This is a genomic window from Pseudomonas sp. NPDC089758 (genome assembly GCF_044748705.1).
Taxonomy (GTDB): domain Bacteria; phylum Pseudomonadota; class Gammaproteobacteria; order Pseudomonadales; family Pseudomonadaceae; genus Aquipseudomonas; species Aquipseudomonas putida_X.
On record NZ_JBIVGN010000015.1, the window covers coordinates 1 to 57,197 of the forward strand.

Annotated in this window: 49 protein-coding genes; 38 read left to right on the forward strand and 11 right to left on the reverse strand. The window is 63.6% G+C overall.

Annotated features, from left to right (window positions below; translation table 11 throughout):
* Positions 1–148: 148 nt before the first annotated feature.
* Together typA and thiI are read right to left on the reverse strand one after the other, a co-directional pair.
* Positions 149–1,969, reverse strand: a complete 1,821-nt coding sequence (gene typA, locus ACIPZH_RS19125) for a translational GTPase TypA (RefSeq protein ID WP_267820423.1) — start codon at positions 1,967–1,969, stop codon at positions 149–151.
* Positions 1,970–2,095: 126 nt separating this feature from the next.
* A complete protein-coding gene (thiI, locus tag ACIPZH_RS19130) occupies positions 2,096–3,550 on the reverse strand; it encodes a tRNA uracil 4-sulfurtransferase ThiI (RefSeq protein WP_267820421.1) in 1,455 nt (484 codons plus the stop codon).
* A gap of 472 nt (positions 3,551–4,022) precedes the next feature.
* Between thiI and glnA the strand changes: the two genes are divergently transcribed.
* The 4 genes from glnA to ntrC all read left to right on the forward strand — a co-directional run bounded on the left by glnA (position 4,023) and on the right by ntrC (position 8,896).
* Positions 4,023–5,429 (forward strand): type I glutamate--ammonia ligase, encoded by a 1,407-nt coding sequence (gene glnA, locus ACIPZH_RS19135; protein ID WP_060480427.1) that lies wholly within the window; start codon positions 4,023–4,025, stop codon positions 5,427–5,429.
* 150 nt (positions 5,430–5,579) lie between these two features.
* On the forward strand, positions 5,580–6,122 hold the full coding sequence (locus ACIPZH_RS19140; RefSeq protein WP_400637371.1) for a chorismate mutase: 543 nt from the start codon (positions 5,580–5,582) through the stop codon (positions 6,120–6,122).
* Between the two features lie 255 nt (positions 6,123–6,377).
* A complete protein-coding gene (gene glnL / locus ACIPZH_RS19145) occupies positions 6,378–7,463 on the forward strand; it encodes a nitrogen regulation protein NR(II) (protein ID WP_046784991.1) in 1,086 nt (361 codons plus the stop codon).
* Entirely contained in the window at positions 7,460–8,896 is a 1,437-nt protein-coding gene (gene ntrC / locus ACIPZH_RS19150; protein WP_039603934.1) for a nitrogen regulation protein NR(I), read from the forward strand. The genes glnL and ntrC overlap by 4 nt, the downstream gene beginning before the upstream one ends.
* A 476-nt stretch (positions 8,897–9,372) precedes the next feature.
* Here the strand turns inward: ntrC and ACIPZH_RS19155 are convergent, their stop codons facing one another.
* Entirely contained in the window at positions 9,373–9,810 is a 438-nt protein-coding gene (locus ACIPZH_RS19155; protein WP_400637373.1) for a hypothetical protein, read from the reverse strand.
* Here ACIPZH_RS19155 and trmL point away from each other — a divergent pair.
* Positions 9,809–10,270: a tRNA (uridine(34)/cytosine(34)/5-carboxymethylaminomethyluridine(34)-2'-O)-methyltransferase TrmL gene (gene trmL / locus ACIPZH_RS19160; protein ID WP_008093177.1), complete on the forward strand. Its 462-nt coding sequence runs from the start codon at positions 9,809–9,811 to the stop codon at positions 10,268–10,270. The two genes, ACIPZH_RS19155 and trmL, sit on opposite strands and share 2 nt — an antisense overlap.
* Before the next feature lie 134 nt (positions 10,271–10,404).
* Here the strand turns inward: trmL and secB are convergent, their stop codons facing one another.
* The 3 genes from secB to ACIPZH_RS19175 are packed head-to-tail and all read right to left on the reverse strand — an operon-like array spanning position 10,405 to position 11,599.
* Complete coding sequence (gene secB / locus ACIPZH_RS19165; protein ID WP_012312355.1) at positions 10,405–10,890, reverse strand: protein-export chaperone SecB; 486 nt, start codon at positions 10,888–10,890, stop codon at positions 10,405–10,407.
* Between the two features lie 39 nt (positions 10,891–10,929).
* Positions 10,930–11,184, reverse strand: a complete 255-nt coding sequence (gene grxC / locus ACIPZH_RS19170) for a glutaredoxin 3 (protein WP_267820411.1) — start codon at positions 11,182–11,184, stop codon at positions 10,930–10,932.
* 1 nt (position 11,185) lies between these two features.
* Positions 11,186–11,599 carry a rhodanese-like domain-containing protein gene (locus ACIPZH_RS19175; RefSeq protein WP_012312353.1) on the reverse strand — a complete coding sequence of 138 codons (414 nt, stop codon included), beginning with the start codon at positions 11,597–11,599 and terminating at the stop codon, positions 11,186–11,188.
* A gap of 206 nt (positions 11,600–11,805) precedes the next feature.
* On the opposite strand from ACIPZH_RS19175, the gene gpmI reads away from it, so the two are divergent.
* The 4 genes from gpmI to ACIPZH_RS19195 all read left to right on the forward strand — a co-directional run bounded on the left by gpmI (position 11,806) and on the right by ACIPZH_RS19195 (position 17,110).
* Positions 11,806–13,341: a 2,3-bisphosphoglycerate-independent phosphoglycerate mutase gene (gene gpmI, locus ACIPZH_RS19180; protein WP_400637375.1), complete on the forward strand. Its 1,536-nt coding sequence runs from the start codon at positions 11,806–11,808 to the stop codon at positions 13,339–13,341.
* Between the two features lie 291 nt (positions 13,342–13,632).
* Positions 13,633–14,919 (forward strand): murein hydrolase activator EnvC family protein, encoded by a 1,287-nt coding sequence (locus ACIPZH_RS19185; protein ID WP_400637376.1) that lies wholly within the window; start codon positions 13,633–13,635, stop codon positions 14,917–14,919.
* A gap of 92 nt (positions 14,920–15,011) precedes the next feature.
* Complete coding sequence (locus ACIPZH_RS19190) at positions 15,012–16,334, forward strand: S41 family peptidase (protein ID WP_267820405.1); 1,323 nt, start codon at positions 15,012–15,014, stop codon at positions 16,332–16,334.
* An 8-nt stretch (positions 16,335–16,342) separates the two neighbouring features.
* A complete protein-coding gene (locus tag ACIPZH_RS19195) occupies positions 16,343–17,110 on the forward strand; it encodes a divergent polysaccharide deacetylase family protein (protein ID WP_400637477.1) in 768 nt (255 codons plus the stop codon).
* 5 nt (positions 17,111–17,115) lie between these two features.
* Here the strand turns inward: ACIPZH_RS19195 and ACIPZH_RS19200 are convergent, their stop codons facing one another.
* Both ACIPZH_RS19200 and ACIPZH_RS19205 read right to left on the reverse strand, forming a co-directional pair.
* On the reverse strand, positions 17,116–21,783 hold the full coding sequence (locus tag ACIPZH_RS19200; protein WP_400637378.1) for a dermonecrotic toxin domain-containing protein: 4,668 nt from the start codon (positions 21,781–21,783) through the stop codon (positions 17,116–17,118).
* A gap of 119 nt (positions 21,784–21,902) precedes the next feature.
* Complete coding sequence (locus ACIPZH_RS19205) at positions 21,903–23,906, reverse strand: BCCT family transporter (RefSeq protein ID WP_400637379.1); 2,004 nt, start codon at positions 23,904–23,906, stop codon at positions 21,903–21,905.
* Positions 23,907–24,382: 476 nt separating this feature from the next.
* Between ACIPZH_RS19205 and betI the strand changes: the two genes are divergently transcribed.
* The 7 genes from betI to trxC all read left to right on the forward strand — a co-directional run bounded on the left by betI (position 24,383) and on the right by trxC (position 35,705).
* Positions 24,383–25,039 carry a transcriptional regulator BetI gene (gene betI, locus ACIPZH_RS19210; protein ID WP_400624620.1) on the forward strand — a complete coding sequence of 219 codons (657 nt, stop codon included), beginning with the start codon at positions 24,383–24,385 and terminating at the stop codon, positions 25,037–25,039.
* Between the two features lie 38 nt (positions 25,040–25,077).
* Complete coding sequence (betB, locus tag ACIPZH_RS19215) at positions 25,078–26,550, forward strand: betaine-aldehyde dehydrogenase (RefSeq protein WP_241805159.1); 1,473 nt, start codon at positions 25,078–25,080, stop codon at positions 26,548–26,550.
* Between the two features lie 155 nt (positions 26,551–26,705).
* A complete protein-coding gene (betA, locus tag ACIPZH_RS19220; RefSeq protein WP_400624617.1) occupies positions 26,706–28,397 on the forward strand; it encodes a choline dehydrogenase in 1,692 nt (563 codons plus the stop codon).
* 238 nt (positions 28,398–28,635) lie between these two features.
* The gene (locus ACIPZH_RS19225) at positions 28,636–30,378 is read left to right on the forward strand and encodes a potassium/proton antiporter (protein WP_241805155.1); all 1,743 of its coding nucleotides are present in this window, start codon (positions 28,636–28,638) and stop codon (positions 30,376–30,378) included.
* 35 nt (positions 30,379–30,413) lie between these two features.
* Entirely contained in the window at positions 30,414–33,722 is a 3,309-nt protein-coding gene (gene mscK / locus ACIPZH_RS19230) for a mechanosensitive channel MscK (protein ID WP_400637381.1), read from the forward strand.
* A gap of 45 nt (positions 33,723–33,767) precedes the next feature.
* Complete coding sequence (gene selO, locus ACIPZH_RS19235; protein WP_400637382.1) at positions 33,768–35,228, forward strand: protein adenylyltransferase SelO; 1,461 nt, start codon at positions 33,768–33,770, stop codon at positions 35,226–35,228.
* A gap of 42 nt (positions 35,229–35,270) precedes the next feature.
* On the forward strand, positions 35,271–35,705 hold the full coding sequence (gene trxC, locus ACIPZH_RS19240; protein WP_400637384.1) for a thioredoxin TrxC: 435 nt from the start codon (positions 35,271–35,273) through the stop codon (positions 35,703–35,705).
* Here the strand turns inward: trxC and ACIPZH_RS19245 are convergent.
* Entirely contained in the window at positions 35,702–36,475 is a 774-nt protein-coding gene (locus ACIPZH_RS19245; protein ID WP_400637386.1) for a ParA family protein, read from the reverse strand. The two genes, trxC and ACIPZH_RS19245, sit on opposite strands and share 4 nt — an antisense overlap.
* Before the next feature lie 312 nt (positions 36,476–36,787).
* Between ACIPZH_RS19245 and ACIPZH_RS19250 the strand changes: the two genes are divergently transcribed.
* The 21 genes from ACIPZH_RS19250 (at position 36,788) to ACIPZH_RS19350 (ending at position 54,275) form a co-directional block, all read left to right on the forward strand.
* Entirely contained in the window at positions 36,788–37,504 is a 717-nt protein-coding gene (locus ACIPZH_RS19250) for a beta-ketoacyl synthase chain length factor (RefSeq protein WP_267820392.1), read from the forward strand.
* Positions 37,480–38,298, forward strand: a complete 819-nt coding sequence (locus tag ACIPZH_RS19255) for a 1-acyl-sn-glycerol-3-phosphate acyltransferase (protein WP_267820390.1) — start codon at positions 37,480–37,482, stop codon at positions 38,296–38,298. Before ACIPZH_RS19250 ends, ACIPZH_RS19255 begins: the two co-directional genes overlap by 25 nt.
* On the forward strand, positions 38,267–38,539 hold the full coding sequence (locus ACIPZH_RS19260) for a phosphopantetheine-binding protein (RefSeq protein WP_241805147.1): 273 nt from the start codon (positions 38,267–38,269) through the stop codon (positions 38,537–38,539). Before ACIPZH_RS19255 ends, ACIPZH_RS19260 begins: the two co-directional genes overlap by 32 nt.
* Before the next feature lie 9 nt (positions 38,540–38,548).
* Positions 38,549–38,803: an acyl carrier protein gene (locus ACIPZH_RS19265; RefSeq protein ID WP_267820387.1), complete on the forward strand. Its 255-nt coding sequence runs from the start codon at positions 38,549–38,551 to the stop codon at positions 38,801–38,803.
* Positions 38,800–39,345 (forward strand): hypothetical protein, encoded by a 546-nt coding sequence (locus ACIPZH_RS19270; protein ID WP_241805145.1) that lies wholly within the window; start codon positions 38,800–38,802, stop codon positions 39,343–39,345. The genes ACIPZH_RS19265 and ACIPZH_RS19270 overlap by 4 nt, the downstream gene beginning before the upstream one ends.
* Positions 39,342–41,021 carry an AMP-binding protein gene (locus ACIPZH_RS19275; RefSeq protein ID WP_400637388.1) on the forward strand — a complete coding sequence of 560 codons (1,680 nt, stop codon included), beginning with the start codon at positions 39,342–39,344 and terminating at the stop codon, positions 41,019–41,021. The genes ACIPZH_RS19270 and ACIPZH_RS19275 overlap by 4 nt, the downstream gene beginning before the upstream one ends.
* Positions 41,014–41,748 carry a glycosyltransferase family 2 protein gene (locus tag ACIPZH_RS19280; protein ID WP_400637390.1) on the forward strand — a complete coding sequence of 245 codons (735 nt, stop codon included), beginning with the start codon at positions 41,014–41,016 and terminating at the stop codon, positions 41,746–41,748. The genes ACIPZH_RS19275 and ACIPZH_RS19280 overlap by 8 nt, the downstream gene beginning before the upstream one ends.
* Complete coding sequence (locus tag ACIPZH_RS19285; RefSeq protein WP_400637392.1) at positions 41,745–42,683, forward strand: glycosyl transferase; 939 nt, start codon at positions 41,745–41,747, stop codon at positions 42,681–42,683. The genes ACIPZH_RS19280 and ACIPZH_RS19285 overlap by 4 nt, the downstream gene beginning before the upstream one ends.
* Positions 42,664–44,208 carry a histidine ammonia-lyase gene (gene hutH / locus ACIPZH_RS19290; RefSeq protein ID WP_400637393.1) on the forward strand — a complete coding sequence of 515 codons (1,545 nt, stop codon included), beginning with the start codon at positions 42,664–42,666 and terminating at the stop codon, positions 44,206–44,208. The genes ACIPZH_RS19285 and hutH overlap by 20 nt, the downstream gene beginning before the upstream one ends.
* The gene (locus ACIPZH_RS19295) at positions 44,201–44,626 is read left to right on the forward strand and encodes an acyl-CoA thioesterase (RefSeq protein WP_400624595.1); all 426 of its coding nucleotides are present in this window, start codon (positions 44,201–44,203) and stop codon (positions 44,624–44,626) included. Before hutH ends, ACIPZH_RS19295 begins: the two co-directional genes overlap by 8 nt.
* A 104-nt stretch (positions 44,627–44,730) precedes the next feature.
* Positions 44,731–45,297 (forward strand): outer membrane lipoprotein carrier protein LolA, encoded by a 567-nt coding sequence (locus tag ACIPZH_RS19300; protein WP_241805190.1) that lies wholly within the window; start codon positions 44,731–44,733, stop codon positions 45,295–45,297.
* Positions 45,281–47,608: an MMPL family transporter gene (locus tag ACIPZH_RS19305; RefSeq protein ID WP_400637395.1), complete on the forward strand. Its 2,328-nt coding sequence runs from the start codon at positions 45,281–45,283 to the stop codon at positions 47,606–47,608. Before ACIPZH_RS19300 ends, ACIPZH_RS19305 begins: the two co-directional genes overlap by 17 nt.
* A complete protein-coding gene (locus ACIPZH_RS19310; RefSeq protein ID WP_241805135.1) occupies positions 47,605–47,745 on the forward strand; it encodes a hypothetical protein in 141 nt (46 codons plus the stop codon). Before ACIPZH_RS19305 ends, ACIPZH_RS19310 begins: the two co-directional genes overlap by 4 nt.
* Positions 47,732–48,979, forward strand: coding sequence for an NAD(P)/FAD-dependent oxidoreductase (locus ACIPZH_RS19315; RefSeq protein ID WP_400637397.1), 1,248 nt, complete (start codon positions 47,732–47,734; stop codon positions 48,977–48,979). The genes ACIPZH_RS19310 and ACIPZH_RS19315 overlap by 14 nt, the downstream gene beginning before the upstream one ends.
* Entirely contained in the window at positions 48,976–49,707 is a 732-nt protein-coding gene (locus tag ACIPZH_RS19320) for a class I SAM-dependent methyltransferase (protein WP_241805133.1), read from the forward strand. The genes ACIPZH_RS19315 and ACIPZH_RS19320 overlap by 4 nt, the downstream gene beginning before the upstream one ends.
* Complete coding sequence (locus ACIPZH_RS19325) at positions 49,704–50,189, forward strand: hypothetical protein (RefSeq protein ID WP_400637399.1); 486 nt, start codon at positions 49,704–49,706, stop codon at positions 50,187–50,189. The genes ACIPZH_RS19320 and ACIPZH_RS19325 overlap by 4 nt, the downstream gene beginning before the upstream one ends.
* Complete coding sequence (locus ACIPZH_RS19330) at positions 50,186–51,379, forward strand: beta-ketoacyl-[acyl-carrier-protein] synthase family protein (RefSeq protein ID WP_400637400.1); 1,194 nt, start codon at positions 50,186–50,188, stop codon at positions 51,377–51,379. Before ACIPZH_RS19325 ends, ACIPZH_RS19330 begins: the two co-directional genes overlap by 4 nt.
* On the forward strand, positions 51,376–51,846 hold the full coding sequence (locus ACIPZH_RS19335; RefSeq protein WP_400637402.1) for a hotdog family protein: 471 nt from the start codon (positions 51,376–51,378) through the stop codon (positions 51,844–51,846). The genes ACIPZH_RS19330 and ACIPZH_RS19335 overlap by 4 nt, the downstream gene beginning before the upstream one ends.
* A complete protein-coding gene (fabG, locus tag ACIPZH_RS19340; RefSeq protein WP_400637404.1) occupies positions 51,839–52,567 on the forward strand; it encodes a 3-oxoacyl-ACP reductase FabG in 729 nt (242 codons plus the stop codon). The genes ACIPZH_RS19335 and fabG overlap by 8 nt, the downstream gene beginning before the upstream one ends.
* Complete coding sequence (locus ACIPZH_RS19345) at positions 52,567–53,793, forward strand: beta-ketoacyl-ACP synthase (protein WP_400637406.1); 1,227 nt, start codon at positions 52,567–52,569, stop codon at positions 53,791–53,793. The genes fabG and ACIPZH_RS19345 overlap by 1 nt, the downstream gene beginning before the upstream one ends.
* Positions 53,794–53,828: 35 nt before the next feature.
* Positions 53,829–54,275, forward strand: a complete 447-nt coding sequence (locus tag ACIPZH_RS19350; RefSeq protein WP_241805125.1) for an excinuclease — start codon at positions 53,829–53,831, stop codon at positions 54,273–54,275.
* A 235-nt stretch (positions 54,276–54,510) separates the two neighbouring features.
* Here ACIPZH_RS19350 and ACIPZH_RS19355 read toward each other — a convergent pair whose 3' ends face one another.
* A complete protein-coding gene (locus tag ACIPZH_RS19355) occupies positions 54,511–55,404 on the reverse strand; it encodes a LysR family transcriptional regulator (RefSeq protein ID WP_241805123.1) in 894 nt (297 codons plus the stop codon).
* 195 nt (positions 55,405–55,599) lie between these two features.
* Here ACIPZH_RS19355 and ACIPZH_RS19360 point away from each other — a divergent pair, with 195 nt between their 5' ends.
* Positions 55,600–56,757, forward strand: coding sequence for an MFS transporter (locus ACIPZH_RS19360; protein ID WP_400637479.1), 1,158 nt, complete (start codon positions 55,600–55,602; stop codon positions 56,755–56,757).
* Between the two features lie 53 nt (positions 56,758–56,810).
* Here ACIPZH_RS19360 and ACIPZH_RS19365 read toward each other — a convergent pair whose 3' ends face one another.
* Entirely contained in the window at positions 56,811–57,158 is a 348-nt protein-coding gene (locus tag ACIPZH_RS19365; protein WP_400624581.1) for a YgiW/YdeI family stress tolerance OB fold protein, read from the reverse strand.
* Positions 57,159–57,197: the final 39 nt, after the last annotated feature.

Consider the following 57,197-nt stretch of genomic DNA (forward strand, 5'->3'; position numbering starts at 1 on the left):
GGTGTGTAGAGGACTTTCACCTCCAAGTCACCCACTCGGCCACCACAGCCAAGCGGGTTGCGCTGACGCGCAACGCGCCATGCCTGGCGCACAACAAAAACGCCCCCGGCCTTTCGACCGGGGGCGTTTTCATTCAGCCTGAGCTAACTCAGTTCTTGGCTTTCTTGGCAGCGCGGGTACGCTCGCCTTCGTCCAGGATCTTCTTGCGCAGACGGATCGACTTCGGCGTGACTTCGCACAGCTCGTCATCCTGGATGAATTCCAGGGCCTGTTCGAGGGTGTGGCGAACTGGCGGAACCAGGGCGATGACTTCGTCTTTGCCCGAAGCACGCATGTTGTCGAGCTTCTTGCCTTTGGTCGGGTTCACGCCCAGATCGTTGTCACGGCTGTTCAGACCGATGATCTGACCGTTGTAGATCTCCTGGCCGTGCTCGACGAACAGCTTGCCGCGCGCCTGCAGGGTTTCCAGGGAGTAGGTCAGCGCCTTACCGGTCTCGACCGATACCAGTACACCGTTGAGGCGGCCGGACATCTGGCCCGACTTCATGGTGTCGTAGCGATCGAAGATCGAGGTCAGGATGCCTGCACCGTTGGTCAGGGTCAGGAACTGGTTACGGAAGCCGATCAGGCCACGGGCTGGAATGTTGTACTCCAGGCGAACACGGCCCTTGCCATCCGGAACCATGTTGGTCAGGTCGCCTTTACGCAGACCCATCTCTTCCATCACCTTGCCCTGGGATTCCTCAGGGATGTCGATGGTGACGTTCTCGAACGGTTCCTGCTTGACGCCATCCACTTCGCGGATGATCACTTCAGGACGGCCCACGGCCATCTCGAAGCCTTCACGGCGCATGGTTTCGATCAGTACCGACAGGTGCAGTTCACCACGGCCCGATACCTTGAACTTGTCAGGGGAATCGGTTTCCTGAACACGCAGAGCAACGTTGTACAGCAGCTCTTTGTCCAGACGGTCCTTGATGTTACGGCTGGTGACGAACTTGCCTTCCTTGCCGCAGAACGGCGAGTCGTTGACCTGGAAGGTCATCGAAACGGTTGGCTCGTCAACGGTCAGCGGCTTCATCGCTTCGACGGCAGTCGGGTCGCACAGGGTGTCGGAGATGAACAGCTCGTCGAAACCGCTGATGCAGACGATGTCGCCAGCCTGGGCTTCTTCGACGTCGACGCGGTGCAGGCCGTGGTGGCCCATCAGCTTGAGGATACGGCCGTTACGCTTCTTGCCGTTGGTGTCGATGGCGACGACCGGGGTGTTCGGCTTCACGCGGCCACGGGCGATACGGCCAACGCCGATGACACCCAGGAAGCTGTTGTAGTCCAGTGCCGAGATCTGCATCTGGAACGGGCCTTCACGGTCAACGTCCGGCGCGGGTACGTTGTCGACGATCGACTGGTACAGCGGGGTCATGTCTTCGGCCATGGCGGTGTGGTCCAGGCCGGCAATGCCGTTCAGGGCCGAGGCGTAGACCACTTTGAAGTCCAGCTGCTCGTCGGTTGCACCGAGGTTGTCGAACAGGTCGAAGATCTGGTCCAGAACCCAGTCAGGACGTGCGCCCGGACGGTCGACCTTGTTGATCACGACGATCGGCTTGAGGCCGGCTTCGAAGGCCTTCTTGGTCACGAAGCGGGTTTGCGGCATAGGGCCGTCCTGGGCGTCGACCAGCAGCAGCACGGAGTCGACCATGGACATTACACGCTCAACCTCGCCACCGAAGTCGGCGTGGCCGGGGGTGTCGACGATGTTGATGTGGTAGCCGTTCCAGTTGATGGCGGTGTTTTTCGCCAGAATGGTAATGCCACGCTCTTTTTCCTGGTCGTTGGAGTCCATTACGCGCTCGTCGTTGAGCTCGTTACGTTCCAGGGTGCCGGACTGACGCAGGAGTTTGTCGACCAGGGTGGTTTTACCATGGTCAACGTGGGCGATGATGGCGATGTTACGCAGATTTTCGATCACAACTGTATCTCGATCAGAGGATTCGGTTGCCGCCAGTCTAGGCGGCCAATATGAAGGTAAAAGGCTCAGCGGGCCCGGCGGTCGGGAGGGCGATGGCGGATGCTGCCGCCATACAGCCCTGGGGTCTTATGCCGGACGATAAACACGCACATTGGCATGTCCCTCACTGAGCAGGTGGTGTGCGTGCAATCGGCTCATCACACCTTTGTCGCAATACAGCAAGTACTGGCGGGTTTCATCCAGCTGCTTGAACTTGCTGTTGATCGCGTAGAACGGCATCACCTGAACTTCGATACCCTCGAGCACCAAAGGCTCGTCTTCCTGGGCGTCAGGGTGGCGGATGTCGATCACGATCTGGCCTGGCAATGCTTCGCTGACTTCCTCGATTTCCACGTCCTTGCCCAGCTCGTCGATCACGTGGTCGATCGAGATGAACTTGGCACGTTCGAGGGCGCGCTCCAGCACGGCCATGTCGAACTGCTTCTCTTCATGCTCCATGCGGTGACGCTTGGCATGGGTGGTCGGGTTCACCGAGATCACGCCGCAATATTCAGGCATGTGCTTGGCGAAGTCGGCGGTGCCGATTTCGTTGGCCTGGTCGATGATGTCCTGCTTGTGGCTGGCCAGCAATGGGCGCAGCACCAGCTTGTCGGTGGCCGAGTCGATGATCGACAGGTTCGGCAGCGTCTGGCTGGACACCTGGGAGATCGCCTCGCCGGTGACCAGCGCATCGATTTCCAGACGATCGGCCATGCGCGCAGCGCCGCGCAGCATCATGCGCTTGAGGGTCACGCCCATGTAGCTGTTGTCGACCTTGTTGAGGATCTCGCCGACCACTTCTTCGAACGGCACGCTGATGAACAGTACGCGCTGGCTGCTGCCGTACTTTTTCCACAGGTAGTGGGCCACTTCCATCACGCCCAGTTCGTGGGCCCGGCCGCCGAGGTTGAAGAAGCAGAAATGGGTCATCAGGCCGCGACGCATCATCTGGTAGGCCGCCACGGTGGAGTCGAAACCGCCGGACATCAGGACCAGGGTCTGCTCCAGGGCCCCCAGCGGGTAGCCGCCGATGCCTTGATGCTGATTGTGGATCACGTACAGGCGCTGGTTGCGGATTTCGATGCGCACCGTCACTTCAGGCTGCTTGAGCTCGATGCCGGCGGCGCCGCACTGCTGGCGCAGCTGGCTACCCACGTAACGGTCGACGTCCATCGAGGTGAAGTCATGGTGGCCGCCACGCTTGCAACGCACGGCGAAATACTTGCCGGCGAGCAAGTGGCCGAAGTGCTGCTTGCACTTGGCGACGATATCGTCGAAGTCCCCGAGCGGGTATTCCTCTACCTGCAGGAAGTGGGTGATCCCCGGGGTGCAGGTGAGGCGCTCGATCATCTCGCGCTGGACTTTTTCGTCTTCGACGCGGGTGACCACTTCGAGGTTGTCCCAGACACCATCGACCGCGAGCTCAGGGTCGAGGTCCTTGAGCACGTTGCGGATGTTCTTGCCGAGCTGGCGGATGAAGCGCTTGCGCACCGGCCGGCTCTTGATGGTGATTTCTGGGAAGACTTTGACGATAAGTTTCATTGGTTAACAGCGCGCGCAGGGCCTGCCGAAAAATGAGGGGCGCGAATTATATCGGAAATTGCTCAGGATTTGACCAACTTTTGTACAGAAGGTCGGATTTATATTGCCGGTACTGGCCTCATCGCCGGCAAGCCAGCACCTGGGGGACATCGGCAGGCCTCACGACGGGCGCCTGATCTGTGCGAGCAGGCGTGCAGGCGACTAAGCCCCTAAAGGAAGCACACGGCCCCAACTGTGCACGCAATTGGTGCGCCGGTAACAAAAACCGCATCGTAAGGGTGCACTTTTCCCCGACAACCCGGCCTCAAATGCCCGTAAACGCCCCTTTTTATCCCGGCCTCGCCATTTTCGGGCACTGGCATGCAATTTGCTCCCTTGTGAGGCAGGTAAGCTTGGCCGACTATCCGCGCCCGGCAACACCCTTTTTTCCAGGGCAGCGGCCCACCGCGCTCTAGACCATCCGGAGGACAACATGTCGAAGTCGGTTCAACTCATCAAAGATCATGACGTCAAGTGGATTGATCTGCGTTTCACGGACACCAAAGGCACTCAGCATCACGTGACCATGCCAGCGCGTGATGGCCTGGACGAAGACTTCTTCGAAGTCGGCAAGATGTTCGACGGTTCCTCCATCGCTGGCTGGAAAGGCATCGAAGCCTCCGACATGATCCTGATGCCGGTCGACGAGACCGCCGTCCTGGACCCGTTCACCGAAGAGCCGACCCTGATCATCACCTGCGACATCGTCGACCCTTCGAGCATGCAGGGCTACGATCGCGACCCACGCGCAATCGCCAAGCGCGCTGAAGAGTACCTCAAGAGCACCGGCATCGGTGACACCGTCTTCGCCGGCCCAGAGCCTGAGTTCTTCATCTTCGACGAAGTGAAGTTCCAGTCGGACATCTCCGGCTCGATGTTCAAGATCTTCTCCGAGCAAGGCTCGTGGATGACTGGCGCTGACGTGGAAGGCGGCAACAAAGGCCACCGTCCAGGCGTCAAAGGTGGCTACTTCCCAGTTCCGCCGTTCGACCACGACCACGAAATCCGTACTGCCATGTGCAACGCCCTGGAAGAAATGGGCCAGACCGTTGAAGTTCACCACCATGAAGTGGCGACTGCCGGCCAGAACGAAATCGGCGTCAAGTTCAACACCCTGGTGAAGAAAGCTGACGAAGTACAGGCCCTGAAGTATGTCGTGCACAACGTTGCCGACGCATACGGCCGTACCGCCACCTTCATGCCGAAGCCACTGTACGGCGACAACGGCTCGGGCATGCACGTGCACATGTCGATCTGGAAAGAAGGCAAGAACACCTTCGCCGGTGAAGGCTATGCCGGTCTGTCCGAAACTGCCCTGTACTTCATCGGCGGTATCATCAAGCACGGTAAGGCACTGAACGGCTTCACCAACCCGTCGACCAACTCCTACAAGCGTCTGGTTCCAGGCTTCGAAGCCCCGGTAATGCTGGCCTACTCGGCACGCAACCGTTCGGCCTCGATCCGTATTCCTTACGTCGGCAGCCCTAAAGCCCGCCGTATCGAAGCGCGCTTCCCGGACCCATCGGCCAACCCGTACCTGGCTTTCGCCGCCCTGCTGATGGCTGGCCTGGACGGTATCCAGAACAAGATTCACCCAGGCGATGCTGCCGACAAGAACCTGTACGACCTGCCGCCTGAAGAGGCGAAAGATATCCCGCAAGTTTGCGGCAGCCTGAAAGAAGCGCTGGAAGAGCTGGATAAAGGCCGTGCGTTCCTGACCAAGGGCGGCGTGTTCTCCGACGACTTCATCGATGCCTTCATCGAGCTGAAGTCCGAAGAAGAGATCAAAGTCCGTACCTTCGTGCACCCGCTGGAATACGAGCTGTACTACAGCTGCTGATCTGATCGGCGCCTGGCGTCGATGAAATCACCGAAAACGGCCTTCTTCTGAAGGCCGTTTTTGTTTTTCGACTGCCCGAATCGGACGCATCCTACAAGCAGAACTCGCCATCCAAATCCACAATCAGGTCTCCATCCACAGGAGATCACCATGCAACGCGCCACCTTTGTGCTCGTCATCACCTTCGGCCTTCTCGGCTGCCAGGCATCATCGCCTTCTGAACCCGAATTCCAGCCCTTGCTTTCCAGTATCGAGCAGCGCCTCGACCTGGCCACCTCGGTAGCGGTACACAAATGGGACCACCACTTGCCCGTGGAGGCCCCCGAACGCGAGCGGCAGGTGCTGTCAGGTGTCCAACAGATGGCACCGGACTACGACCTGAGCCCTGAGCGCGCCGCTGCGTTCTTCGCTGACCAGATCGAAGCCAACAAGCTGATCCAGTACACCCTGCGCGATCGCTGGGCAATGCTAGGGCAACGCCCGCCGGCTAAACCGCTCGACCTTGCCAACCAGATTCGCCCCCGCCTGGACCAACTCCAGGCGACGCTACTGTTCGAACTGGCCCGGTTTGACCAGCAACGTTACCCAGACTGCAGGCAAGAACTCGCCCGCGCCCTGGCGCGACGCACCAACGACCCTTTACGCCACCAGGCGCTGGTGCGCGCCACCTCACAGCTGTGTGTCGAACACTAGCCACGGCTATGCTCTATATTGGTGCGCAATGTCACGCATTGCGCCGCCTATCACACCAAAATAGGTCACGTGAAACGGTAAATCAGAGTCTTCTGTTCCGAATAAGCGCAATTACAGGTCTTTATCAGAGAATTCCGCTTCTTTTCGGAGCCTTGGTTTGTTTCTTGCATTTTCCAGGCATCAGCGGATCCATAGCGCGCTCGTCCTTGGCCCGACCAAGGACCCGCCAGCGCCAAAAGAGGTCAACGACGCCTTATGACCATCAGCGATGCACAGCACCGTCTGCTTCTGGACAACCTGACCACAGCTACGCTCTTGCTCAACGCCGAGCTGCGCCTGGAGTACATGAACCCGGCTGCGGAAATGCTCCTGGCCGTGAGTGGCCAGCGCAGCCATGGGCAGTTCATCAGTGAACTGTTCACCGAATCGTCCGAGGCGCTCAACTCGCTGCGCCAGGCGGTCGAACAGGCGCACCCGTTCACCAAGCGCGAAGCCCAACTGACCTCGCTGACCGGGCAGACCATCACGGTCGACTATGCCGTGACACCCATCTTGCACCAGGGCAACACCCTGCTGCTGCTGGAGGTACACCCGCGTGACCGCCTGCTGCGCATCACCAAGGAAGAAGCCCAGCTGAGCAAGCAGGAAACCACCAAGATGCTGGTCCGCGGCCTCGCCCACGAGATCAAGAACCCGCTGGGTGGCATCCGTGGCGCGGCGCAACTGCTGGCCCGGGAATTGCCCGAAGATGGCCTGCGCGACTACACCAACGTGATCATCGAAGAGGCCGATCGCCTGCGCAACCTGGTCGACCGCATGCTCGGTTCGAACAAGCTGCCATCGCTGGCCATGACCAACATTCACGAAGTCCTTGAGCGGGTCTGCAGCCTGGTCGACGCAGAAAGCCAAGGATGCATCACTTTGGTGCGTGACTACGACCCGAGCCTGCCGGACGTACTGATCGACCGCGAGCAGATGATCCAGGCGGTGCTGAATATCGTGCGCAACGCGATGCAGGCGATCAGCTCGCAGAACGAGTTGCGCCTGGGCCGCATCACCCTGCGCAGCCGCGCGATGCGCCAGTTCACCATCGGCCATGTGCGCCACCGCCTGGTGGCCCGCGTCGAGATCATCGATAACGGCCCCGGCATCCCCAGTGAACTGCAAGACACGCTCTTCTATCCCATGGTCAGTGGCCGCCCGGACGGTACCGGGTTGGGCCTGGCCATTACCCAGAACATCATCAGCCAGCACCAGGGCCTGATCGAGTGTGAAAGCCACGCCGGCCACACGGCCTTTTCGATCTTCCTGCCACTGGAACAAGGAGCCACCGCCTCATGAGCCGAAGTGAAACCGTATGGATCGTCGACGATGATCGCTCCATCCGCTGGGTCCTGGAAAAAGCCCTGCAACAGGAGGGTATGACCACCCAGAGCTTCGACAGCGCTGATGGGGTGATGGGCCGCCTGGCCCGGCAACAGCCGGACGTGATCATTTCCGACATTCGCATGCCGGGCGCCAGCGGCCTCGACCTGCTGGCACAGATTCGCGACCAACACCCGCGTCTGCCGGTCATCATCATGACCGCCCATTCCGACCTGGACAGCGCAGTCGCGTCGTACCAGGGCGGTGCTTTCGAGTACCTGCCCAAACCGTTCGACGTCGATGAGGCGGTCTCGCTGGTCAAGCGCGCCAACCAGCATGCGCAGGAACAGCAAGGCCTCGATGTGCCCCAGGCCCTGGCGCGTACCCCGGAAATCATCGGTGAAGCTCCGGCGATGCAGGAGGTGTTCCGTGCCATTGGTCGGCTGAGCCACTCCAACATCACCGTACTGATCAACGGCGAGTCCGGTACCGGCAAGGAGCTGGTGGCGCACGCCCTGCACCGCCACAGCCCGCGGGCTGCCTCACCGTTCATTGCCTTGAACATGGCCGCCATTCCCAAGGACCTGATGGAGTCGGAGCTGTTCGGCCACGAAAAAGGCGCCTTCACCGGCGCGGCCAACTTGCGACGCGGCCGCTTCGAGCAAGCGGACGGCGGCACCTTGTTCCTCGACGAAATCGGAGACATGCCTGCCGATACTCAGACACGCCTGCTGCGTGTACTGGCCGATGGCGAGTTCTACCGTGTGGGCGGCCATGTGCCCGTGAAGGTCGATGTGCGAATCATCGCTGCGACCCATCAAAATCTCGAGTCACTGGTACAGGCTGGCAAGTTCCGTGAAGACTTGTTCCATCGCCTGAACGTAATCCGTATTCATATCCCGCGCCTGGCCGACCGCCGCGAGGACATCCCAGCACTGGCACGCCACTTCCTGGGCCGCGCGGCTCAGGAGCTGGCCGTAGAGCCGAAGCTGCTCAAGCCGGAAACCGAAGAATTCATCCGCAACCTGCCATGGCCTGGCAACGTCCGCCAGCTGGAAAACACCTGCCGCTGGATCACCGTCATGGCGTCCAGCCGTGAAGTGCTGGTCGGCGACCTGCCACCCGAGCTGCTCAACCTTCCGCAGGACGCGGCACCGGTGACCAACTGGGAGCAGGCGCTGCGCCAATGGGCCGACCAGGCCTTGGCCCGAGGGCAATCCAACCTGCTCGACAGCGCCGTGCCCAGCTTCGAACGGATCATGATCGAGACGGCGCTCAAACACACTGCCGGGCGTCGCCGGGATGCCGCGGTGCTGCTGGGGTGGGGGCGCAATACCCTGACCCGCAAGATCAAGGAACTGGGGATGAACGTCGATGGCGGGGATGACGATGAGGGCGATGATCACTGACTTCCCGCTGACTCAGTAACACCGTTGGGGCCGCTTTGCGGCCCCAGCCATTTCTAGCCCATGCACCGAAGCTGTGCCAACTGCACCGCGCCAAGGCACAAATCCCCTCAAAACCCGGCCAGATCGCCCTGAAACCCAATGTTTCCGGACTTTCAAAACTGGCACGCCACCTGCAATAGGTACTACATCTCCAGTTTCGGGGGCCTCGGTACAGGCAGGCCGGGTGAACCCCTCTTTTATACGCAGTAACGCAAGCTTTGGGGACCTCGGTACAGGCAGGCCGGGAATCCCCTCTTTTACACGCAGTAACGCAAGCTTTGGGGACCTCGGTACAGGCAGGCCGGGAATCCCCTCTTTTATACGCAGTGACGCAAGCTTTGGGGACCTCGGTACAGGCAGGCCGGGAATCCCTCTTTTACACGCAGTAACGCAAGCTTTGGGGACCCTGGTACAGGCAGGCCGGGACATCCCCTCTTTTATTCGTGCAGCCGCACCCGCACCCGCCAGCGCCCCGCGTCCTCTGCACCGGCCCATTCGCCCCGCAGAGGGCGCGCGGCAATCACGCTCAGCAGCAACCCTTCGTCAGTTTTCTGCAAACGCCAGCTCACCGGCTTGCCCTGCAGGGTCAGTTGCCCGCGCTGGGCCTTGCCCTGGGCCTGGAACAGTACGGCGACAGTCCCCTCGACATTCTCGCCATGCAGCTTCGGCTCGTCGCGGAACCACAGGTCCAACCCATCCTGCACCACCTCCACCTGCTCGAGCACACGCTCTTCTGGGGTGGTGAGGCGGCCGATCATCAGGCCGACCATCACGCCGACGATCGCCAGCGAAAGCATCACACGCGGCAAGGCCTTCGAACGCGACTCGGGTTCGGGGGTAGAATGTGCACCATCTTCATGCTTGGAGCCGTGCATGTTTCACGTCATCCTTTTTCAACCTGAAATTCCGCCGAATACCGGCAACATCATTCGCCTCTGCGCCAACAGCGGTTGCGACCTGCACCTGATCGAACCGATCAGCTTCGAGCTGGACGACAAACGGCTGCGCCGTGCAGGGCTGGACTACCATGAGTATGCCACGCTCAAGCGCCACGAAAGCCTGGCCGGATGCCTGGAAAGCCTTGGCAACCCACGGCTGTTCGCCTTCACCACCAAGGGCTCGCACCCCTTTCATGAAGTCGCCTACCAGCCCGGCGATGCCTTCCTGTTCGGGCCCGAGAGCCGCGGCCTGCCCGCCGAGGTGCTGGACAGCCTGCCGGCCGAACAGCGCCTGCGCCTGCCGATGAGGCCTGGATGCCGCAGCCTGAACCTGTCCAACACTGTCGCGGTGACGGTGTATGAGGCGTGGCGCCAGCAAGGGTTTGCCGGGAGCTGATGCAGTGCCTGTACTGGAGCTGGCGCCGGCCTTGTTCAACACCTGACGCCACACCTGAGCGGGCGTGCCCGCGATGATCCCCGAACAGGCAACAAAAAAGCGCCCCGAGAGGCGCTTTTCGATACCGGCAGCGCTTACTGCACGGTCGGCGCTTCGCCGGCTTCCTGCATGCGCTGCATCTCTTGCGCGTACAGGGCGTCGAAGTTGACCGGCGACAGCATCAGGGCCGGGAACGAACCACGGGTCACCAGGCTATCCAGGGTCTCGCGGGCGTACGGGAACAGGATGTTCGGGCAGAACGCACCCAGGGTGTGGCTCATGGAAGAGGCGTCGAGGTTCTTGATCAGGAAGATACCGGCCTGCTGAACTTCGGCGATGAACGCCACTTCGTCACCATTCTTGACGGTTACCGACAGGGTCAGCACCACCTCGTGGAAGTCGCCTTCCAGGGCTTTCTGCTTGGTGTTCAGGTCCAGGGCAACGCTCGGCTCCCAGGTCTGACGGAAGATCTGCGGGCTTTTCGGGGCCTCGAACGACAGGTCGCGCACGTAGATACGCTGCATGGAGAACTGAGGGCTGTTGTCTTCGGCTGCTGCGCCGTTGGTCTGTTGGTCAGTCATGGCAGATCCTTATCCTAATGTTTTTGAATGCAGTGCAAATCAGGCCTTGAGCAGCGCGTCGAGCTTGCCGGCGCGCTCCAGGGCGTAGAGGTCATCGCAGCCACCGACATGGGTACTGCCGATCCAGATCTGCGGCACCGAAGTCCGGCCGGCCTTCTGGCTCATCTCGGCGCGCACTTGCGGCTGGCCGTCGACCTTGATTTCCTCGAAGGCCACGCCCTTGCTCTGGAGCAGGTACTTGGCGCGCATGCAGTAGGGGCAGTAGTCGCTGGAGTAGACGATGACGTCGTTCATATCACTTCACCAGGGGCAGGTTATCGGCTTTCCAGCTGGAAACGCCACCGCTCAGCTTGGCAGCGTTGTAACCAGCCTTGAGCAGTTCGCGGCAGATGGTGCCGGACTGCTGGCCCATCGCGTCGACGACGATCAGGGTCTTCTCTTTGTGCTTGTCCAGTTCGGTCATGCGAGTGGCGACCTTGTCCTGCGGGATGTTCACAGCACCGACGATGTGGCCGGCGGAGTACTCCTTGGCAGGGCGGATATCGATCACAAGGCCTTTCTCGGCGTTGACCAGAGCGGTCAGTTGGCCATTGCTCAGGCTCTGGCCGCCGCGGCGGATTTCATTGAGCAGCAGCAGGACCAGCAGAACAACGAAGATCGCAACCAGGATGTAGTGATCTGTCGCGAATTGAATCAGGTGAGCAACCATCAGCGGTGTTCCAGGCGATTGAAAATGCCGGCCAGTATACACAGCCCCCCAACACCGCCAAAGCCCGACAGGCCGGCGGGGAAGCTACCTTCATGTTGCTGCGGGCGCCACGCTGGTCAGGGAACAGGACGAATATTCGCCGCAGGTGGCGCATTTGCCCTAAAATGCGTGTCTTTATCATCTTTGAACAACCGTGAGTTTGATTGATGACGAGTACGCCCAAACCCCTGGTCCTGATCATCCTGGATGGCTTCGGCCACAGCGAAAGCCCCGAATACAACGCCATCTACGCCGCCAACACGCCGGTCTATGATCGCCTGCGCGCCACAGCGCCGCATGGCCTGATTTCCGGTTCGGGGATGGATGTCGGCCTGCCGGACGGGCAGATGGGCAACTCCGAAGTCGGTCACATGAACCTGGGCGCCGGCCGTGTCGTCTACCAGGACTTCACCCGCGTGACCAAGGCCATCCGCGACGGCGAGTTCTTCGAAAACCCGGTGCTGACAGGCGCGGTGGACCAGGCTGCAGGTGCCGGCAAGGCCGTGCACATTCTCGGCCTGCTCTCCGACGGCGGCGTCCACAGCCACCAGGACCACCTGATTGCCATGGCCGAACTGGCCGCGCAGCGTGGTGCCGACAAGATCTACCTGCACGCATTCCTCGACGGTCGTGACACCCCGCCACGCAGTGCGCAGTCGTCCATCGAGCTGCTCGATTCGACCTTTGCCAAGCTCGGCAAAGGCCGTATCGCCAGCCTGATCGGCCGTTACTACGCGATGGACCGCGACAACCGCTGGGACCGCGTCAGTGCTGCCTACAACCTGATCGTCGACAGCGTTGCCGAACACACCGCAGACAGCGCCACTGCCGGGCTCGAAGCGGCCTATGCGCGTGGCGAGAGCGACGAGTTCGTCAAGGCCACGCGTATCGGCGAAGCGGTAAAGGTCGAAGATGGCGATGCCGTGATTTTCATGAACTTCCGCGCCGACCGCGCCCGTGAGCTGTCGCGCGTGTTCGTCGAAGCCGATTTCAACGAGTTCCCACGGGCCCGCCTGCCCAAACTGGCTGCCTACATCGGCCTGACCCAGTACTCGGCGAAAATCCCCGCCCCTGCGGCGTTTGCCCCGGCCAGCCTGAACAACGTGCTGGGTGAGTACCTGGCCAAGCACGGCAAGACCCAACTGCGCATCGCCGAGACCGAGAAGTATGCACACGTCACGTTCTTCTTCTCCGGGGGGCGCGAAGAGCCGTTCGAAGGCGAAGAGCGCATTCTGATCCCATCGCCGAAAGTCGCCACTTACGACCTGCAACCGGAGATGAGCGCCCCAGAGGTCACCGACCGCATCGTCGAGGCCATCGAGCAGCAGCGCTATGACGTGATCGTGGTCAATTACGCCAACGGTGACATGGTCGGCCATACCGGCGTGTTCGAAGCCGCGGTCAAGGCCGTCGAAGCCCTGGATGGCTGTGTCGGTCGCATCGTCGAGGCCTTGGACAAGGTGGGCGGCGAAGCGCTGATCACTGCAGATCACGGCAACGTCGAGCAGATGGAAGACGAGTGCACCGGCCAGGCGCACACGGCCCACACCACCGAGCCGGTGCCTTTCATCTATGTCGGCAAACGCCAGGTCAAGGTTCGCGAGGGCGGCGTGCTGGCCGACGTGGCGCCGACCATGCTCAAGCTGCTGGGGCTGGAAAAGCCTGCGGAGATGACGGGTAGCTCGATTTTGGTCGACGGGTAAGCTGCAAGCTGCAAGCTGCAAGAGAAAGCCTGGAGTCTTGTGCCAGGCAGTTCGCTATTTGGGGCTGCTACGCAGCCCATCGCCGGCAAGCCGGCTCCAACCGGTGGGAGCCGGCTTGCCGGCGATGGGGCGCAAAGCGGCCCCAAAGCGCTTGACTACCGGTATTGACCCAGCACCCGCTTTTTCTTGCGGCTTGTAGCTTGAAACTTACCGCTGACGCCGTGAGGCGTTTTTTTTGCAGGCCCGGGCGGGCATACTAGGCCAGTCTCCATCCTTGGTACGCCCAACCTCATGCTTCGCGCCCTGATCTTCCTAGCCCTGTCTTGCCTGCTCAGCCCGGCCTTCGCCGACGAGCGCGCTCAGACCCAGCAACAACTGGACGCCACCCGCCAGGACATCGCCGAGCTCAAGAAGACGCTGGGCAAGCTCCAGGAAGAAAAATCCGGCGTGCAGAAAGACCTCAAAGCCACCGAGACCGACATCGGCAACCTCGAAAAGCAGGTGGAGGCTCTGCAGCAACAACTAAAAAAGACCGAGGGCGAGCTGGAGCGCCTTGATACCGAGAAAAAAAAACTCCAGAGCTCGCGCATTGAACAACAACGACTGATCGCCATTCAGGCGCGCTCCGCCTACCAGAACAATGGCCGCGAGGAATACCTCAAGCTGCTGCTCAACCAACAGAACCCAGAGAAGTTCGCCCGCACCCTCAGCTACTACGACTACCTGAGCAAGGCGCGCACGGAGCAACTGCGTGCCTTCAACGAAACCCTGCGCCAGCTGGCCAATGTCGAACAGGACATTTCTCGCCAGCAAGAACAGTTGCTGGCCCAGCGCGCCGACCTCGACAGCCGCCGCCAGGCCCTGGAAGCCGAGCGTGGCAAACGTCAGCAGGTACTGGCCAAGCTCAACAGTGACATGAAAGACCGCGACAAGAAGCTGCAGGCCCGTGAACAGGACCAGGCGGACCTTGCCAAGGTGCTCAAGACCATCGAGGAAACCTTGGCCCGCCAGGCCCGGGAGGCCGAGGAGGCGCGCAAGAAGGCCCTGCTGGCCGAGCAGGAGGCCCAGAAGCGCCGACAGCAGCAAGCGTTGACCGCACAGCAGGACAGCGAACCACCAAAAAAGGCGCGCACCACCCTCGGCCCCTTGGTGTCCAGCGACAGCACAACCTACGGCGGTGCTTTTTCTGCCGCACGGGGCAAACTTCCATGGCCGGTCAATGGTCGATTGCTGGCACGCTTCGGTGACGCCCGTGGCAGCGATGCCCGAGCCAAGTGGGACGGTGTGATGATCAGCGCCAACCCCGGCACCCAGGTACGCGCCGTGCACGGCGGGCGCGTGGTATTCGCCGACTGGTTGCGCGGCGCTGGACTTCTGGTCATTCTCGACCATGGTAATGGTTACCTGAGCCTGTACGGCCACAACCAGAGCCTGCTCAAGAGCGCCGGAGACATCGTCAAGGCCGGCGAGGCCATTTCCACCGTTGGCGACAGCGGCGGCCAGGATGCCGCCGGCTTGTACTTCGCCATCCGCCAGCAGGGCCGGCCCACCGACCCTTCCCAGTGGTGCAGAGGTTAAGCTTCAACCCTAGTCACTTTTTTACGGCCTGGCGCCCCACGCTGGGCCGATGCTCCCCAAGGAGCGCCTACAGGATCAGGAGTTCGTTCGACATGCTGCACTCGCCTCGTCTCACCCAGCTGGCCCTGACCATCGCCCTGGCGACTGGTATGCCTTTGGCCATCGCTGCCGAGCCGGCGCCGGCCAAGCCTGCCGCGGTGCCAGCCACCGAGGTGACCGCCAGGGCGCCGCTGCCACTGGAAGAGCTGCGCACCTTCGCCGAGGTCATGGACCGCATCAAAGCGGCCTATGTCGAGCCGGTAGACGACAAGACGCTGCTGGAGAACGCCATCAAAGGCATGCTCAGCAACCTCGATCCACATTCGGCCTACCTTGGCCCCGAGGACTTCCAGGAGCTGCAGGAAAGCACCAGTGGCGAGTTCGGTGGCCTGGGTATCGAAGTCGGCCAGGAAGACGGCTTCGTCAAGGTGGTCTCGCCCATCGATGACACCCCCGCCTCGCGCGCTGGCGTGCAGGCTGGCGACCTGATCGTCAAGATCAACGGTGCGCCGACCCGTGGCCAGAGCATGACCGAAGCGGTCGACAAGATGCGCGGCAAAGTCGGCGAGAAGATCACCCTGACCCTGGTACGTGACGGCGGCACCCCGTTCGATGTGAACCTGGTCCGTGCCGTGATCCAGGTCAAGAGCGTGAAAAGCCAGTTGCTGGAAAACGACTACGGCTACATCCGCATCACCCAGTTCCAGGTCAAGACCGGGGACGAAGTGGGCAAAGCATTGGCCAAGTTGCGCAAGGACAATGGCAAGAAACTGCGCGGCGTTGTGCTGGACCTGCGCAACAACCCCGGTGGCGTGCTCCAGTCGGCGGTGGAAGTGGCCGACCACTTCCTGACCAAGGGCCTGATCGTGTACACCAAAGGCCGTATCGCCAACTCCGAACTGCGCTTCTCCGCTGACCCGGCCGATGCCAGTGAGGCCGTGCCATTGGTAGTGCTGATCAACGGCGGCAGCGCCTCGGCCTCGGAAATCGTCGCCGGCGCCCTGCAAGACCAGAAACGCGCCGTGCTGATGGGCACCGACAGCTTCGGAAAAGGCTCGGTCCAGACCGTGCTGCCGCTGGCCAACGACCGAGCCCTGAAGCTCACCACCGCGCTGTACTTCACCCCTAATGGCCGTTCGATCCAGGCACAGGGCATCGTCCCGGACATTGAGGTGCGCCCGGCCAAGCTCACCGCAGAGGTGGATACCGAGAACTTCAAGGAAGCCGACCTGCAGGGCCACCTGGGCAACGGCAACGGGGGTGCTGACCGCCCGACCGGCAGCAGCAAGCGCAAGGAGCGCCCGCAAGATGATGACTTCCAGCTGAGCCAGGCGCTCAGCCTGCTCAAGGGGCTGAACATCACCTCCGGCAAATGATTCATCCGCTGCGGTATCTGCTGCCCGTGCTGTTGTGCCTGGCAGCCGCATGTGCCCACGCGGCCCCGGCCAGCAAGGCCTACATGAGCATCATCATCGACGACCTGGGCCAGAGCACCGAGCGCGACAGCAGGACGCTCGCGCTGCCTGGCCCTGTGACGATGGCGATCATGCCGGATACCCCACACGCCACCGAGTTCGCCCGCCAGGCGCACCAGGCAGGCAAGACGGTAATCCTGCACATGCCCATGGACCCCGCCACCGGGCCCTATGCCTGGCACCCGGAGATCGCCCTACCAGAGCTCGCCAGGCGACTGGACGCGGCCTTGGCCAAGGTGCCCTACGCCGCCGGCGTCAACAACCACATGGGCAGCCGCATGACCGCCCAGCGTAGCGCCATGACCTGGCTGATGGGTGAGCTTCAGCGGCGGCATCTGTTTTTCGTGGACAGCCGCACCAGTGCTGCCACCGTCGCTGCCGCCGAGGCCCAGGCACAGGCCCTTGGGCAAGTCTCGCGTGACGTGTTTCTGGACGACGTCCGTACCACAGAGGCCATCACCGCACAGTTGCAGCAAGGCGTGGCACTGGCACGTCGGCAAGGCTCGGCGGTGCTGATCGGGCACCCTTACCCGCAAACCCTGCAGGTGCTGGAACAGGAAATGCCCCGGCTGCGCAGCCAGGGCATCGAGCTGGTATCACTGGCACAGATGATTGCAGAACGCGGCAATCAGGCCATGCCTGCCCATGGCAAGCACGGCCGCTACAGCAATCGCTGAGCCATTCAGTCGAAGGGGATCAGCCCCTCCACCTGGGCCAGGCGTAAATCTCCCCGGTAAATAGCGACCAGGTCTTCGCCGCTGGTCGCAGCCCGCAGTTGCGCCAGGCGTCCCAGTTTGCGCTGCGCCCACAGTTTCAGGTGCCCTTTGCTGAACTGCCGCCCCGGGGTGCCGATGTCCGGGTAGTGGAAGTGTGCCTCCCACAGCCCATCACCCTGAACCTGGCCGGCCCGCGGCTGGCGCCTGACCTCGTAGACATCCAGGTAGTCACCTGCTGCCAATGCCTTGCGTGGCCCGGCGCGCTGGACAGTGACCTGGTGGTTGTCGAGCAGAAATTGCAGGCTCCGGGCGTCGGGGTGATCGGTGGACAGATAGATACCGGTCAACAGGTCGCGGCGGGTAGCCTGCAAGCGCTCGATACCCTCACCCAGACTTTCGAACAAGGCATCTTCGGGGCTCATCCTTGGCAACGTGCTCAGGGCATTACGCATTTTGTCCAGATGCCCGTCGATGACCGTGGCCAGACTGTTGGGCTGCTCTGCCTGAAAGAAGCTTCTGGCCAGCTTGATGATCCGCTCGACCTCTGCAAGCAGGGCCTGTGCACGCTTGCGCGCCAGGCGAGGTTCCAGTGGGGAGAATGGCGGCTCAGACTCTGTAGGTTGCGGCGCATCCTCGACCCACTCGCCACCACGCTGGTGGAAGGTCTTGAGTACATGCTGGGTACGCTCATCACGTTGCTGGACGAGGGCGACACCATCCACCTCGACTTCCTGAGCGAGTACCTTGCGCCCGCGGTGAGTCCTGACCAGCTGGCGCCGCCCACCGCGCGGGGCATAGACCGTCGGACGCGGTGGGGCGGGCTCGCTGAGTTCGTGCTCGCGCACTGCCTGGGCGAGGTCGCCTTGGGCAGCGCGCTGCAACCCGTGCAAGGTTTTCTTGTACAGTTGCAGCGACTCCTGCCTGATCGCCGCGCCGCCCACACTGCCGAGGTAGTCGGCCATTGCCGCAGCCTCCTCGTAGCCCTCCAGGATGCCGGTCAACACCTCGATCCGCTCGGCCAGCGACAGCTCGCTTCCCGCCAGGTCGCCATGCGCGTTGCCCGCGCTCTTCAGGCTGTCGCCGGCCAGGTAGTCGAGGTATTGCGATAACACCCGCTCCTCAACATCGGCCCGTCTTTCCAGGCTGGCTTCGGCCAGGTCTTGAAGCAGACGGAAATCAAGGTCGATGGCCGACAACCGCCGCGCCTCGATGGTGCTCTTGAGCTCGTGGTCTTTGTTGATGCGCGCTTGCGTGTCTTCGTTCCTGAACACGAACGTGTCGTCTTTGAGGGTTTCTTCGAGCAGCGTGTCCAGCAACCGGGACATGTCGACCAGATCCACCTCCCATTTGATGACCTGTTCCAAGGCAGAGCGAAATTGCAGGTACTGGCTGATCTCGGCCTCACTCTCTGGGTGGATGACAAGCTGCTGGGCGAGGTTTTCCAGGTCCTCTGCATTGATGATCATGGCCATCTCGTTGTAGAAGATGGACATATTCTCGATCAGGCTCTGGCGGATCAGGCTGCGCTGCGCGGTGAGGGCGATGCTGTAGGCTGCATCGTCGTGGCGCATGTTGTACAGGCTGTTGACCACTTGCTCATGCTTGAGTGAAGCCTCGACCACGCCTTTGACTTCGTAGATGATTTTCAGATTGATCTGCTTGCGCAGACGCCGGGTCAATTCAAGCTCGCGAAGGGTCAACTCGTCCGGTTCAGTCACCGCTTCCAGCACCGCGATGCGCTCGTCCTTCTCATTGAGCAGGTCGCGATGCCTGTTCAGGGTTTCGGCCAACGCATTGTGATGCCGGGCCAATTCAGCTTCTTCGTTCTTGAGTTGTTCGGCTTTCTTGCGGTTCTCCTCTTTCAAGGCTTCAAGGCGGCTGCGTGGCATGCCGCCACGCAAGCGCAAACCACGATCCACACGCCATTGGCCGTGCTCGAACGCCAACCAGGGCCCCATGGCACCGTCGGCACCGACCATGCGCAGGCCTTGCTCCTCAAAGGTGGCCCGGTACACCCCATCACCCAACGTGAGGTAGTAGTGCTCACCCACGCGGTACAACCCGCGGCCAGGCCCCTCTGCAAGCGGTTCCAGGCCTTCCAGCGATTGCTCGACGCGCAGGCCGAACACCACGGTGCGCTGCTGCGGCGACAGCACATTGAACCCCTGAGTGCCGCGCCAGGAAAAATCCAGACGGGTCGAGCCATGTTGCGCCAGCACTCCCGGCGCAGCGACCTTGCCTTGTACGGGCGCCACCAGTGCTTCTGCATCACCCAATGCGGGCATTGCGCTCCGGCGGGGAAGGTTGCGTACAGGCTCGCCCAGGGGGAACTGCGGTAAACGCAAATGCATCAAGGCCATGCAAGCGTTGAGCAACACGTTGACCACAGCGGTACTGCGCTCGAACGCACTGCCATCGCGCAAGGCCGACAGGTCGTTGTGCAACCCGGCAATGGCCTGGACCAGCCAGGCAACGCTGGCAACAGGCCCACGCAAGATCAACGTCACCACATCGAACAACAGCCAGGCCCCTTGAACGAGAATCGCCCAGCGACTCTCGGCGTTGGAAACCGATTCGCGGTCGGCCAACTCAACCAACAGGTCGCGATTGGCCTTGTACAGTCTTGCATCGACCTCATCACGCCAGAACTGCGCTGCAAATGTTGGCGGGTACCCTCGCGCAGGCAGTAGCTGGCTGTCCAGGATAGGCCCTGACCAATGCGGCTCGTAGAAGCCGCCATAGGCGTAGACGGCACGCGAGGCCGACGGCATCCACGCAAGGATGCTGTCCTGCAATGGCCCGGGCCTGCGGATTGCGTCCATCATCAGGTCCAGGCTGGCAAACTCCAGCAGAGGCTTTGCGCTGTACAGCGGCCGATACAGCAAAACCCGTGCAGGCTCCGTGGCGAACAGGACATACATGCCACTGACGGTATCGGGCTCGACCTCGCCCGCCCCGCGCTTGAAGGCCAGCGGCATCAACATCAGCGCTGGCAATTGCGGGTCAAGGTAGCCATGGCAAAAGTCTGTAACGCACTGCAAGCCGGCGTCGCTCAGCTCGCCCTGCATGCGGGCATAGAGCGCGCTGAACAGCAGTGAGCACCGCCATTCACGGCCAAAGCGTTTGATCCGCTCGGGTTGTGTAGCGGGGTCGTCCAGCTTCTGCGCGACGTAAATGGGGTAGTGCTTGCCGATGTCGACCCGCTGCACCAGCGACTTGACGTAGTCGACGTTCATCCAGTCCATGATCAACTGGTTTTCACGATGGGTGATGGCGGTAAGCTGCGCGTTATGAAGCGACCAGAGATTACCGATGGCGAACTCGGTCAAGCTCATGCGGTGGGGCTCAGTCGTCCAACCACCCGGCCCGACGCCAGCACCACCGGGCCAGCCGACATGGGTGGGCAGGTGCAGGAGCAGGTCATCCGGGAAATAATTGGCTTCGAGCGGAAAATCGACAAGCATCTGCGTGCGCAGCTCCCGCCGGGTGAAACTGCGCAAATCGAGCACATCATCGAGCGCCCCAACGCCTTCGGACTGAGCCTGCGCCAACGCCAGTTCGAACACGCCCCGCTGATAGGCAAAACCATTCGCCGCACTGCCATGGCGCAGGCCAGGCGGCAGCGGGATCTGTGCATCACTGGCCTGGCCGTAACCTTCGATGAACCAGCGCGCGGGGTCACTCAGGGCAGCAAAGCCCGTTTCAAGCAACGAACCCTCTGGCAACTCGGCATAACGCAAACGTGCGATGTCATCGAGCATGATCTCCAGCAACAGGCTGCTTTGCTGGGCAAAAACGTCGCCTTCGAGCTCATAGCGGTGCCATACCATGGCCTTGAAGCGCTGATGCTCGGCAAGCTCGGCCCTTAACGCTTCAGCAAACAGATCGAGCGAGTCAAATGCCTTCACCAGGCTGGAGGGGGCGCACCACAAAAACACTTCGCGCTCGTCCCACTCGCCACTGACCAGCAGGTTGGGCAGCCACTGAACATCGTCATCGAGTTGCACCTGGACCAGAAATACCGCAGGTGTGGCGCCGTGATTCTTCAGCAGGCTCAGCAAGCACTGACGTTGCTGTTGGTCCAGCCCCTGCAGTGGCAAATTGTGCAACAACGCCCTCTTGAGCAGGTGCTGCAGCCACAGGTCACGGCTTACGCCCTGACTGCCTGGCGCCTTCCAGAAATCGACCTGCGCTTGGCAGAAGCGGTCCGCGAGCATGAGCAGCAGGTCATCCAGCGCAGCCATTTGGGCGCCGATCGAGATCGTCCCGAACGGCAACGGGTTACCCGCCTGGTCACGCAGGAACCACGGCTCCCGGACCGCCAGCAGGAAATCCCCACCATCAGCCCCCAACGACGCCAGTGGCTGACGGGCGTGCAATGCTTCAAGCATGACCTCCAACAGTGGCCGGGGTGTCCAGGCATCGTAGGTCTGTGGGCCGGACGCAATTTGGGCAGGAATGTTGAGTATGAGCGCTTCGGCATCGGGCAGCCCGGCACCCGCCAGCGCGGCATGCCAGGGGACCAGCAATTCGAGAACCTGCTGGCTCAGAACGCTACGCAAGGTGGGACGATCGAGAAACTCGGCAGCGACTGACCGACGAAAGTCAGGAACAGCACTTGGCTGGATGGGCATGGACGGCTTCCTCGCGGCAAATGGAGCGCAAGGATGTGCCAAGGGGCTGGGTACGCTGCGTTACATAAAGCTGTAGCCCTTGCGGGGCCAGGCATCCGGCCGCGCAAGGGCTAGCCGCGTCAGCTGTAGACGCGGCCCAGCAACTGTCGATGGCTCTCGAACTGGTCCAGTACATCACGCACGATCTGCTCGGGCGCGAAGCCCATCAGGTCGTACTCCTGGCTGCCATCGTGCAGGTACACTTCGGCGCGATAGAAGCGCTGGCGCACCTCGGGCTCGCCTTCGACCGGCGCCTCGCTCGGTGCGGCCATGTAACCGTCCAGGCTCACTTCGTAAACGAAAGGGTTGCCCTCTTCCATCATCACCCGCAGGCCCATCATGTTGCGCGATTGGCCAACACGGCTCTCGACATCGAAGCCCAGGGTGCGCAGCTGTTCGGCCGCCTCTTTGAGGGCCGGGCTGACTTGCTTGTCCATAAAGCGCTGCACCACAGCCTGGGTCGGTTGCAGCTCAAGCTGGCTCAAGCGCTCGCTGAAACCGCGGCGGCCGCGGGCAGCCAGCTCGGCACGCTCCTGCTCCACGGCAACGTCCTGCTTCATGGCCTTGTACAGGCCGAACATGAACAGCACCAGCACCACCGAGAACGGCAGGCCCGCCAGCACCACCATGGTCTGCATGGCTTCGAAGTTACCGGCGAACAGCAGGCCGATGGTGACCAGGGTGATGATCACCGACCAGAACACCACCATCCAGTGCGGGGCATCTTCGTCGACCTTGCCACCTTTGCATGACAGGTTGGCCATCATCACCGCGCCGGAGTCGGCCGGGGTAAGGAACAGCACGAAGCCGACGAACACCGCCACACCGATCACGATCTTGGCGGCTGGGAAATATTCCAGCAGCTGGTAGATCGACATCGACGGCTGTTCCAGCGCGGTCTTGCCCAGCTCCACAGCGCCCTGGTTGATCACCAGGTCAAGCGCGGTGTTACCGAAGATCGACAACCAGGCCAGGGTGAAGCCCAACGGAATCAGCAGTACGCCGCAGACCAGTTGGCGCACGGTACGGCCCTTGGAGATCCGCGCAATGAACATGCCCACGAACGGCCCCCAGGAGATCCACCACGCCCAGTAGAAGACGGTCCACAGGCCCAACCAACGCTCAGATTTGCCGGCCTCGCCTTCGTAGACATAAAGGTCGAAGGTCTTCAGCACGATGCCGTTGAGGTAGTCGCCGACGTTCTGCACCAGGCCGTTGAGCAGGTGCAGGGTCTCGCCGCCCAGCAGCACGAAGATCAGCAAGCCACTGAACAGCATGATGTTCAGGTTGGACAGGCGGCGAATGCCGTTTTCCACACCCGACACCGCGGCCACCGTGGCCACCCCGGCCATGACCAGAATCACCACCAGCAGGTTGGTCTGGCTATGGTCCATGCCGAACAGGTATTCAAGGCCCGAAGACACCTGCATCGCGCCGATCCCGAGGTTGGTCACCAGGCCCAGCAAGGTGACGAACATGCCGAAGATGTCCACGGCGTTACCGGCGGCCCCCCTGACCCAACGCTCACCGACCAGCGGATACAGGGCCGAGCGCAGTGCCAGCGGCTGGTTGTGGCGGTAGGCGAAGTAGCCTACGGCCAGCCCGACCAGAGCGTAGATCGCCCAGCCATGCAGCCCCCAGTGCAGGAAGGTCAGTTGCAGGCCCTGGCGCGCGGCCTCGAGGCTGGCAGGGGTGCCTTCCGGCGGATTGAAGTAGTGGTCCAGCGGCTCAGAGGCGCCGAAGTACAGCAGCGAGATACCGATACCGGAGGAGAACAGCATGCCGGCCCAGGCCCCGTAGCTGAAGTCGGGCAGGTCATCCTTGCCGCCAAGCTTGAGCTTGCCGTAGTCGGAGAACGCCAGGTAAACGACGAACAGCAGGTAACCGCAGATCACCAGCATGTAATACCAGCCGAAGGTGCGTGTCAGCCACTTCTGGGCCACGCCCAGTACCTGACCGGCGGTTTCGGGAACAGCGATAAGCAAGGCAGTCAGAACGAGGATCATCAGCGCGGAGGTGTAAAACACCACGCGATTGACCCGTACCCTCTCGGCGGGGGGTTTGGTAAGGGAGGCAGAACTCATTGCACGAATGCTCCGGGCAGTGCGGCTGTGGAGGCTAATCAGTCTTTTCCCGAGCAATTGGTGGAATACCCCCACTGCATCAGGTGTTATAAAAGCAACTTGGAAACCGTGATCCCGAATAAAAACGTTGCAAAACCAGACAGGTGGTCTGCGCAAATGCCTCGCCAAATCAGTTGGGTGCGCGCATTCGTCACAGAGCACCCCGCCCGCTCCAAGGGCCTGCCGCAGGCGCATGGCCGTTGAGCAGAATCTGCATTTCGCATCGCTAATACCCGTCAACACCTTGTAATACGGGGGTTACGCGATTTCCTGGGGTGTCAATCCGTGCCACCGAAACAGCCTTGGAAGCTGTCAATGGCACAAATTGTCGCAGAGCTTATTCTTTATTGATTGAACGTTCAATCAAAACAAAATAGACTGGTCCTCGCCGAGTCAGCCGCACGTTGTCTGCTCGTCAGGCCTGAGGAGATAGCAAGATGCCCAAGGTCGGTATGCAACCCATCCGCCGCCAGCAATTGATCGAAGCGACGCTGCAAGCAGTCGATCAGGTCGGCCTGGGAGATGCCAGCATTGCGCTGATTGCCCGTTTGGCCGGTGTGTCGAACGGCATCATCAGTCACTACTTTCAGGACAAGAACGGCCTGATCGCGGCGACGATGCGCCACATCATGAACATGCTCAACGAGGGCGTGATCGCCCGTCGCCAGGCACTGACCGACGACAGCCCGCGAGCCCACCTGAGGGTGATCATCGATGGCAACTTCGATGCCAGCCAGGTGAATGGCCCGGCAATGAAAACCTGGTTGGCCTTCTGGGCCTCCAGCATGCACCAGCCGTCCTTGCACAGGTTGCAGCGGATCAACGATCACCGCCTGTATTCCAACCTGTGCTGCCAGTTCCGCCGCGCCATGCCGCTCGATGAAGCGCGCACCGCCGCCCGCGGCCTGGCTGCCTTGATCGACGGGCTGTGGCTGCGTGGAGCGCTGTCGGGCGATGCCTTCGACACCAGCCAGGCGATACAGATCGCTTACGAATACCTGGAACTACAACTGGCTAAACAGAAGCGCCCGGACACGCAACCACCGGCCTCTGAAAAAATGCGCACAGCCCTTGCCCAGCCGGCCGGAGCGTGACGCGAAAGCCACTCACACACTGCACTTGCGAGGACACTATGGCCCGTTTCGGAACGCAAAAACTCTACATCGACGGCGGTTATGTCGACGCTGGCAGCGATGCCACCTTCGAAGCCATCAACCCGGCGACCGGCGAAGTTCTGGCCCACGTCCAGCGCGCCACTGAGGCCGACGTCGAGAAAGCCGTCGAAAGCGCCGAGCGCGGTCAGAAAGTCTGGGCCGCAATGACTGCCATGCAGCGTTCGCGCATCCTGCGCCGTGCCGTCGACATCCTGCGTGAGCGCAACGACGAGCTGGCCATGCTGGAAACCCTGGACACCGGCAAGTCGTACTCCGAAACCCGTTATGTCGACATCGTCACCGGCGCCGACGTACTGGAATACTACGCAGGCCTGGTACCGGCCATCGAAGGCGAGCAGATCCCGCTGCGTGAAAGCTCGTTCGTCTACACCCGCCGCGAGCCGCTGGGCGTGACCGTCGGTATCGGCGCCTGGAACTACCCGATCCAGATCGCCCTGTGGAAGTCCGCCCCGGCCCTGGCCGCCGGCAACGCGATGATCTTCAAGCCTTCGGAAGTCACCTCGCTGACCACCCTGAAGCTGGCCGAGATCTACACCGAAGCCGGCCTGCCGGACGGCGTGTTCAACGTTCTGACCGGCAGCGGCCGCGAAGTCGGCACCTGGCTGACCGAACACCCGCGCATCGAGAAAGTCTCTTTCACCGGCGGCACCACCACCGGCAAGAAGGTCATGGCCAGCGCTTCGAGCTCCTCGCTCAAGGAAGTCACCATGGAGCTGGGCGGCAAGTCGCCGCTGATCATCTGCGCCGATGCCGACCTGGACAAGGCCGCCGACATCGCCATGATGGCCAACTTCTACAGCTCCGGCCAGGTCTGCACCAACGGCACCCGCGTGTTCATTCCAGCCCAGATGAAAGCGGCCTTCGAAGCCAAGATCGCCGAGCGCGTTGCCCGCATTCGCGCCGGCAACCCGGAAGACGAAAACACCAACTTCGGCCCGCTGGTCAGCTTCCAGCACATGGAAAGCGTGCTGGGCTACATCGCCAAGGGCAAGCAAGAAGGTGCCCGCGTGCTGTGTGGCGGCGAGCGCCTGACCGAAGGTGATTTCGCCAAGGGCGCCTTCGTGGCCCCGACCGTGTTCACCGATTGCACCGACGACATGACCATCGTCAAGGAAGAAATCTTCGGCCCGGTGATGAGTATCCTCACCTACGAAACCGAAGAAGAAGTCATCCGCCGCGCCAATGACACCGAATACGGCTTGGCCGCAGGCGTGTGCACCAACGACATCACCCGCGCCCACCGCATCATCCACAAGCTCGAAGCCGGCATCTGCTGGATCAACGCCTGGGGTGAATCGCCGGCCGAAATGCCGGTCGGTGGCTACAAGCAGTCGGGCGTCGGCCGTGAAAACGGCGTCAGCTCGCTGGCTCAGTACACGCGCATCAAGTCGGTTCAGGTCGAACTGGGCGGCTACGCGTCGGTCTTCTGACCGACAGCGCAAGCCGCAAGCTGCAAGCTGCAAGAAAGAGCCGGTCGGCGTAACGCCACCGGCCCTTGCAGGCTCATCCATCCGCGAGTTTCCCACGGCTGCTTTTACTTACAGCTTGCCGTTTGAAGCTCGCAGCTGCTTCCGGAGGAAGCCCCATGGAATACGATTACATCATCGTTGGTGCCGGCTCGGCCGGTAACACCCTGGCCACTCGCCTGACCGAAGACGCCAGCGTCACTGTCCTGCTGCTGGAAGCCGGTGGCCCCGACTACCGCCTGGATTTCCGCACCCAGATGCCGGCTGCCCTGGCATTCCCGCTGCAGGGCCGCCGCTACAACTGGGCCTACGAGACCGACCCGGAGCCGCACATGGACGGCCGCCGCATGGAATGTGGCCGCGGCAAGGGCCTGGGTGGTTCCTCGCTGATCAACGGCATGTGCTACATCCGCGGTAACGCCATGGACTTCGACGGCTGGGCGAAGCTGCCAGGCCTGGAAGACTGGGCTTACCTGGACTGCCTGCCGTACTTCCGCAAGGCAGAAACCCGTGACATCGGCCCCAACGACTACCACGGCGGCGAAGGCCCGCTCAGCGTTGCCACCCCCAAAGCAGGCAACAACCCGCTGTTCAACGCGATGGTCGAGGCCGGCGTACAGGCCGGTTACCCACGCACGGAAGACCTGAACGGCTACCAGCAGGAAGGCTTCGGCCCGATGGACCGTTCGGTGACCAAGAACGGCCGCCGCTCCAGCACCGCCCGCGGCTACCTGGACCAGGCCAAGAAGCGCCCGAACCTGACCATCGTCACCCACGCCCTGAGCGATCGCGTGCTGTTCGAAGGCAAGCGCGCCGTTGGCGTGACCTACCTGGTCGGCGACAGCGAAGAGCGCGTCGAAGCCCGTGCGCGCAAGGAAGTCATCGTCAGCTCCGGCGCCATCGCCTCGCCGCAGCTGCTGCAGCGCTCCGGCGTCGGCCCGCGGGCCCTGCTGGAAAGCCTCGACATCCCGGTCGTGCACGACCTGCCGGGCGTCGGCGAAAACCTGCAGGATCACCTTGAGTTGTACCTGCAGTACGCCTGCACCCAGCCGGTGTCGCTGTACCCGTCGTTGCTGTGGTGGAACCAGCCTGCCATCGGTGCCGAGTGGCTGTTCAAGGGCACCGGTATCGGCGCCAGCAACCAGTTCGAGGCAGGCGGCTTTATCCGTACTCGCCCTGAATTCGAATGGCCGAACATTCAGTACCACTTCCTGCCGGTCGCGATTAACTACAACGGCTCCAATGGCGTGAAGGAACACGGTTTCCAGGCGCACATGGGCTCGATGCGTTCGCCTAGCCGTGGCCGCGTCCAGGTCAAGTCCAAGGACCCGCGCCAGCACCCGAGCATCCTGTTCAACTACATGGCCACCGAGCAGGACTGGCAGGAGTTCCGTGACGGTATCCGGCTGACGCGCGAAATCATGGCCCAGCCAGCGCTGGACCCCTACCGTGGCCGTGAAATCAGCCCTGGCGCGCACGTGCAGACGGACGAAGAACTGGACAAGTTCATCCGCGAGCACGCCGAAACCGCCTTCCACCCGTCCTGCTCGTGCAAGATGGGGACCGACGAGATGGCGGTGGTCGATGGCGAAGGCCGCGTGCACGGTATGCAGGGCCTGCGTGTGGTGGATGCGTCGATCATGCCGATCATCATCACCGGCAACCTCAACGCCACCACCATCATGATCGCCGAGAAAATCTCGGACAAGATCCGCAACCGCAAGCCGCTGCCGCGCAGCACTGCCAAGTACTACGTGGCCAACGGTGCGCCGGTCAAGGGCAAGCCGATGCGTGAAGTGAAGCAGGCCTGACCTGCAGCCACTTGCGCCATCAGCGGCAATACCGACGCCCCCTGCGGGAGCCGGCTTGCCGGCGCTGAGGCGCGCAGGCGCAACGCAGGAAAAGGCACCCTTCGCGGTGCCTTTTCTACATCTGCAGAAACGCTTTACATGCTGCCAATTCATCAGGTTAGAATCGATTGGCACGCGACCTGCTAGTTCTTCAAAGCTATCGAGTCCTCTTCCCCGCGTTATCCCGGAGTACCTGCCTTTGGATGCAAGCACCATCAACAGCCTGTTCTTGATCGGCGCATTGCTGGTGGGCGCAAGTATCCTGGTCAGCTCGCTGTCGTCGCGCCTTGGCATTCCAATCCTGGTCATCATCCTCGCGGTGGGCATGCTCGCCGGCGTGGACGGTGGCGGCATCATCTTCAACAACTACCCGACCGCCTATCTGGTGGGCAACCTGGCGCTGGCGGTGATCCTGCTCGACGGCGGCTTGCGCACGCGGGTGGCGAGCTTCCGCGTGGCCCTGTGGCCGGCATTGTCGCTGGCCACCATCGGCGTGATGATCACCACCGCCCTCACCGGCCTGGTCGCGGCCTGGCTGTTTGACCTGAGCCTCATCCAGGGCCTGCTGATCGGTGCCATCGTCGGCTCCACCGACGCCGCGGCGGTGTTCTCACTGCTTGGCGGCAAAGGCCTGAACGAACGGGTCACGGCGACGCTGGAAATCGAATCGGGCAGCAACGATCCCATGGCCGTGTTCCTCACCGTCACCCTGATCGAGATGATCGCCAGCAGCCAGACCGGCCTGCACTGGAGCCTGCTGGGGCACTTGCTGCGCGAATTCGGCATCGGTGGGCTGTTGGGCCTGGGCGGTGGCTGGCTGATGCTGCAACTGGTCAACCGGATCAACCTGGCCGGCGGCCTCTACCCGATTCTGGTCATCGCTGGCGGTTTGGCGGTGTTCTCGCTGACCAACGCCCTGCACGGCAGCGGCTTCCTTGCCGTTTACCTGTGCGGCCTGGTGCTGGGCAACAAACCCATCCGCAGCCGCCACGGCATCCTGCACATGCTCGACGGCATGGCCTGGCTCGCCCAGATCGGCATGTTCCTGGTGCTGGGGCTGCTGGTCACACCCCATGACCTGCTGCCGATCGCCCTGCCCGCACTGGGCCTGGCGCTGTGGATGATCCTGATCGCGCGGCCGCTGTCGGTGGTGGCCGCACTGCTGCCGTTCAAGGCCTTCCATGGCCGCGAGAAAGCCTTCATTTCCTGGGTCGGCCTGCGTGGCGCGGTACCCATCATCCTTGCGGTGTTCCCGCTGATGGCGGGGCTACCTGACGCGCAACTGTTCTTCAACCTGGCATTCTTCATCGTGCTGGTATCGCTGCTGGTGCAGGGCACCAGCCTGCCGTGGATGGCCAAGCTGTTGAAAGTCACGGTACCACCGGACCCGGCACCGATCTCGCGGTCCGCCCTCGAAGTGCACGTTACCAGCGAGTGGGAGTTGTTCGTCTATCGCCTGGGCGCGGAAAAGTGGTGCATTGGTGCCGCCCTGCGCGAATTGAAGATGCCCGAGGGCACCCGTATTGCCGCACTGTTCCGTGGCGAACAGTTATTGCACCCCTCCGGCAGTACCGTACTCGAAGTCGGCGACATGCTGTGCGTGATCGGCCACGAACACAACCTGCCAGCATTGGGCAAGCTGTTCAGCCAGGCCCCGCAACGCGGCCTGGACCTGCGCTTTTTCGGCGATTTCGTGCTCGAAGGCGATGCCGAACTGGGCGCGGTGGCAGCCCTTTACGGCCTGAAACTCGACGGCCTGGACGCGAAAATGCCACTGGCGCAGTTCATCCGACAGAAGGTCGGGGGCGCTCCAGTAGTGGGCGATCAGGTGGAATGGCACGGCACGATCTGGACCGTGGCGACCATGGACGGGAACAAGATCCAGAAAGTGGGCGTCAGATTCCCCGAAGGAACGCGACCCGGACCAGGATTGTTCCTCTAAACTTCGTTTCTGCATGATCCATAAGTAGTCTGCCTATGTCCCTGCGCGTGTACCTTCGCACAGCCCTGCTCGGGCTGTGCCTGTCCCTGCCGTTCGCCGCTGCTGCGGCCGAAGCTCCGAGCGCTGCCAGCATTCAGAACAGCCTCGACAAGATCGCTGAACGCAAGCTGCCGGAGGCCGATCAGAAGGCCTTGCAGCAGGTGCTCGAACAAACCCTGAGCCTGCTTGCCAACAAGGAAGATAGCGAGAAGAAGCTTGCCGAGCTCAAGCAACAGCTGGCTGGCGCGCCCAAAGAGACCAGCGACAGCCAGAAAGAACTGGCCAAGCTCAAAGCCAGCAAGCCACAACCGGTGGCTCAACGCTACGCTAGCCTGAGCGTGCCGCAGCTCGAGCAGATGCTCAGCGAACGCAACACGCTGCAGGGTGAGCTGCAAAAAGCGCTGTCCGATGCCAACAGCCTGATCATCAATTCCCAGACCCGCCCCGAGCGCGCCCAGGCCGAGATCAGCAACAACCAGACACGCAGCCAGCAAATCAACACCATCCTCAAGAGCGGCAAGGATGGCGGCAAATCGATCAATGCCGACCAGCGCAACCAACTCAGTGCCGAACTGGCCTCGCTCAATGCCCTGACCCTGCTGCGCCGCCAGGAACTGGCCGGCAACGGCCTGCTGCAAGACCTGGGCAACGCCCGCCACGACCTGCTGATCGAACGCACCGCACGTCTGGAACAGGAAATCCAGGACCTGCAGACGCTGATCAACGAGAAGCGCCTGGCCCAGTCCCAGCAAACCGTAACCCAACAGTCGATCGAAGCGCAGAAGGCTGGCGGCAGCAGCCTGCTGGCCAGCGAAAGCGCAGCCAACCTCAAGCTTTCCGACTACCTGCTCAAAAGCACCGACCGCCTCAACGAATTGACCCAGCAGAACCTGCGCACCAAACAGCAGCTCGACAGCCTGACCCAGGCCGATCAAGCCCTGGACGAGCAGATCAGCGTGCTCAAGGGCAGCCTGCTGCTGTCGAAGATCCTTTACAAGCAGAAGCAGGCCCTGCCGCACCTGAAGCTTGACCGTGACCTGGCGGACCAGATCGCTGACATCCGTCTGTACCAGTTCGAGATCAACCAGCAGCGCGAGCAGATGAGCAGCCCGGTGACCTATGTCGACAAACTGCTGGCCAACCAGCCGCAGCAAGACGTCACCCCAGCCTTGCGCAAGGCCCTGCTGGAGGTTGCGATCACCCGCAGCGACCTGCTTGAACGCCTTAACCGCGAGCTGTCGGCACTGCTCAACGAATCGATCACCCTGCAGCTCAACCAGAAGCAGTTGCTCAGCACCGCGCAAGGCCTGCGCACCACGCTCGACGAGCAGATGTTCTGGATCCCGAGCAACAAGCCGCTGGATTGGGACTGGTTGAAGACGGTGCCGGAGCGCTTTGCCAAACAGGTCTCGGACCTGCCCTGGGGCTCTGGCCTGAAGGAGCTGGGCGACGGGCTGAGCCAGCGCCCATTGCTTTTCCTGCCATTGCTGCTGGTGATCGGTGCCCTGCTGTGGCGCCGCAAATACCTCTACCAACGGCTGAGCAAGGTGCACCAGGATATCGGCCATTTCCGCCGTGACAGCCAGTGGCACACGCCCCAGGCGATCCTGATCAACATCCTCCTGGCGATGCCGGTGAGCCTGGGCCTTGCCCTGTGCAGCTATGCCCTGCAGATCGACGCCCGTGGGCAAAACGCCAACCTTGGCTCCGCGCTCTGGCAACTGGCCCAGGCCTGGCTCGTGTTCTACACCGCCTACCGCATACTCGCCCCAGGAGGGGTGGCGGAAATCCACTTCCGCTGGCACAAACCGCAAGTCGAGTTCCTGCGCGGCTGGGTGCGCCGGCTGGGTACCGTCGTGCTGGCGCTGGTCGGCGTGGTGGCAGTGGCCGAGCACCAGCCGTCGGCACTGGCCGACGATGTGCTGGGCATCGGCGTCGTGCTGACCTGTTACGCACTCATGGCCTGGCTGCTCAGCCGCCTGCTGCTGAGCAGCCCCGCGCACCGCGACGCTTCGCTGTTCCGCCGGGCCGTCGGGCTGGCCTTCACGGCGCTGCCAATCGCCTTGTTCGTTGCGGTCTGCTTTGGCTATTACTACACCGCACTGAAGCTCACCGACCGGCTGATCTACACCCTTTACCTGCTGATGTTCTGGTTGGTGATCGAGGCCGCATTCGTACGTGGCCTATCGGTTGCCGCACGGCGCCTGGCCTACCAGCGTGCGCTGAGCAAGCGCGCGGCCGCCAAGGAAGGCCTGGACGGCGAAGTCATCACCGAAGAGCCGACGCTGGACATCGAGCAGGTCAACCAGCAGTCGTTGCGCCTGATCCGCCTGGCCTTGCTCGGTGGCTTCATTGCCGGCCTGTACTGGGTGTGGGCGGATTTGATCACGGTGTTCGCCTACCTCAACAACTTCACCCTGTACGAATACACCAGCGGCACCGGCACGGCCGCCAGCATGGTGCCGATCAGCCTCGGCGACCTGCTCGGTGCGCTGGTGATCGTCGGCATCACCTTCGCCCTGGCCGGCAACTTGCCGGGCTTGCTGGAGGTGCTGGTGCTGTCGCGGCTGAACCTGGCCCAAGGCAGCGCCTACGCCACCACCACGCTGCTGTCGTACACCATCGTCGGTATAGGCATCGTCAGTACCCTGTCGACCCTCGGCGTAAGCTGGGACAAGCTGCAGTGGCTGGTGGCAGCGCTGTCGGTCGGGCTGGGTTTCGGCATGCAGGAGATCTTCGCCAACTTCATCTCCGGCATCATGATCCTGTTCGAACGCCCGGTGCGCATCGGCGACACCATCACCATCGGCAACCTGTCCGGTACCGTGAGCAAGATCCGCATCCGCGCCACCACCATTACCGACTTCGACCGCAAGGACATCATCGTCCCCAACAAGACCTTCATCACCGGCCAACTGATCAACTGGTCGCTGACCGACACGGTCACCCGCGTCACGCTGAAACTGGGCATCGACTACGGCTCCGACCTGGACCTGGTGCGCGACCTGCTGCTCAAGGGCGCCCATGAAAATCCACGGGTGCTCAAAGACCCGGAACCGCTGGTGTATTTCCTCAACTTCGGCGAGAGCTCGCTGGACCACGAACTGCGCATGCACGTACGCGACCTGGGCGACCGCAACCCGACGCTGGACGAGATCAACCGCTACATCAACCGTGAGTTCAAGGCGCACAACATCAAGATCTCGGTACGCCAGGTCGAGGTGTTCCTGATGGACACCAAAGGCGGCAAGCAGCAGCTGATTCCCGTGGAACAACCAAAACCCGATGGCACTGCGCCGGCCTGATACGGCTCGAATGCTTTATTCTGTGCTGAACCCTAGGAGCAGCCCGTGAAAGCCCTCGACCAACTCACCTTCGACAACCGCTTCGCCCGCCTGGGCGACGCGTTTTCCACCCAGGTCCTGCCCGAGCCCATCGCAGAGCCGCGCCTGGTCGTGGCAAGCGAGTCGGCCATGGGCTTGCTCGACCTCGACCCGGCCCAGGCCGACCTGCCAGTGTTCGCCGAGCTGTTCAGCGGCCACAAACTCTGGCAAGAAGCCGACCCACGGGCGATGGTCTATTCAGGCCATCAGTTCGGCTCGTACAACCCGCGCCTGGGTGATGGCCGCGGGCTGCTGCTGGCCGAAGTGCTCAACGAGGCGGGCGAGCACTGGGACCTGCACCTCAAGGGTGCCGGCCAGACCCCTTACTCGCGCATGGGCGATGGCCGGGCGGTGCTGCGGTCATCGATTCGCGAGTTTCTCGCCTCCGAAGCCCTGCACGCCCTGGGCATCCCCAGCAGCCGGGCACTGTGCGTGATCGGTTCCAGTACCCCGGTATGGCGTGAAACCCGCGAGAGCGCCGCCATGCTCACACGGCTGGCACAGAGCCACGTGCGCTTTGGCCATTTCGAGTACTTCTACTACACCAAGCAGCCTGAGCAACAGCGGGTGTTGATCGACCACGTGCTAGCGCAGCATTACCCCGAATGCCGCGAGGCCGAGCAGCCGTACCTGGCCATGTTCCGCACCATCGTCGAGCGCAACGCCGAGCTGATTGCGCGCTGGCAGGCCTATGGCTTCTGCCATGGGGTGATGAACACCGACAACATGTCGATCCTGGGCATCACCTTCGATTTCGGCCCCTTCGCCTTCCTCGACGACTTCGACGCCAACTTCATCTGCAACCATTCCGATGACCGCGGCCGCTACAGCTATGCCAACCAGGTGCCGATCGCCCACTGGAACCTCAGCGCACTGGCCCAGGCCCTGACCACGGTGATTGAGGTCGAGCCCCTCAAGCAAGCGCTGGCGTTGTTCCTGCCGCTGTACCAGGCGCACTACCTGGACCTGATGCGCCGGCGCCTGGGCCTGACCACGGCTGAGGACGAGGACATGGCGCTGGTCGAGCGCCTGCTGCAGCGCATGCAGAGCGGGGGTGTGGACTACAACCTGTTCTTCCGCAGGCTGGGCGAGCAGCCGGTGGCCGAGGCACTCAAGGACGTACGCGACGACTTCATCGACCTGGCAGGCTTCGATGCCTGGGGCGCAGCCTATCTGGCCCGTTGTGAGCGTGAAGCCGGTAATGGCGATGGGCGCCGCGAGCGCATGCACGCGGTGAACCCGCTGTACGTACTGCGCAACTACCTGGCGCAAAAAGCCATCGAAGCCGCCGAGGCCGGTGACTACAGTGAAGTGCGGCGGCTGCATCAGGTGCTGAGCACGCCGTTCGAGGAACAAGCCGGAATGCAGGCCTACGCCGAACGCCCGCCAGCGTGGGGCAAACACCTGGAAATCAGCTGCTCCTCCTGATGGCCGGCGACAGGGCTTGACCAAACACCACAAGGAAACCACATGTCCGACTCGTTGCTAGTCCCCTGCCCCTACTGCGACGGCCTCAACCGCCTGCCTGCCACCCGCCTGGGCGATGCGCCTAAATGCGGCCGCTGCAAACAGCAGGTGCTGTTGGGCCAGTCGTTCGAACTCAACGAACGCAACTACGCCAACCAGATCAAAGGCGACCTGCCGCTGCTGATCGACGTCTGGGCCGACTGGTGCGGCCCCTGCAAGTCCTTCGCCCCCACCTTCGAACAGGCCGCGCGGCAACTCGAGGGGCGCTGCCGCCTGGCCAAGCTCGACAGCGAAGCCAACCGTACCCTTGCCGGCCAGTTGGGTATCCGTTCGATTCCCAGCCTGATCCTGTTCAAGAACGGCCGCGAAGTCAGCCGCCAGGCGGGCGCGTTTCCACTGCAGTCGCTGCTGGAGTGGCTACGCAGCCAAGGGATTTAAGCGTTTTCTTCGAGCAGTGAGTGCAGCTCGACAAACTGTTGGGTCAGCTTGTGCCGTGGCTCCAGGTGAATCAGCGGTAAGCTGGCGTGGTGCGACTCGCGCATCTTCACCGAACTGCTCAGGTAGACCGGCAATACCGGCAGCCCTTCGGCCAGCAGTTCGTCGAGCATTTGCTGGGGCAGGCTGGCGCGGGACTGGAACTGGTTGACGACAATGCCTTCGACCACCAGCTCTTCGTTATGGTCATCCTTCAACTCTTCGATCTCAGCCAGCAGCCCGTACAGCGCCTGGCGTGAAAAACTGTCGCAGTCGAAGGGGATCAGCACGCGATCTGCCGCAATCAGCGCAGATACCGCATAGAAGTTGAGTGCAGGCGGGGTATCGATGTAGATCCGCTCGTAATCCTCGTCGAGCTGGTCGAGCAACTTACGCAGCTTGTTGATCTTGTGCTTGGCCTCGAGCTTGGGCTGCAAATCGGCCAGCTCCGCGGTGGCGGTGACCACATGCAGGTTATCGAACGGGGTTTCGTAGATATCGACCTTGTTCTTCTTGCTGAACGGCCCGCTGGAGAGGCTTTGCTTGAAGAAGTCGGCGATACCCATGGGGATGTCTTCGCCGGTGAGGCCGGTCAGGTACTGAGTCGAGTTGGCCTGGGCATCCAGGTCGATCAGCAGGGTCCGATAGCCGTCGCTGGCGCTGACCGCAGCCAGGTTGCAAGCGATGCTCGACTTGCCCACGCCACCTTTCTGATTGAACACCACGCGCCGCATGAGAGACCTCCGTGTATCAACGAATGCCCGAGTATGTGGCGCCCGCTCGGCATTGACCAGCATTCTTCATTCAAGTTGTGCACCTCCCGACCGACAACCTTGCCCTGACCGGTTGTCGGAAACCGCGTACATGGCGATCAGCGTATGTCATGTCCAGACGAAGGCAATGTCTGATTGAACCACTATGCATTGATACATGACCCCGGCACCGGGATAATGCGCGCCACTCGATGAATGCGCCAACCCTGGCAGGTCGTTACGCCGAGTCATTCCCTCGGCATGGAAGTCCCTCAGGGCGGGAAACAAAGCACCGTGATCACCTTCGACATCAGCCAATGGCGCGCGTGGGCCCCTGGCCTCTCGACACACGCCGACTGGCAATTATGGGCAAATGGCCATCAGCCGCCACGCAGCGATGCGCAGGCGCCTGACGTGAGCTTCCTGCCCGCCATGCAACGCCGTCGCCTCAGCCACCTGGCGCGCATGGCCTTTGCCGTGGGTTGGCCATTGGCCGAGGGCCACGAGCAGTTGCCACTGGTGTTCGTATCGCGCCACGGTGAAACGCCCCGCACCTTTTCGATTCTCAGCGAGCTGGCCGCACGCCAGCCGCTGTCGCCCACTCAGTTCAGCCTGTCGGTGCACAACGCGGTCATCGGCCTGTGGTCGATCCTGCGCGGCTCGACCAGCGAAATGACCGCCCTGGCGGCCGCGGGCGACGGGTTCGAGCAAGGCGTGCTGGAGGCGGCGGCACTGCTGGCCGAGGGTGCACCCGCCGTGCTGTTGATCGTCACCGAGGAACTGCCCCCCGAGGCCTACAGCCCTTGGATCGACGACGTGCCCTTCGCCTACGCCCTGGGCCTGCTGCTGACCCCTGGCCAGCAATGGCAACTCGCGCCCGGGCAGGCGTTGGCAACACCTCCCGTGGAATTGCCTCACGGCCTCAGCTGGCTCAAAGCCATGCTGACTGGCTGCACTTCCTTCACCCACACCTGGAATCGTCGTACATGGAACTGGCAACGACAGCCGTGAGCCGGCCACGCGACGCTTACTATTGGCGTCTGCTGGCCACCGCCGCGAGCTTCTTTCTGTTCGGCCTGGGCGGTTTGTGCCTGCGCCTGCTGGTCTTTCCGCTGCTGGCCTGCCTGCCGGGCGGTGCCGAACGCCATCGCCGGCGCGCACGGCGCACCATCAGTTGGCTGTTCTGGCGTTTCGTGCGGTTCATGCACGCCACCGGCGTGCTGACTTACCAGATCGACGGCGCCGAGCGCCTCGGCCGTCCGGGGCAGATGATCATCGCCAACCACCCGTCGCTGATCGACGTGGTGTTCCTCATTGGCCTGGTGCGCCAGGCCAACTGCGTGGTCAAGCAGAGCCTGTTCGACAACCCATTCACCCGCGGTCCGGTCAGCGAAGCCCAGTACATCGGCAACGACGGCAGCCTGGACATGCTCGACACCGCCGTGGAGTCGCTGCGCCAGGGCCAGCCACTGGTGATCTTCCCCGAAGGCACGCGCACCTCGCCCGGCCAGGCGCCGGCCTTTCATCGTGGCGCCGCCGCAATCGCCCTGCGCGGTGCGAAGATCATCACCCCGGTGACCATCCAGGTCAGCCCCACCACGCTGACCAAGAATGAACCCTGGTACCGCATTCCCAGCCGCCGCGTGCACTTTACCCTCAAGGTCGGCGCCGATATCGATCCTCAGGCCTTCGCCGCCCTGGGCCCCGCCCCCAAGGCATCGCGGCTGCTCAACGACCATCTGCATCACTACTTCATCAAGGAGCTCGCCGCCAATGAGCGTGCCACAGCAAGACCTGAACCGTGACCTCAAACAGCTGATCATCGACGCCCTGGGCCTGGAAGACATCAGCGTTCAGGACATCGACGATGAACAACCCCTGTTCGGCGAAGGCCTGGGCCTGGACTCGGTAGACGCACTGGAACTCGGCCTGGCGATCCAGAAGCGCTACGGCTTCAAGATCGACGCCGATGCCAAGGACACCCGCAACCACTTCAGCAACGTCGCCACGCTGGCGGCATTCGTCACCGCCCGTCAGGCCGCCTGAGAACGTACCATGCAAACCCGCGAAGACATCTTCAACATCCTGCGCGACGCTCTGGTCGAACTGTTCGAACTGGAACCGGCCAGCATCTCTCTGCAATCCAACCTGTATCAGGACCTGGAAATCGACAGCATCGATGCCGTCGACCTGATCGACCACATCAAGCGCCAGACCGGCAAGAAGATCGCCGCTGACGATTTCAAGTCGGTACGTACCGTCAATGACGTGGTCGAGGCCGTGTTCCGCCTGGTAAACCCGGCGGCATGAAACGCCTGATCGGCCTCGGTCTGCTGTTGGCCGGCCTGCTGTATCCGTTTGCCGTGCATTTCGGCATGGCCCATTTCGCCCCCTGGCAATTCGGCCTGCTGCTTGGCGCCCTCTGGCTGGCCCGCGCCCTGAGCGCGCCGCGCCGCCCGGGCAGCCTGTGGATGGCGCTGGCGGCGCTGGCATTCTGTGGCGTGCTGGGGCTGTCCGACAGCCAGCAACTACTGCGCTGGTACCCGGTGCTGATCAGCGCCTTCATGCTCGCCCTGTTCGGCAGCACCCTGCTGCACGGCATGCCCATGGCCGAGCGCCTGGCGCGCCTGCGTGACCCTGAACTGCCACCCCGGGCCGTGCGCTACACGCGCCGGGTGACCGAGGCGTGGAGCCTGTTCTTTCTGTGCAACGGCCTGATCGCCGCCAGCCTCACGCTGTGGGCGCCACTGCGCTGGTGGACCCTGTACAACGGCGTGATCGCCTATGCCGCGATGGGCCTGCTGTTCGCCATCGAATGGCTGATAAGACAACGTGTGCGAGGACGCTCATGAACTGGATCAACCTCGAACACCTGCTGCGCCCGCTGGAAGCGCCGCGCCAGGTGACCCAGGCGCCGGCCCTGGACCACGCCGCACTGTGCCGGCAGGCCCTGCAGTTGGCCGGTGGCCTGCGCCAGCGTGGGGTCAAACGCCTGGCAGTGCATCTGGAAGACGCCGCGCAACTGGCGGCCGCGCTGCTGGGCGCCTGGCGTGCCGGGGTCGAGGTGCTGCTGCCCGCCGACCTGCAACCGGCAACCCGCGAGCGCTGGAATGCCCAGGTCGACCTGTGGCTCAGCGATCAGCCAGGCGATGCCACGCTGGAGGCCTTGCTGGGCAACGCCCTGGAACCTGCCGACCTGGATCTGGCGCAGTGCCGGATCAGCCTCTGCACCTCCGGCTCCAGCGGCGAGCCCAAGCGCATCGACAAGCAGCTGCGCCAGCTGGCCAACGAAGTGACCGCCCTGGAACGACTCTGGGGCAGCACCTTGGGCGATGCATGGATCATCGGCAGCGTCGCCACCCAGCACATCTATGGGCTGCTGTTCCGCGTGCTCTGGCCCCTGTGCGCCGGGCGTGGCTTCGAGCGCCGCCCGCTACCCTTCCCCGAAGACCTGCAACGTGCCAGCCGCGAACACCCGGCATTTGCCTGGGTGGCCAGCCCGGCGCTCCTCAAGCGCATGGGCGATAACCTCGACTGGCCGGCCCTGTGCCCGGTGCGCCTAGTGTTCTCGTCCGGCGGCGAACTGCCGGCGGAGGCTGGCGAGCGCCTGCACCAGCGCCTGGGCCAGTGGCCGGCGGAAATCCTCGGCAGCTCGGAAACCGGCGGCATCGCCTGGCGCCAGGGCGAAGAACTGTGGAGCCCGTTCGCCGATGTGCAACTGAGCCAGGATGAGCAAGGTGCCTTGCGCATCGCCTCCAGCTACTTGCCGGCCGGCCATGTCGAGCAGAGCGCCGATGCCGTCGAGTTCGTCGAAGGCGGGCGCTTCCGCCTGCTCGGGCGCCTGGACCGTATCGTCAAGCTGGAAGAAAAGCGTATCTCCCTGCCGATGCTCGAACAGGCCCTGTGCAGCCACCCGTGGGTCGCCGAAGCGCGCCTGGGCATGATCGAGGAAGGCCGCGCCTTCCTTGGCGCGCTGCTGGTGCCAAGCCCGGCCGGCCTGCACACATTGCGCAACCTTGGCCGTCGGGCGCTGGTCGACGGCCTGCGCACGCACCTGGCCAGCCACTGCGAAGCGCTGGCCCTGCCACGCCGGTGGCGGTTGCTGCGCCGCCTGCCGCTGAACAGCCAGGGCAAGCTGCCCCAGGCCAACTTGCAGGCCCTGCTGCTGGCCCAGCGCAGCCTGGCGCCCGAGGTGCTGGAACAGCGCCGCGAGGGCGACGAACTGCACCTGCGCCTGGCCGTGCCGCTGGACCTGGCGTGTTTCCCCGGGCACTTCCCGCAGACCCCGGTACTGCCGGGCGTGGTCCAGATCGACTGGGCCATCGACCTTGGCGGCGAACTGCTCGATTGCGAGCGGCGCTTCAGCGGCATGGAAGTGCTCAAGTTCCAGCAACTGGTGCGCCCAGGCGATGAACTGGCGCTGACCCTGCGCTGGGACAGCGCGCGCGGCAAGCTGTACTTCACCTTCACCTGCGCTGGGTTGCCCTGCTCCAGTGGCCGTATTCTGCTGGAGGCCGTCTGTGCATAAGCCCTGTGCGGTGATCCCGGTGTACAACCACGAGCAGGCAGTGCCGGCCGTGGTCGCCGACCTGCTGCGCGCAGGCCTTCCCTGCGTGCTGGTAGATGACGCCAGCTACGCGCCCTGCGCCCAGGTGCTGGGGCGCCTCGCCGGCCAGCCTGACGTGTACCTGGTGACCCTGGCGGTCAACCAGGGCAAGGGCGGCGCAGTCATGGCCGGCCTGCGCGAAGCCGCACGGCTCGGTTTCAGCCATGCCCTGCAAGTGGACGCCGACGGCCAGCACGATCTCGCCGATGTCGGCCGCTTCGTCGAGCAGTCGCAAGCTTATCCACAGGCGCTGGTGTGCGGTTATCCACAGTACGATGCCAGCGTGCCCAAGGGCCGGCTGTACGCCCGCTACCTGACCCACGTGTGGGTGTGGATCAACAGCCTGTCGCTGCAGATACCTGACTCCATGTGCGGCTTTCGGGTCTACCCACTGCCGGCGACCCTGGCGATGATCGACAGCGTCAAGTTGGGCAAACGCATGGATTTCGACCCGGAGATTCTCGTGCGCCTGGCCTGGCGCAACCAGCCCATGAAGTGGCTGCCGACCCGCGTGCACTACCCACAGGACGGTCTCTCGCACTTTCGCCTGTTCCACGACAATGCGCTGATCTCGAAGATGCACGCCAAGCTGTTCTTCGGCATGTTGCTGCGCGCCCCCCTGATACTCTGGCGCAGGTGGCGCGCATGAGCGAACAGCCACAACACTGGGCCGAGCACCAGGAACGGGGCAGCTTCTGGTTGATGAAGCTGACCGCGACCCTGGTGCGCCTGCTCGGGCGCCGCGTACTCAGCCCGCTGATCCACCTCATCGTCGCCTACTTCTTCCTGTTTGGCCGCCGCGCCCGGCGCAGCGCCCGCCAGTACCAGCAGCGGCTGCACCAATGGAACGCCGGGCAAACCGCTGCGCCCAACCATTGGCAGGTGTTTCGCCAGTTCATGGCGTTTGCCGAGGCGCTGCTGGACAAGCTCGATGTGTGGAACGGCAAGCTGCGCATCGAGGACATCGAGATCCACGACCCCGCCAACCTGCGCCAGCAACTGCGCGGTGCACGCGGGCAGATGCTGGTCGGTGCGCATTTGGGCAACCTCGAAGTGTGCCGGGCCCTGGCCGAGATTGGCGAACAGGTGACCATGAACGTGCTGGTGCACACCCGCCATGCCGAGCGCTTCAACCGCCTGCTCGGCGAGGCCGGTGCCAGCAACCTGCGGCTGATTCAGGTCAGCGAACTGGACCCAGCGGTGATGCTGCAGCTGTCCGAGCGACTGGAGCGCGGCGAGTGGCTGGCGATCGCCGGCGACCGCGTGCCCTTGCACGGCGCACGCACCGTCGAGGTGGATTTCCTCGGCCACCCGGCGGCCTTCCCGCAAGGCCCCTGGCTACTCGCCGGCATGCTCGAATGCCCGCTCAACCTGCTGTTCTGCCTCAAGCACCAGGGCCGCTACCACATCACCCTCGAACCCTTCGCTGAACGCCTGCAATGGCGGCGCGGCCAGCGTGACCAAGTGATCGCCGAGTGGGCCACGCGCTATGCCGCACGCCTGGGGCACTACTGCGTCCAGGCGCCGTTGCAGTGGTTCAATTTCTACCCTTTCTGGAAGACCGATGACGATGCATCCGCATGAGCCTGTCACCTTCGGCGAATCGCCGCTGGCAATCGAAGATGTCCTGGCCCTGGCCGAGCGCCGCGCGCAGGTAGCGCTGCAGAACGACGCCGCCTACCGTGAACGCATCGCCCGCGGTGCGCGCTTTCTCGACACCCTGCTCGACAAGGAAGGGGTGATCTACGGCGTCACCACCGGCTACGGCGACTCCTGCGTGGTGGCCGTGCCGCTGGAACACGTGGAGGCCCTGCCACAGCATCTGTACACGTTCCATGGCTGCGGGCTGGGCAAGCTGCTCGACGCCCCCGCCACCCGCGCGGTGCTGGCCGCCCGCCTGCGTTCGCTGAGCCACGGCGTTTCCGGTGTTCGCCTGGAACTGCTCGAGCGCCTGCGCGACTTTCTCGCCCACGACATCCTGCCGCTGATCCCCGAGGAAGGCTCGGTGGGCGCCAGCGGGGACCTGACACCCTTGTCGTACGTGGCAGCGACCCTGTCCGGCGAGCGTGAGGTAATGTACCAGGGCCAGCGCCGCAGCAGTGCCGATGTGCACCGCGAGCTGGGCTGGCAACCGCTGGTACTGCGCCCCAAGGAAGCCTTGGCGCTGATGAACGGCACCGCGGTCATGACCGGCCTGGCCTGCCTGGCCTATGCCCGCGCCGATTACGTGCTGCAGTTGGCCACGCGCATCACCGCGCTCAATGTGATCGGCCTGCAGGGCAACCCGGAGCACTTCGACGAACGCCTGTTCGCCGCCAAGCCGCACCCCGGCCAGACCCAGGTCGCCGCCTGGCTGCGCCAGGACCTGGCCATCGACGCACCACTGCCACCACTGCACCGCCTGCAGGACCGCTACTCGCTGCGCTGCGCCCCGCATGTGCTCGGCGTGCTGGCCGACAGCCTGGGGTGGTTGCGCGGTTTCATCGAAACCGAACTGAACAGCGCCAACGACAACCCGATCATCGATGGCGACGCGGAGCGTGTGCTGCACGGCGGGCACTTCTATGGCGGGCATATCGCGTTTGCCATGGACAGCCTGAAAACCCTGGTGGCCAACGTCGCCGACCTGCTCGACCGCCAGCTGGCGCTGCTGGTGGACGTGCGCTACAACCACGGCCTGCCGAGCAACCTTTCCGGCGCCGAGGCCGAGCGAGCGATGATCAACCACGGTTTCAAGGCCGTGCAGATCGGCGCCAGCGCCTGGACTGCCGAGGCCCTGAAGCAGACCATGCCGGCCAGCGTGTTCTCGCGCTCCACCGAGTGCCACAACCAGGACAAGGTGAGCATGGGCACCATCGCCGCACGCGATGCCCTGCGGGTGCTGGAGCTGACCGAGCAGGTTGCCGCCGCCTCGCTGCTGGCCGCCAACCAAGGTGTCTGGCTGCGCAGCCGCCAGCCCGACGCACGGCCACTGCCGCCAGCCCTGGCGCACATGCACGAAGCACTGCTGGCGGACTTCGCTCCAGTCATCGAAGACCGCGCCCTGGAAAGTGACCTGCGCCACTGTCTGCAGCGCATCGCCCAGCGCCACTGGAGGTTGCATGCGTAACCCCGGGGTCTTCCATGTCGACAGCGAGATCGTCGTTCCCTTCTTCGACGTCGATAGCATGCACATCGTCTGGCACGGCCATTACGTGAAGTACCTGGAGGTGGCCCGCTGCGCCCTGCTCGACCGCCTGGCCCACAACTACCTGCAGATGCAGGCCAGCGGCTACGCGTGGCCGGTGATCGACCTACAACTGCGCTACATCCGCGGCGCCACCTTCGGCCAGCGCCTTACCGTGCGCGCCAGCCTGGTGGAGTGGGAAAACCGTCTGAAGATCCACTACCTGATCAGCGACGCCATGACCGGCGAACGCATGACCCGGGCCAGCACCGTGCAGGTCGCGGTGCATATCGACAGCGGCGAGATGCAGTTGGCCTCGCCGCAGGTGATGCTCGACGCCGTGCAGCAGGTGCTGGCATGAAACACAGCCTGTACCGGTCATTCTCGGCACTGCGCCCTGGCTCGAACTTCGGCAGATCAGCGCGATCACAAGGCCGCTCCCGCAAGATCCTTGCTGCAATCGTGATGTCGCTCATCAGCCCTCTAGCCTTCGCCTTCGGCCTCGACGACCTGCAAAAGCAACTGAGCGCGCCGGCGGTGATCAAGGGTCCGTTCATCCAGGAAAAGCATCTGCGTGCCCTGCCCCAGCCCCTGTTGAGCAAGGGCCGCTTCGTGCTGGCCCGCGACCTTGGCCTGCTGTGGCTGCTGCAAACGCCACTGCGCCAGGATTACCGCATCGACGCCCAAGGCATTGCCCGGCGCGACCCGAGTGGCTGGCAAACCCTGCCCAGCCGCAGCGCCGGGGCCGAGCAGAACCGCCTGTTCTTCGCTGTGCTGCAAGGCGACAGCAGCGGCCTGCAACGGGACTTCGAGTTGAGCCTGAGCGGCGAGGCCGAGCAGTGGCAATTGCGCCTGACGCCCCGTTCGTTGCTGCTCAAGCAGGTCTTCACCCACATCGACATCAGCGGCGGGCGCTATGTCGAACGCATCGTGCTGAGCGAAACCCAGGGTGACAGCACCGTGCTGCGCATGCCCGACAGCAGTGGCAGCGCTGCCCTGAGCGACGCGGAGCGCCGTGACTTTGCCAACTGAACGCCTGTTGCCGCGCCTGTTCGTCTGCCTGCTGCTGGCCATGCTGGCGATTGCCGCTTGGCAGTGGCATCGCGGCGCGCCGCTGTCCGCCGACCTGATGACCCTGGTGCCCGGGGCCACCGAGGACCCACTGGTCAAGCGCGCCGAACAACGCATGCAGGAGCCGCTCAACCGCGAGCTGCTGGTGCTGGTCGGCCATGCCGACCGCCAGCAGGCGCTGGCCATGGCGCAGAAACTGGCCGGGCAATGGCAGGCCAGCGGCCTGTTCGAAAAGGTCCAGTGGAGCCTGCAGACCGACCTGCAGGCGGTGCGTGAACAACTGCTGCAAGGCCGCCTGGCGATGCTGGCGGCCGAGGACCGGAAACAGCTGGTCGAGCACCCGGACGCCTTTATCGAGCAACGCGTGCAAAGCCTGTTCGACCCCTTCGCCGGTTTCAGCCTGGTGCCCAGCCAGGACGACTGGCTGGGCCTTACCGGGCGTATCCAGAACAGCCAGCCGAAGCCGGCCAATGTCGAACTGGATACCACCAGCGGCGCACTGGTCGCCCAGGCCGACGGCCAGGCCTGGGTGCTGCTGCGCGCGCGCACCGTGGGCAACGCCTTCGACCTGCACCTGCCATTGCAGGTAGCCGAACTGCTCAAGCAGAGCCGCGCCCAGGCCGGCCAGGCCGGTGCCCACCTGCTGGCAGCCAGCGGCCTGCTGCACGCCGCTGCCGGCCAGCAACAGGCCAGCCGGGAAATCACCTGGGTCGGGGGTGGCGCCACACTGGGCATCCTGTTGCTGTTGCTGCTGACCTTCCGCCGTTGGCGGGCGTGGCTGGCGTTCGTCCCGGTACTGGTGGGCATGCTGTTCGGCTCGGTGGTGTGCGTAGCGCTGTTCGGCCAGATGCACGTAATGACCCTGGTACTCGGTTCCAGCCTGATCGGCGTGGCGGTCGACTACCCACTGCACTACCTGTCCAAGGGCTGGAGCCTCAAGCCCTGGCGCAGCTGGCCAGCTATGCGCCTGACCTTGCCGGGCATGAGCCTGAGCCTGGCCACCAGTTGCATCGGCTACCTGGCCCTGGCCTTCACGCCGTTCCCGGCACTGACCCAGATCGCCGCGTTCTCGGCAGCCGGCCTGGTCGGCGCCTACCTGAGCGCGGTGTGCCTGCTGCCAGCGCTGCTGGCCACGGTCGAACTGCAACCGGCGCAATGGCCGCTGCGCATCGCCGAAACCCTCACCACCTGGCGCGCGCAATTGCTGCGCAAGGTGCCCAGCGGCGCCTTGCTGGCTCTGGCGCTGTCGTTCTGCGCCGCTGGCCTGTGGCAGCTGCAAACCCACAACGACATCCGCCAGTGGGTTGGCACCCCGCCGCAACTGATGGAAGAAGCCCAGGCGGTGGCGCGCATCACCGGCTACCAGCCCACCAGCCAGTTCTACCTGGTACGCGGGGCCGATCAACAACAACTGCTGGGCCGCCTTGAGGCGCTGTCCGGCGAGCTTCAAGAGCTGGTCGAGCTGGGCAAGCTCAAGGGGTTCATGAGCCTCAGCCAGTTGGTTGCCAGCCCGGCCGCTCAAGGCCAGGTACGCCAGGCACTGGCCGTACTGCCGCAACACTGGCAGCCACTGCTGGCCTTGGGCGTTCCGCAGGCCGCGCTGGCCGCGCAGGCTGATCAGCTGCGCCAACTGCCGGACCAGGCCATCGAGCACGTCCTGGCCGGCCCGCTCGGCGAAGCCTGGCGGCCGTTGTGGCTGGGCCAGCAAGACAGCGGAGTAGCCGCCATCGTCAGCCTGCAAGGCTTGAGCGACACCACGCTGCTGCACCTGCAGACCGATGGCCTCGATGGCGTGCAACTGATCGACCGCCTCGGTGAACTGAACCAGCTGTTCGCCGCTACTCAGGTCAGTGCGGCGGAGCTCAAGTTGCTGTCCTGCGCGCTGATCCTGCTGCTGCTGGTGCCGCCGTTCGGCTTGCGTGGTTCACTGCGTATCGTCGCCCTGCCGCTCTTGGCGGCGCTGTGCAGCCTGGCCAGCCTCGGCTGGCTCGGTCAACCGCTGACCCTGTTCAGCCTGTTCGGCCTGCTGCTGGTGACCGCCATCAGCGTCGACTACGCGATCCTCATGCACGAGCGCATCGGCGGCGCGGCGGTTAGCCTGCTCGGCACCTTGCTGGCGGCGCTGACCACCTGGCTGTCGTTCGGCCTGCTGGCGCTGTCGAGCACACCGGCAGTGAGCAGTTTCGGCCTGGCCGTGAGCCTGGGCCTGGCGTTCAGTTTCCTCCTGGCCCCCTGGGCGGCCCCCCGTGATGGAGCGCAACCGCACCCATGACCCCGCTGTCGCTCTGGGCCATGGCCCTGTGTCTGTTCGCCCTGTGGGTGCTCGGCCTGCGCCGTGTCGCCGCACTGGCCCAGCACATCCTTTCGAATTCCGTTTCCATGGCAAGGAGCCCTCATGCCGAACATTGAACTGCAACAACGCCAGGTGCTGGTGATCGGTGCCGGCCCGTCCGGCGCCATCGCCGCCGCGCTGCTCAAGCGCCAGGGCCACGACGTGCTGGTGATCGAACGCCAGCGTTTCCCACGTTTCTCCATCGGCGAAAGCCTGCTGTCCCACTGCCTCGACTTCGTCGAGGAAGCGGGCATGCTCGATGCCCTGCAAGCAGCCGGCTTCCAGCACAAGAACGGCGCTGCCTTCGCCTGGGGCGAGGAATACACCGCCTTCGATTTCGGCCAGACCTTCAGCCAAGGCAAGCCGAGCACCTTTCAGGTGCAGCGCGGGCGCTTCGACAAGCTGCTGGCCGACCAGGCCGAGGCTCAGGGCGTCGAAATCCGCTACGAGCACGAGATCGTCAGCGCCGACATGAGCGGTGAACGGCCGCAGGTGCGCGCCCGTCGCCCGGATGGCAGTGAATACGACGTGCAGGCGCACTTCGTGCTCGACGCCAGCGGCTATGGCCGCGTACTGCCGCGCCTGCTCGACCTCGAGGCACCGTCGAACTTCCCTGTGCGCCAGGCAGTGTTCACCCACATCGAGGACCGCATCGACCATCCAGGCTTCGACCGCGACAAGATCCTCATCACCACTCATCCCCAGCACCGCGACATCTGGTTCTGGACCATCCCCTTCAGCGATGGCCGCACGTCGCTGGGCGTGGTCGCCGCCGCCGAGCGCTTCGCCGCCGCGCCCAAGGACCTGGATGCCTGCCTCAAGCACTTCGTGGCGCAGACCCCAAGCTTGGCCAAGGTCTTGGCCAACGCGGTGTGGGACACCCCAGCACGCACCATCGGTGGCTACTCGGCCAACGTCAAGGCCCTGCACGGCAAGGGCTACGCCTTGCTCGGCAACGCCGCCGAATTCCTCGACCCGGTGTTCTCCTCGGGCGTGACCATCGCCATGCGTTCGGCGAGCATGGCCGCCGGCCTGCTGCACCGCCAACTGCAAGGCGAGGCGGTGGACTGGCAGGGCGAATTCGCCGAACCGCTCAAGCGTGGCGTCGATACCTTCCGCGTGTACGTGGAAGGCTGGTACGACGGCAGCTTCCAGGACGTCATCTACCACCCCGGCAGCTCGCCGGAGATCCGCGCCATGATCAGCTCGATCCTCGCCGGCTACGCCTGGGACGCCCGCAACCCGTTCGTCGCCGAGCCGAGGCGGCGCCTGCGCACGCTGGCCGAGCTGTGCGCGAGAGCCCCTGCATGAACCAGCGCCCGTTCCTCAGCGACACCTACGTCGAAGAAACCCGTATCGGTTTCCGCTTCCTTGCCAGCCACGTCTGGCAGCACCATGTGCTGCGCGTGGCGATCAACGACCTGCGCCAACTGTTCGACGGTGAGCCGCCGCAGGCGCCGGTGCTGCTCGACGCCGGCTGCGGCCAGGGCAAGTCGTTCAAGCACCTGCAACAGGTGTTCGCCCCGGCCAAGCTGATGGGCACCGATGCCGACCCGCACAGCCTTGAGCTGAGCGCCGCCGAGGCCCGCCGCCTGGGCCTTGAGGTGGAGCTGCGCGGCAGCGACTGCGCCCGGCTGCAGTACCCGGACGCCAGCGTCGATATCCTGTTCTGCCACCAGACCTTCCACCATCTGGTGGAGCAGGAAAAGGCCCTGGCCGAGTTCTACCGGGTGCTCAAGCCTGGCGGCTACCTGCTGTTCGCCGAGTCCACCGAAGCCTACATCGATACCTGGGTGATCCGCTGGTTCTTCCGCCACCCCATGCACGTGCAAAAGAGCGCCGAGGGGTACTTGCAGATGCTGCGCCAGCAAGGCTTCCAGTTCGGCCCGCGCAACGTCTCGTATCCCTACCTGTGGTGGAGTCGCGCCACGGACTTCGGCCTGCTCGAACGCCTGGGCCTGCGCACGCCACCTGCGGTCGGCCAGCGCGAGGAGACGCTGGTCAACGTGGTGGCGCGCAAGCCCCTGGAGCAGCCATGAAACACCTGCTGGCCCTGGGCCTGTGCCTGCTGCTCGGCGCCTGCGCCGCACGCCCGCCGCTGCCGGCGCACATGCCTGCGCTGCAACTGCCGCAGCAGCTGCATGTCGAACGTGAACAGGCTGGCCAGCGCCAGGACTGGTTGCTGGTGATCCAGGGCGAGCACGGCTACCTGCGCTGGTCGCTGCTCGACCTGCTGGGCATTCCCCAGGCGCGTCAGCTGCTCGATGGCCAGCAGTGGCATGCCGATGGCCTGCTGCCGCCAAACCCGGCCGCGCGCGAGCTGTTCGCCGCCGTGCTGTTTGCCCTGACCCCGCCCGAGCAACTGCCGCAGCTTTATCCGCAGGCGCGCCAGCAGAATGAGCGGCGCTGGCTGGGCGATCGCTGGCAGGTCCGCTATCGCGCCGCCGACGCTTTCGACTTGAACCTCGGTGATGGCCTGCGTTATTCAGTCGACCCTCTGCCCCGCGAGGACACCCCATGACCGCCTACCTCAATGCCCTCGGCCTGGTCTGCGCCCTTGGCCAAGGGCAGGCCGAAGTGGCCGCGCGCCTGTTCGCCGGCGACTGCTCCGGCATGCAGCCGGCAGCGGGCTGGATCCCCGAGCGCCAGCCACCGGTCGGGGCGGTCATCGGCGCCCTGCCCGCCGTGCCGCTGCCCGAGCAGCACAGCCGCAACAACCAGTTGCTGTACACCGCAGCCCTGCAGATCGAGCCGGCCATCCGCCAGGCCATCGCCCGGTATGGCGCGCACCGCGTCGCGGTGATCCTCGGCACCAGCACCTCTGGCATCGCCGAAGCCAGCGCAGGCTTCTCGCAGTACCTGCAAAGCGGGCAGTTCCCTGCCAATTACCGCTACGCCGAGCAAGAGCTGAGCGCACCGGCCAACTTCCTCGCCGACTGGTTGCAGCTGAGCGGCCCGGCCTACGTGATTTCCACCGCCTGCACCTCTAGTGGCCGTGCCCTGCTCAGCGCCCGGCGCCTGCTCGACCTGGGCCTGTGCGACGCGGTGCTGTGCGGCGGCGTCGACAGCCTGTGCGGCCTGACCCTCAATGGCTTCAGCGCCCTGGAGGCGATCAGCGAGCAGCGCTGCAACCCGTTCTCGGTCAACCGCAACGGCATCAACATCGGCGAGGCGGCGGCGTTGTTCCTGATGACCCGCGAGAGCAACGCCGCAGGCAGTCACATCGCATTGCTGGGTGCCGGGGCCAGCTCCGACGCCCACCACATCTCTGCCCCCGACCCGACCGGCACTGGCGCCTTGCAGTGCATGGGCAAAGCACTGGACAATGCCGGCCTTGCACCCGCGCAGATCGATTACCTGAACTTGCACGGCACTGCCACGGCGCATAACGACGCCATGGAAAGCCTGGCCGTGCATACCCTGTTCGGCGCCACGCTGCCCTGCTCGTCGAGCAAACCGATGACCGGCCACACGCTTGGCGCCGCCGGCGCGCTGGAAGCGGCGTTCTGCTGGTTGAGCTTGAGCGGGCACAACCCCGAGGGGTTGCTGCCGCCGCATGTATGGGACCGCCAACAGGACCCGGCACTGCCGGCCCTGGCCTTGGTCGACGGCAGCCAGCGCATGGGCACGCAACGCCCACGCCGTTTGATGAGCAACTCGTTCGCCTTCGGCGGCAACAACGTCAGCCTGATTCTCGGAGACACCCCATGATCCCCTGGCCACTGGCCGAGCTGCTGCCCCACGCCGGCGACATGATTCTGATCGACCTGGTCGACAGCTGCGACGACGAGCAGATCCACACCCGCGCCACCGTGCGCCCCGGCGGCCTGTTCAACCGCGCCGATGGCAGCCTGCCGGCCTGGCTCGGCGTCGAGCTGATGGCCCAGAGCGTGGCGGCCTATGCCGGTTGCCGGGCGCGGCGCAATGGTCAGCCGGTGGAACTGGGCTTTCTGCTCGGCACGCGCAAGTTCGAATGTGATGTCGAGCACTTCCCGGCCGGCGCCGAACTGCACATCCACGCCCTGCGTTCGCTCGAAGACGAGAACGGCATGGGCGTGTTCGAATGCCACCTGCGCGGCCCCGGTATCCATGCCAGTGCCCGCCTGAACGTCTACCGCCCGCCCCAAGCGGCCAGCTACCTGGCCGAAGCACGCCCAGAGGAACCTTCCCATGACTGATACCATTCTGGTCACCGGCTCGAGCCGGGGCATCGGCCGCGCCATCGCCCTGCGCCTGGCCCGGGCCGGCTACGACCTGGTGCTGCACTGCCGCAGCGGCCTGGCCGAGGCCCATGCAGTGGCCGAGGAAATCCGCGCGCTGGGCCAGCAGGTACGGGTGCTGCAGTTCGACATCAGCGATCGCGCTGCCTGCCGGGCCATTCTCGAAAGCGACGTGGAACGCTTCGGTGCCTACTACGGCGTGGTCTGCAACGCCGGCCTGACCCGCGACGGCGCCTTCCCGGCGCTCACTGACGAAGACTGGGACCAGGTGTTACGTACCAACCTCGACGGCTTCTACAACGTCCTGCAGCCACTGACCATGCCGATGATCCGCCGCCGCGCGCCGGGGCGCATCGTCTGTATCACCTCGGTGTCGGGGCTGATCGGCAACCGAGGCCAAGTCAACTACAGCGCCTCCAAAGCGGGCCTGATCGGCGCCGCCAAGGCCCTGGCAATAGAACTGGGCAAGCGCCGCATCACCGTCAATTGCGTGGCCCCCGGGCTGATCGACACGGCCATGCTCGACGAACACGTGCCGGTGGACGAGCTGCTGAAGATGATCCCCTCCGGGCGCATGGGCACGCCGGAGGAGGTGGCCGGCGCGGTGAATTTCCTGATGTCGCCCGAGGCGGCGTACATCACCCGCCAGGTCCTGGCGGTGAACGGGGGGCTATGCTGATGCGCCGCGTCGTCGTCACCGGCATGGCCGGGATCACCGCCCTGGGCAGCGACTGGGCGAGCATCAGCGGGCATTTCGCCAACCAGCGCAGCGGCATCCGCCGCATGGACGAATGGGACCGTTTCGAGGAGTTGAACACACGCCTGGCGGGCCCCATCGATGATTTCAAGGTGCCAAGCCACTGGACCCGCAAACAACTGCGCAGCATGGGCCGGGTTTCGCGCCTGGCAGTGGCTGCCGCCGAGCGTGCCCTGGACGATGCCGGGCTGCTCGGCGACCCGAGCATCCGCGATGGGCGCATGGGCGTGGCCTGCGGTTCGTCCACCGGCAGCACCGACGAAATCAAGGCGTTCGGCAACATGCTGCTGAACTCGGTGGCTGATGGCCTGAACGCCAACTCCTATGTGCGCATGATGCCGCACACCACCGCCGCCAACATCAGCATCTTCTTCGGCCTCACCGGGCGCCTGATCCCCACCTCCAGCGCCTGCACCAGCGGCAGTCAGGGCATCGGCTACGCCTACGAGGCGATCAAGTTCGGCCGCCTGCCGCTGATGCTCGCGGGTGGCGCCGAGGAGCTGTGCCCGACCGAGGCGATGGTGTTCGACGCGCTGTACGCCACCAGCCTGAAGAACGACACACCCCACCTGAGCCCGCGCCCCTATGACAGCGGCCGCGACGGCCTGGTGATCGGCGAGGGCGGCGGCATGCTGGTGCTGGAGGAACTGGAACATGCCCTGGCCCGTGGGGCGAAGATCCACGCCGAAATCGTCGGTTTCGGCAGCAATGCCGACGGCCAGCACACCACCCGCCCTGAGCAGCTAACCATGCGCCGCGCCATGGAGTTGGCCTTGGAGGACGCAAACTTGCCGCCCGAGGCCATCGGCTACGTCAACGGCCACGGCACCGCCACCGAGCAGGGCGATATCGCCGAGACGCTGGCCACCAGCAGCCTGTTCGGCCCGCGTATGCCGATCAGCTCGCAAAAGAGTTTCCTCGGCCACACCCTCGGTGCCTGCGGTGCATTGGAGTCCTGGTTCAGCATCGAGATGCTCAACAGCGACCGCTACGTACACACGCTCAACCTCGATAATGTCGACCCACGCTGCGGTGAACTGGACTACCTGCGCGGCGAGTTCCGCGCCATGAACCATCAATATGTGATGAACAACAACTTCGCCTTCGGCGGGGTCAACACCTCGTTGATCTTCCGTCGCTGGCACTGACGCCACCCAACCCCACTGAAACCAAGGAAGACCCGATGCGCCTGAAAACCTGGACCGCTGCCACCGCCCTGCTGCTCTGCGCCCTGCCGGGCGTCAGCCAGGCCCGTGACACCGCCCTGTACCTACCCTTCGAGAAAGTTGTGCAGCAGATGCTCAACGAGAAGAAGCTCGATGGCTCGGTGAAGTTCTACCTGGCTGGCGTACAGCCACGCGGCAAGGTCAATGTGATCAGCGCCAACGCGGTCACCAACAAGAAGACCAATGCCTTCAACAAAAGCGACGAAGCGGCCTGCGAATGGGCGTTGCAATCGGCCCTGCTGACCCTGCAGGACGCCGCGCGCAAGGTGAACGCCAACGCGGTGACCAATATCGCCAGCTACTACAAGAAAAACGAGCGCAAGGATGCTGCGACTTACGAGTGCCATGCTGGAGCGGTGATCGCGGGTGTGGCGCTCAAGGGTGACCTGGCGCGCGTGAACTGATCTGTTCTGCAAACCTGAAAAAATGTGTGAGCCGGCTTGCCGGCGATGGGCCGCAAAGCGGCCCTGAATCGCTAAAAGACCGGCATCAGCCTTCAGGTTTGGCACTTTTAGCAGTGCCATCTCCACGTCAATTCCAGTGAGTCAGCTCCATTAGGGCTGCTATGCAGCCCATCGCTGGCAAGCCAGCTCTCGCCGGTGCGCGCAGGCCAGTCCAATCGTGCCCGCTTTTGCCCGCCTAGCCGTATACCTGCCCGGTCACCAACTCGGCAAACGCTCTCGCCATCGCCGACCCGCCTCGTTCACGCTGCACCAGCCACACCGCTGACGTCGCCTCTTCATCCAGCAGGGTGCGGTACACCACGCCCTCGATGCGCATGCGTTGGAATGAAGCCGGCAGGACCGAAACCCCCAAACCCGCCGACACCAGCCCAATGATGGTCATGGCCTCCCCCGCTTCTTGAGCAAAATGCGGATTGAACCCCGCCTGCCGCGCCAGGCTGAGCAACTGGGCGTGCAAACCACTGCCGTAACTGCGCGGGAAGAACACGAACGGTTCGTGGGCCAGCGCCGCCATGTGCACACCGTGCTCGGTCCCTTCGGCCAGCGCATGCGAGGCATTGATCACCGCCACCAATGGTTCGCGAAACAACTCCGTGGCCACCAGCCCTTCCGGCAAGGGCATGGGCCGCATCAGCCCGACCTCGATGGACTCATCGAACACCCCCTCGGCGACATCGCGGCTGCTCATTTCCTTGAGGTTCAGGTGCACTGCCGGGAAACGCTGGCGGAAGGCATGAATAGCCTTGGGAATTTTCGAGGTGAAGGGGGCAGACGACGTAAAGCCGATCTTCATTTCGCCCAGTTCACCCAACTGCGCGCGGCGCGCGACATCAGCCGCCTTCTCAACCTGCGCGAGTACCTGACGCGCTTCCTCGAGAAACAGCCGGCCGGCCTCACTCAACTCGACCCGACGATTGGTACGTTCGAACAAGCGGGCGCCCAACTCCTGTTCCAAGGCCTGGATCTGTTGGCTCAGGGGTGGCTGAGAAATGCCTAATTGCTGGGCCGCCCGCCCAAAGTGCAGCTCTTCGGCAACTGCAATGAAGTAACGCAGGTGGCGCAGTTCCATGGGGCCCCCAGAACAAGTCGTCAAACATCTTAAATAGGTCGAACAATATATTGGATCTAATCATTAGGCAGCTATATGATTTTTTCATTGCACCTGAGGTACCCACCCGTGAAGACTGCTGTAGCCCCCCTTCCTGCTGAGCCCGAGCCCACCCCGCTGAACGACATCTGGATCGAGAAAGGCACCCCTGCCTTCATGAAGACCGTACTGGCCCTGTTCAGCGGGGGCTTCGCGACCTTCGCCCTGCTGTATTGCGTGCAGCCGATGATGCCGCTGCTGTCGCAGGAGTTTTCGATCAATGCCGCGCAGAGCAGCCTGGTACTGTCAGTGTCGACCGGCATGCTGGCGTTCGGCCTGCTGATCACCGGGCCGATTTCCGACCGCATCGGGCGCAAGCCGGTGATGGTGTTTGCCCTGCTCTGCGCCGCGTTATCGACCATCGTCAGCGCGGTGATGCCGACCTGGGAAGGCGTACTCGCCACGCGGGCGCTGGTCGGCCTGTCGCTGAGCGGCCTGGCAGCTGTGGCGATGACCTACCTGAGCGAAGAAATCCACCCCCAGCACATCGGCCTGGCCATGGGCTTGTATATCGGTGGCAATGCCATCGGCGGCATGAGCGGTCGCCTGATCACCGGCGTGCTGATCGACTTCGTCAGCTGGCACACGGCAATGCTGACCATCGGTGGCCTGGCCCTGATCGCGGCGCTGGTGTTCTGGAAGGTGCTACCCGAATCGCGCAATTTCAGGGCGCAGACGCTGAGGCCGCGCAGCCTGCTGGACGGCTTCGTCATGCACTTCAAGGACGCGGGCCTGCCCTGGTTGTTCCTCGAAGCGTTCCTGCTGATGGGCGCGTTCGTCACCCTGTTCAACTACATCGGCTATCGGTTGCTGGCCGAGCCCTATCACATGAACCAAGCGCTGGTCGGCCTGCTATCGGTGGTTTACCTGTCGGGTATCTACAGCTCGGCACAAGTGGGGGCGCTGGCAGATAAACTGGGACGCCGGCGGGTGTTCTGGGCGAGCATTCTGGTCATGGCGGGCGGGCTGTTGCTGACATTGGCCAGCCCCCTGGTGATGATTATCGTGGGGATGCTGATCTTTACCTTCGGCTTTTTCGGAGCGCATTCGGTAGCCAGCAGCTGGATCGGCCGGCGAGCGCTGAAGGCCAAGGGCCAGGCTTCTTCGTTGTACCTGTTCTGCTATTACGCGGGGTCGAGTGTGGCGGGCACAGCAGGTGGGGTGTTCTGGCACCAGTGGGGCTGGAGTGGTATCGGGCTGTTCATCGGCAGCCTGCTGACGGTGGCGTTGCTGGTGGCATTGCACCTCAGCAAGCTGGCGCCCAAGGCTGCCTGAACAGGGTTGCGCTGCAGCCCAATCCCCGGTTTGCCGACGATTGGGCCCTCAGGTCAGTTCACGATCTCGACGATGTCCACATCCACTTCACGGCTCATCAGGTGCTTTTCCACCTCACCGGTCAGCTTGACCTTGGTCTTGTCGTTGAAGGGCGTCGGCGGCAGGTCTTCATCGTCGATCTCGACGGAGATGGTGCCGGTGTTGTCCTTGAATTCGTACTTGTCGTCATTGTCGACCTTCTTGGTGACATACCCCTGCAGCACTACGGGGGTGTCATCGGCTGCGTCATTGGCCGCGGCGACGGTTGTCACCGCCTGAGCGCCTGGGCCGGTATAGCCGGCGGCCAAGGCAGCGGTACTGAACAAGGGGGCGAGAATCAGAGCGAAGTAGCGAGCTTTCATGAGGTTCGGGTCCTGTTTCGGTTTCGATGGGACCAGATT

What these genes read in the sequence shown, in the direction of transcription:
- fabG (WP_400637404.1), top strand. Translation starts at nt 51,839, where the DNA reads ATGACTGATACCATTCTGGTCACCGGCTCGAGCCGGGGCATCGGCCGC.
- betB (WP_241805159.1), top strand. Translation starts at nt 25,078, where the DNA reads ATGGCCCGTTTCGGAACGCAAAAACTCTACATCGACGGCGGTTATGTC.
- ACIPZH_RS19175 (WP_012312353.1), bottom strand. Translation starts at nt 11,599, where the DNA reads ATGGTTGCTCACCTGATTCAATTCGCGACAGATCACTACATCCTGGTT.
- gpmI (WP_400637375.1), top strand. Translation starts at nt 11,806, where the DNA reads ATGACGAGTACGCCCAAACCCCTGGTCCTGATCATCCTGGATGGCTTC.
- ACIPZH_RS19295 (WP_400624595.1), top strand. Translation starts at nt 44,201, where the DNA reads ATGCGTAACCCCGGGGTCTTCCATGTCGACAGCGAGATCGTCGTTCCC.
- ACIPZH_RS19270 (WP_241805145.1), top strand. Translation starts at nt 38,800, where the DNA reads ATGAAACGCCTGATCGGCCTCGGTCTGCTGTTGGCCGGCCTGCTGTAT.
- ACIPZH_RS19255 (WP_267820390.1), top strand. Translation starts at nt 37,480, where the DNA reads ATGGAACTGGCAACGACAGCCGTGAGCCGGCCACGCGACGCTTACTAT.
- glnA (WP_060480427.1), top strand. Translation starts at nt 4,023, where the DNA reads ATGTCGAAGTCGGTTCAACTCATCAAAGATCATGACGTCAAGTGGATT.
- ACIPZH_RS19310 (WP_241805135.1), top strand. Translation starts at nt 47,605, where the DNA reads ATGACCCCGCTGTCGCTCTGGGCCATGGCCCTGTGTCTGTTCGCCCTG.
- hutH (WP_400637393.1), top strand. Translation starts at nt 42,664, where the DNA reads ATGACGATGCATCCGCATGAGCCTGTCACCTTCGGCGAATCGCCGCTG.
- glnL (WP_046784991.1), top strand. Translation starts at nt 6,378, where the DNA reads ATGACCATCAGCGATGCACAGCACCGTCTGCTTCTGGACAACCTGACC.
- ntrC (WP_039603934.1), top strand. Translation starts at nt 7,460, where the DNA reads ATGAGCCGAAGTGAAACCGTATGGATCGTCGACGATGATCGCTCCATC.
- ACIPZH_RS19320 (WP_241805133.1), top strand. Translation starts at nt 48,976, where the DNA reads ATGAACCAGCGCCCGTTCCTCAGCGACACCTACGTCGAAGAAACCCGT.
- ACIPZH_RS19275 (WP_400637388.1), top strand. Translation starts at nt 39,342, where the DNA reads ATGAACTGGATCAACCTCGAACACCTGCTGCGCCCGCTGGAAGCGCCG.
- mscK (WP_400637381.1), top strand. Translation starts at nt 30,414, where the DNA reads ATGTCCCTGCGCGTGTACCTTCGCACAGCCCTGCTCGGGCTGTGCCTG.
- ACIPZH_RS19330 (WP_400637400.1), top strand. Translation starts at nt 50,186, where the DNA reads ATGACCGCCTACCTCAATGCCCTCGGCCTGGTCTGCGCCCTTGGCCAA.
- ACIPZH_RS19155 (WP_400637373.1), bottom strand. Translation starts at nt 9,810, where the DNA reads ATGCACGGCTCCAAGCATGAAGATGGTGCACATTCTACCCCCGAACCC.
- thiI (WP_267820421.1), bottom strand. Translation starts at nt 3,550, where the DNA reads ATGAAACTTATCGTCAAAGTCTTCCCAGAAATCACCATCAAGAGCCGG.
- ACIPZH_RS19190 (WP_267820405.1), top strand. Translation starts at nt 15,012, where the DNA reads ATGCTGCACTCGCCTCGTCTCACCCAGCTGGCCCTGACCATCGCCCTG.
- ACIPZH_RS19300 (WP_241805190.1), top strand. Translation starts at nt 44,731, where the DNA reads ATGTCGCTCATCAGCCCTCTAGCCTTCGCCTTCGGCCTCGACGACCTG.
- trmL (WP_008093177.1), top strand. Translation starts at nt 9,809, where the DNA reads ATGTTTCACGTCATCCTTTTTCAACCTGAAATTCCGCCGAATACCGGC.
- betA (WP_400624617.1), top strand. Translation starts at nt 26,706, where the DNA reads ATGGAATACGATTACATCATCGTTGGTGCCGGCTCGGCCGGTAACACC.
- ACIPZH_RS19350 (WP_241805125.1), top strand. Translation starts at nt 53,829, where the DNA reads ATGCGCCTGAAAACCTGGACCGCTGCCACCGCCCTGCTGCTCTGCGCC.
- betI (WP_400624620.1), top strand. Translation starts at nt 24,383, where the DNA reads ATGCCCAAGGTCGGTATGCAACCCATCCGCCGCCAGCAATTGATCGAA.
- ACIPZH_RS19245 (WP_400637386.1), bottom strand. Translation starts at nt 36,475, where the DNA reads ATGCGGCGCGTGGTGTTCAATCAGAAAGGTGGCGTGGGCAAGTCGAGC.
- ACIPZH_RS19285 (WP_400637392.1), top strand. Translation starts at nt 41,745, where the DNA reads ATGAGCGAACAGCCACAACACTGGGCCGAGCACCAGGAACGGGGCAGC.
- ACIPZH_RS19325 (WP_400637399.1), top strand. Translation starts at nt 49,704, where the DNA reads ATGAAACACCTGCTGGCCCTGGGCCTGTGCCTGCTGCTCGGCGCCTGC.
- ACIPZH_RS19260 (WP_241805147.1), top strand. Translation starts at nt 38,267, where the DNA reads ATGAGCGTGCCACAGCAAGACCTGAACCGTGACCTCAAACAGCTGATC.
- ACIPZH_RS19315 (WP_400637397.1), top strand. Translation starts at nt 47,732, where the DNA reads ATGCCGAACATTGAACTGCAACAACGCCAGGTGCTGGTGATCGGTGCC.
- ACIPZH_RS19265 (WP_267820387.1), top strand. Translation starts at nt 38,549, where the DNA reads ATGCAAACCCGCGAAGACATCTTCAACATCCTGCGCGACGCTCTGGTC.
- ACIPZH_RS19335 (WP_400637402.1), top strand. Translation starts at nt 51,376, where the DNA reads ATGATCCCCTGGCCACTGGCCGAGCTGCTGCCCCACGCCGGCGACATG.
- ACIPZH_RS19185 (WP_400637376.1), top strand. Translation starts at nt 13,633, where the DNA reads ATGCTTCGCGCCCTGATCTTCCTAGCCCTGTCTTGCCTGCTCAGCCCG.
- secB (WP_012312355.1), bottom strand. Translation starts at nt 10,890, where the DNA reads ATGACTGACCAACAGACCAACGGCGCAGCAGCCGAAGACAACAGCCCT.
- ACIPZH_RS19345 (WP_400637406.1), top strand. Translation starts at nt 52,567, where the DNA reads ATGCGCCGCGTCGTCGTCACCGGCATGGCCGGGATCACCGCCCTGGGC.
- ACIPZH_RS19205 (WP_400637379.1), bottom strand. Translation starts at nt 23,906, where the DNA reads ATGAGTTCTGCCTCCCTTACCAAACCCCCCGCCGAGAGGGTACGGGTC.
- ACIPZH_RS19200 (WP_400637378.1), bottom strand. Translation starts at nt 21,783, where the DNA reads ATGCCCATCCAGCCAAGTGCTGTTCCTGACTTTCGTCGGTCAGTCGCT.
- ACIPZH_RS19140 (WP_400637371.1), top strand. Translation starts at nt 5,580, where the DNA reads ATGCAACGCGCCACCTTTGTGCTCGTCATCACCTTCGGCCTTCTCGGC.
- ACIPZH_RS19360 (WP_400637479.1), top strand. Translation starts at nt 55,600, where the DNA reads ATGAAGACCGTACTGGCCCTGTTCAGCGGGGGCTTCGCGACCTTCGCC.
- ACIPZH_RS19365 (WP_400624581.1), bottom strand. Translation starts at nt 57,158, where the DNA reads ATGAAAGCTCGCTACTTCGCTCTGATTCTCGCCCCCTTGTTCAGTACC.
- trxC (WP_400637384.1), top strand. Translation starts at nt 35,271, where the DNA reads ATGTCCGACTCGTTGCTAGTCCCCTGCCCCTACTGCGACGGCCTCAAC.
- ACIPZH_RS19355 (WP_241805123.1), bottom strand. Translation starts at nt 55,404, where the DNA reads ATGGAACTGCGCCACCTGCGTTACTTCATTGCAGTTGCCGAAGAGCTG.
- grxC (WP_267820411.1), bottom strand. Translation starts at nt 11,184, where the DNA reads ATGAACGACGTCATCGTCTACTCCAGCGACTACTGCCCCTACTGCATG.